This window comes from Stenotrophomonas bentonitica (assembly GCF_013185915.1).
Taxonomy (GTDB): Bacteria; Pseudomonadota; Gammaproteobacteria; order Xanthomonadales; family Xanthomonadaceae; genus Stenotrophomonas; species Stenotrophomonas bentonitica.
Window position 1 is genome coordinate 277,827 of the sequence record NZ_JAAZUH010000002.1, and the last position, 55,901, is coordinate 333,727.

Annotated in this window: 53 protein-coding genes, 1 tRNA gene and 1 pseudogene (2 of these 55 cut by a window edge); 28 read left to right on the plus strand and 27 right to left on the minus strand. The window is 66.3% G+C overall.

Going from position 1 to position 55,901, the window contains the following annotated elements; translation table 11 throughout:
* Positions 1–321, plus strand: the 3' portion of a protein-coding gene (locus HGB51_RS12340; protein ID WP_141739046.1) for a hypothetical protein. 3 nt of this gene lie to the left of the window's left edge; the window shows 321 of its 324 coding nt (coding positions 4–324); its start codon lies off the left edge, out of view; its stop codon occupies positions 319–321.
* Positions 322–356: 35 nt separating this feature from the next.
* Entirely contained in the window at positions 357–800 is a 444-nt protein-coding gene (locus HGB51_RS12345) for a hypothetical protein (protein ID WP_141739047.1), read from the plus strand.
* Positions 801–961: 161 nt separating this feature from the next.
* Here the strand turns inward: HGB51_RS12345 and HGB51_RS12350 are convergent, their stop codons facing one another.
* A complete protein-coding gene (locus tag HGB51_RS12350; protein WP_141739048.1) occupies positions 962–3,637 on the minus strand; it encodes an autotransporter outer membrane beta-barrel domain-containing protein in 2,676 nt (891 codons plus the stop codon).
* Between the two features lie 180 nt (positions 3,638–3,817).
* Positions 3,818–5,575 carry a peptide MFS transporter gene (locus HGB51_RS12355; protein WP_070206823.1) on the minus strand — a complete coding sequence of 586 codons (1,758 nt, stop codon included), beginning with the start codon at positions 5,573–5,575 and terminating at the stop codon, positions 3,818–3,820.
* A 206-nt stretch (positions 5,576–5,781) separates the two neighbouring features.
* On the opposite strand from HGB51_RS12355, the gene HGB51_RS12360 reads away from it, so the two are divergent.
* The 3 genes from HGB51_RS12360 (at position 5,782) to HGB51_RS12370 (ending at position 11,254) form a co-directional block, all read left to right on the plus strand.
* Positions 5,782–7,752: an OPT family oligopeptide transporter gene (locus HGB51_RS12360; protein WP_070206824.1), complete on the plus strand. Its 1,971-nt coding sequence runs from the start codon at positions 5,782–5,784 to the stop codon at positions 7,750–7,752.
* A gap of 192 nt (positions 7,753–7,944) precedes the next feature.
* Positions 7,945–10,008 carry an alpha/beta hydrolase family protein gene (locus HGB51_RS12365; RefSeq protein ID WP_070206825.1) on the plus strand — a complete coding sequence of 688 codons (2,064 nt, stop codon included), beginning with the start codon at positions 7,945–7,947 and terminating at the stop codon, positions 10,006–10,008.
* A 10-nt stretch (positions 10,009–10,018) separates the two neighbouring features.
* Positions 10,019–11,254, plus strand: coding sequence for a DUF819 family protein (locus HGB51_RS12370; RefSeq protein ID WP_070206826.1), 1,236 nt, complete (start codon positions 10,019–10,021; stop codon positions 11,252–11,254).
* Between the two features lie 101 nt (positions 11,255–11,355).
* Here the strand turns inward: HGB51_RS12370 and HGB51_RS12375 are convergent, their stop codons facing one another.
* The 5 genes from HGB51_RS12375 to HGB51_RS12395 are packed head-to-tail and all read right to left on the minus strand — an operon-like array spanning position 11,356 to position 14,381.
* Entirely contained in the window at positions 11,356–11,838 is a 483-nt protein-coding gene (locus tag HGB51_RS12375) for a hypothetical protein (RefSeq protein WP_070206827.1), read from the minus strand.
* Positions 11,839–11,889: 51 nt separating this feature from the next.
* A complete protein-coding gene (minE, locus tag HGB51_RS12380; protein ID WP_070206828.1) occupies positions 11,890–12,147 on the minus strand; it encodes a cell division topological specificity factor MinE in 258 nt (85 codons plus the stop codon).
* A 2-nt stretch (positions 12,148–12,149) separates the two neighbouring features.
* Positions 12,150–12,959: a septum site-determining protein MinD gene (gene minD, locus HGB51_RS12385; RefSeq protein ID WP_070206829.1), complete on the minus strand. Its 810-nt coding sequence runs from the start codon at positions 12,957–12,959 to the stop codon at positions 12,150–12,152.
* A 35-nt stretch (positions 12,960–12,994) separates the two neighbouring features.
* The gene (minC, locus tag HGB51_RS12390; protein WP_141739049.1) at positions 12,995–13,771 is read right to left on the minus strand and encodes a septum site-determining protein MinC; all 777 of its coding nucleotides are present in this window, start codon (positions 13,769–13,771) and stop codon (positions 12,995–12,997) included.
* A gap of 13 nt (positions 13,772–13,784) precedes the next feature.
* Positions 13,785–14,381, minus strand: coding sequence for a GNAT family N-acetyltransferase (locus HGB51_RS12395; RefSeq protein WP_070206831.1), 597 nt, complete (start codon positions 14,379–14,381; stop codon positions 13,785–13,787).
* A gap of 137 nt (positions 14,382–14,518) precedes the next feature.
* On the opposite strand from HGB51_RS12395, the gene HGB51_RS12400 reads away from it, so the two are divergent.
* The 5 genes from HGB51_RS12400 to HGB51_RS12420 all read left to right on the plus strand — a co-directional run bounded on the left by HGB51_RS12400 (position 14,519) and on the right by HGB51_RS12420 (position 18,847).
* Positions 14,519–15,718, plus strand: a complete 1,200-nt coding sequence (locus HGB51_RS12400; RefSeq protein ID WP_070206832.1) for a sensor histidine kinase — start codon at positions 14,519–14,521, stop codon at positions 15,716–15,718.
* Positions 15,718–16,359 carry a response regulator gene (locus HGB51_RS12405; RefSeq protein ID WP_070206833.1) on the plus strand — a complete coding sequence of 214 codons (642 nt, stop codon included), beginning with the start codon at positions 15,718–15,720 and terminating at the stop codon, positions 16,357–16,359. Before HGB51_RS12400 ends, HGB51_RS12405 begins: the two co-directional genes overlap by 1 nt.
* A 282-nt stretch (positions 16,360–16,641) precedes the next feature.
* Positions 16,642–17,721, plus strand: coding sequence for a polyketide cyclase (locus tag HGB51_RS12410; RefSeq protein ID WP_070206834.1), 1,080 nt, complete (start codon positions 16,642–16,644; stop codon positions 17,719–17,721).
* A 78-nt stretch (positions 17,722–17,799) separates the two neighbouring features.
* The gene (locus tag HGB51_RS12415; RefSeq protein WP_070206835.1) at positions 17,800–18,171 is read left to right on the plus strand and encodes a DUF423 domain-containing protein; all 372 of its coding nucleotides are present in this window, start codon (positions 17,800–17,802) and stop codon (positions 18,169–18,171) included.
* A gap of 1 nt (position 18,172) precedes the next feature.
* Complete coding sequence (locus tag HGB51_RS12420; RefSeq protein WP_070206836.1) at positions 18,173–18,847, plus strand: DNA-3-methyladenine glycosylase family protein; 675 nt, start codon at positions 18,173–18,175, stop codon at positions 18,845–18,847.
* A gap of 86 nt (positions 18,848–18,933) precedes the next feature.
* Here HGB51_RS12420 and HGB51_RS12425 read toward each other — a convergent pair whose 3' ends face one another.
* Genes HGB51_RS12425 through HGB51_RS12450 form a run of 6 tightly spaced genes read right to left on the minus strand, consistent with a single transcriptional unit; the run spans position 18,934 to position 22,801 of the window.
* The gene (locus HGB51_RS12425; protein WP_070206837.1) at positions 18,934–19,737 is read right to left on the minus strand and encodes a M15 family metallopeptidase; all 804 of its coding nucleotides are present in this window, start codon (positions 19,735–19,737) and stop codon (positions 18,934–18,936) included.
* Positions 19,738–19,746: 9 nt separating this feature from the next.
* Positions 19,747–20,286 (minus strand): PH domain-containing protein, encoded by a 540-nt coding sequence (locus HGB51_RS12430; RefSeq protein ID WP_070206838.1) that lies wholly within the window; start codon positions 20,284–20,286, stop codon positions 19,747–19,749.
* On the minus strand, positions 20,283–21,575 hold the full coding sequence (locus HGB51_RS12435) for an alpha/beta hydrolase (RefSeq protein ID WP_246233578.1): 1,293 nt from the start codon (positions 21,573–21,575) through the stop codon (positions 20,283–20,285). Before HGB51_RS12435 ends, HGB51_RS12430 begins: the two co-directional genes overlap by 4 nt.
* Position 21,576: 1 nt before the next feature.
* Positions 21,577–21,753 carry a DUF4177 domain-containing protein gene (locus HGB51_RS12440; RefSeq protein WP_084738849.1) on the minus strand — a complete coding sequence of 59 codons (177 nt, stop codon included), beginning with the start codon at positions 21,751–21,753 and terminating at the stop codon, positions 21,577–21,579.
* On the minus strand, positions 21,750–21,929 hold the full coding sequence (locus HGB51_RS12445; protein WP_070206839.1) for a type II toxin-antitoxin system antitoxin: 180 nt from the start codon (positions 21,927–21,929) through the stop codon (positions 21,750–21,752). The genes HGB51_RS12440 and HGB51_RS12445 overlap by 4 nt, the downstream gene beginning before the upstream one ends.
* 2 nt (positions 21,930–21,931) lie before the next feature.
* The gene (locus tag HGB51_RS12450; protein WP_070206840.1) at positions 21,932–22,801 is read right to left on the minus strand and encodes an SPFH domain-containing protein; all 870 of its coding nucleotides are present in this window, start codon (positions 22,799–22,801) and stop codon (positions 21,932–21,934) included.
* 205 nt (positions 22,802–23,006) lie between these two features.
* Between HGB51_RS12450 and purT the strand changes: the two genes are divergently transcribed.
* Entirely contained in the window at positions 23,007–24,194 is a 1,188-nt protein-coding gene (gene purT, locus HGB51_RS12455) for a formate-dependent phosphoribosylglycinamide formyltransferase (RefSeq protein WP_070206841.1), read from the plus strand.
* A gap of 293 nt (positions 24,195–24,487) precedes the next feature.
* On the opposite strand, the gene HGB51_RS12460 is transcribed toward purT, so the two are convergent.
* Together HGB51_RS12460 and HGB51_RS12465 are read right to left on the minus strand one after the other, a co-directional pair.
* Positions 24,488–25,777 (minus strand): endonuclease/exonuclease/phosphatase family protein, encoded by a 1,290-nt coding sequence (locus HGB51_RS12460; protein ID WP_425505377.1) that lies wholly within the window; start codon positions 25,775–25,777, stop codon positions 24,488–24,490.
* A complete protein-coding gene (locus HGB51_RS12465) occupies positions 25,731–26,486 on the minus strand; it encodes an arginyltransferase (protein ID WP_070206843.1) in 756 nt (251 codons plus the stop codon). Before HGB51_RS12465 ends, HGB51_RS12460 begins: the two co-directional genes overlap by 47 nt.
* A gap of 156 nt (positions 26,487–26,642) precedes the next feature.
* Between HGB51_RS12465 and HGB51_RS12470 the strand changes: the two genes are divergently transcribed.
* The gene (locus HGB51_RS12470; RefSeq protein ID WP_070206844.1) at positions 26,643–27,200 is read left to right on the plus strand and encodes an EF-hand domain-containing protein; all 558 of its coding nucleotides are present in this window, start codon (positions 26,643–26,645) and stop codon (positions 27,198–27,200) included.
* Between the two features lie 79 nt (positions 27,201–27,279).
* On the opposite strand, the gene HGB51_RS12475 is transcribed toward HGB51_RS12470, so the two are convergent.
* The 4 genes from HGB51_RS12475 to HGB51_RS12490 form a co-directional block, all read right to left on the minus strand.
* Positions 27,280–28,494 (minus strand): RNA polymerase sigma factor, encoded by a 1,215-nt coding sequence (locus HGB51_RS12475; protein ID WP_171966844.1) that lies wholly within the window; start codon positions 28,492–28,494, stop codon positions 27,280–27,282.
* A 91-nt stretch (positions 28,495–28,585) separates the two neighbouring features.
* Positions 28,586–29,089, minus strand: a complete 504-nt coding sequence (locus HGB51_RS12480) for a putative signal transducing protein (RefSeq protein WP_070209168.1) — start codon at positions 29,087–29,089, stop codon at positions 28,586–28,588.
* A 6-nt stretch (positions 29,090–29,095) separates the two neighbouring features.
* Positions 29,096–30,016 carry an acyl-CoA thioesterase II gene (tesB, locus tag HGB51_RS12485; RefSeq protein ID WP_070209169.1) on the minus strand — a complete coding sequence of 307 codons (921 nt, stop codon included), beginning with the start codon at positions 30,014–30,016 and terminating at the stop codon, positions 29,096–29,098.
* Between the two features lie 135 nt (positions 30,017–30,151).
* On the minus strand, positions 30,152–30,958 hold the full coding sequence (locus tag HGB51_RS12490) for an enoyl-CoA hydratase/isomerase family protein (RefSeq protein WP_070209170.1): 807 nt from the start codon (positions 30,956–30,958) through the stop codon (positions 30,152–30,154).
* Positions 30,959–30,992: 34 nt separating this feature from the next.
* Between HGB51_RS12490 and HGB51_RS12495 the strand changes: the two genes are divergently transcribed.
* Entirely contained in the window at positions 30,993–31,436 is a 444-nt protein-coding gene (locus tag HGB51_RS12495; RefSeq protein WP_070209171.1) for a copper chaperone PCu(A)C, read from the plus strand.
* 200 nt (positions 31,437–31,636) lie between these two features.
* Here HGB51_RS12495 and HGB51_RS12500 read toward each other — a convergent pair whose 3' ends face one another.
* Together HGB51_RS12500 and uvrA are read right to left on the minus strand one after the other, a co-directional pair.
* Positions 31,637–32,044: an acyl-CoA thioesterase gene (locus HGB51_RS12500; protein ID WP_070209172.1), complete on the minus strand. Its 408-nt coding sequence runs from the start codon at positions 32,042–32,044 to the stop codon at positions 31,637–31,639.
* Positions 32,044–35,049 (minus strand): excinuclease ABC subunit UvrA, encoded by a 3,006-nt coding sequence (uvrA, locus tag HGB51_RS12505; RefSeq protein WP_070209173.1) that lies wholly within the window; start codon positions 35,047–35,049, stop codon positions 32,044–32,046. Before uvrA ends, HGB51_RS12500 begins: the two co-directional genes overlap by 1 nt.
* Before the next feature lie 260 nt (positions 35,050–35,309).
* Between uvrA and rplU the strand changes: the two genes are divergently transcribed.
* The 3 genes from rplU (at position 35,310) to cgtA (ending at position 37,096) form a co-directional block, all read left to right on the plus strand.
* Positions 35,310–35,627: a 50S ribosomal protein L21 gene (gene rplU / locus HGB51_RS12510; RefSeq protein ID WP_070209174.1), complete on the plus strand. Its 318-nt coding sequence runs from the start codon at positions 35,310–35,312 to the stop codon at positions 35,625–35,627.
* A 15-nt stretch (positions 35,628–35,642) separates the two neighbouring features.
* Positions 35,643–35,903: a 50S ribosomal protein L27 gene (gene rpmA, locus HGB51_RS12515; protein ID WP_070209175.1), complete on the plus strand. Its 261-nt coding sequence runs from the start codon at positions 35,643–35,645 to the stop codon at positions 35,901–35,903.
* A gap of 143 nt (positions 35,904–36,046) precedes the next feature.
* The gene (cgtA, locus tag HGB51_RS12520; protein WP_070209176.1) at positions 36,047–37,096 is read left to right on the plus strand and encodes an Obg family GTPase CgtA; all 1,050 of its coding nucleotides are present in this window, start codon (positions 36,047–36,049) and stop codon (positions 37,094–37,096) included.
* 187 nt (positions 37,097–37,283) lie between these two features.
* Here cgtA and rpsT read toward each other — a convergent pair whose 3' ends face one another.
* On the minus strand, positions 37,284–37,556 hold the full coding sequence (gene rpsT, locus HGB51_RS12525) for a 30S ribosomal protein S20 (RefSeq protein ID WP_070209177.1): 273 nt from the start codon (positions 37,554–37,556) through the stop codon (positions 37,284–37,286).
* A gap of 116 nt (positions 37,557–37,672) precedes the next feature.
* On the opposite strand from rpsT, the gene murJ reads away from it, so the two are divergent.
* The 7 genes and pseudogenes from murJ to HGB51_RS12560 all read left to right on the plus strand — a co-directional run bounded on the left by murJ (position 37,673) and on the right by HGB51_RS12560 (position 47,311).
* On the plus strand, positions 37,673–39,277 hold the full coding sequence (gene murJ / locus HGB51_RS12530) for a murein biosynthesis integral membrane protein MurJ (protein ID WP_070209178.1): 1,605 nt from the start codon (positions 37,673–37,675) through the stop codon (positions 39,275–39,277).
* A gap of 75 nt (positions 39,278–39,352) precedes the next feature.
* On the plus strand, positions 39,353–40,300 hold the full coding sequence (locus HGB51_RS12535) for a bifunctional riboflavin kinase/FAD synthetase (RefSeq protein ID WP_070209179.1): 948 nt from the start codon (positions 39,353–39,355) through the stop codon (positions 40,298–40,300).
* A complete protein-coding gene (gene ileS, locus HGB51_RS12540; RefSeq protein ID WP_171966845.1) occupies positions 40,297–43,128 on the plus strand; it encodes an isoleucine--tRNA ligase in 2,832 nt (943 codons plus the stop codon). The genes HGB51_RS12535 and ileS overlap by 4 nt, the downstream gene beginning before the upstream one ends.
* Positions 43,128–43,646 (plus strand): signal peptidase II, encoded by a 519-nt coding sequence (gene lspA / locus HGB51_RS12545; RefSeq protein ID WP_070208375.1) that lies wholly within the window; start codon positions 43,128–43,130, stop codon positions 43,644–43,646. Before ileS ends, lspA begins: the two co-directional genes overlap by 1 nt.
* Positions 43,647–43,679: 33 nt before the next feature.
* Entirely contained in the window at positions 43,680–44,630 is a 951-nt protein-coding gene (ispH, locus tag HGB51_RS12550; RefSeq protein WP_070208374.1) for a 4-hydroxy-3-methylbut-2-enyl diphosphate reductase, read from the plus strand.
* Between the two features lie 82 nt (positions 44,631–44,712).
* Positions 44,713–46,596: a M61 family metallopeptidase gene (locus HGB51_RS12555; RefSeq protein ID WP_070208373.1), complete on the plus strand. Its 1,884-nt coding sequence runs from the start codon at positions 44,713–44,715 to the stop codon at positions 46,594–46,596.
* Positions 46,593–47,311: pseudogene (locus tag HGB51_RS12560) on the plus strand (lysoplasmalogenase). The gene HGB51_RS12555 and the pseudogene HGB51_RS12560 overlap by 4 nt, the downstream one beginning before the upstream one ends.
* A 135-nt stretch (positions 47,312–47,446) precedes the next feature.
* On the opposite strand, the gene treA reads toward HGB51_RS12560, so the two are convergent.
* On the minus strand, positions 47,447–49,051 hold the full coding sequence (gene treA, locus HGB51_RS12565; protein WP_281357525.1) for an alpha,alpha-trehalase TreA: 1,605 nt from the start codon (positions 49,049–49,051) through the stop codon (positions 47,447–47,449).
* Between the two features lie 146 nt (positions 49,052–49,197).
* Here treA and HGB51_RS12570 point away from each other — a divergent pair.
* Positions 49,198–49,273, plus strand: a tRNA-Thr gene (locus HGB51_RS12570).
* A gap of 322 nt (positions 49,274–49,595) precedes the next feature.
* Here the strand turns inward: HGB51_RS12570 and HGB51_RS12575 are convergent.
* A complete protein-coding gene (locus HGB51_RS12575; RefSeq protein WP_070208372.1) occupies positions 49,596–50,135 on the minus strand; it encodes a hypothetical protein in 540 nt (179 codons plus the stop codon).
* Complete coding sequence (locus HGB51_RS20535; protein ID WP_425505378.1) at positions 50,122–50,550, minus strand: HNH endonuclease; 429 nt, start codon at positions 50,548–50,550, stop codon at positions 50,122–50,124. Before HGB51_RS20535 ends, HGB51_RS12575 begins: the two co-directional genes overlap by 14 nt.
* Before the next feature lie 200 nt (positions 50,551–50,750).
* Between HGB51_RS20535 and HGB51_RS12580 the strand changes: the two genes are divergently transcribed.
* The 3 genes from HGB51_RS12580 (at position 50,751) to HGB51_RS12590 (ending at position 52,872) form a co-directional block, all read left to right on the plus strand.
* Positions 50,751–51,665 carry a hypothetical protein gene (locus HGB51_RS12580; RefSeq protein WP_070208371.1) on the plus strand — a complete coding sequence of 305 codons (915 nt, stop codon included), beginning with the start codon at positions 50,751–50,753 and terminating at the stop codon, positions 51,663–51,665.
* Between the two features lie 527 nt (positions 51,666–52,192).
* Positions 52,193–52,492, plus strand: coding sequence for a hypothetical protein (locus tag HGB51_RS12585; protein WP_216666840.1), 300 nt, complete (start codon positions 52,193–52,195; stop codon positions 52,490–52,492).
* 122 nt (positions 52,493–52,614) lie between these two features.
* Positions 52,615–52,872 carry a hypothetical protein gene (locus HGB51_RS12590; RefSeq protein WP_070208369.1) on the plus strand — a complete coding sequence of 86 codons (258 nt, stop codon included), beginning with the start codon at positions 52,615–52,617 and terminating at the stop codon, positions 52,870–52,872.
* A 499-nt stretch (positions 52,873–53,371) separates the two neighbouring features.
* Here the strand turns inward: HGB51_RS12590 and HGB51_RS12595 are convergent, their stop codons facing one another.
* Entirely contained in the window at positions 53,372–53,728 is a 357-nt protein-coding gene (locus tag HGB51_RS12595) for a hypothetical protein (protein ID WP_070208368.1), read from the minus strand.
* Positions 53,729–54,072: 344 nt separating this feature from the next.
* Between HGB51_RS12595 and HGB51_RS12600 the strand changes: the two genes are divergently transcribed.
* On the plus strand, positions 54,073–54,678 hold the full coding sequence (locus HGB51_RS12600; RefSeq protein ID WP_070208367.1) for a DUF6088 family protein: 606 nt from the start codon (positions 54,073–54,075) through the stop codon (positions 54,676–54,678).
* A gap of 159 nt (positions 54,679–54,837) precedes the next feature.
* On the opposite strand, the gene HGB51_RS12605 is transcribed toward HGB51_RS12600, so the two are convergent.
* A protein-coding gene (locus tag HGB51_RS12605) for an arylsulfatase (protein WP_070208366.1) crosses the window boundary here: on the minus strand, positions 54,838–55,901 show its 3' portion. 478 nt of this gene lie beyond the right edge of the window; the window shows 1,064 of its 1,542 coding nt (coding positions 479–1,542); its start codon lies beyond the right edge, outside the window; it ends in the stop codon at positions 54,838–54,840.

Sequence of the window (55,901 nt, forward strand, 5' to 3'; positions counted from 1 at the left end):
CGCAGGATAACGATGGTGGCGCTGCTGGGCGTCGCTGCTGCAGTGCTGTCGGCCAGCGCCGGCGCAGTGGATCTGGACCGGTTCCTGCGCGAGGACGCATTCACCACGCTCAAGATATCGCCGGACGGCACCTATGTGGCCGCCACGGTGCCGCTGGAAGATGCTACCGCCGTGGCGATCCTGCGAAGCGCGGACATGAGCCTGGTCGGCTCGTTCCGACCGCCGCCGAAGAACCATGCCGACACCTTCGACTGGGTGAGCAACCAGCGCGTGGTGAAACGCTTGAGGCACGCGTCGATACCTTTCGATGCGGTAACCTGAGTGGAGATGGCAGGAAACCTTGGCTTGGAGACGCCATGACGTTCAAACGTGTTTCTGCGGAGTCCGTTGAACTGGAAGTCGGTATTGTGGTCGGCTACGAAGCCAAGGGCGTTCTCTTTTTTCCCTGGGCGGAAACCAAAGTCGTTGGAGCCCAGTGCAGCATATGCAATGCCATCGCTTGGGTGTATCAGCGACGGGATCCAATATTGAACGAGGCGGTACCAAAAGGGGTTCCGGAAAGTGGTGACGGGTACCGTCGATATTTCCACGAAAAAACGTCGCGGTTTCTTGGTTCCATACCGCCGTGTCCCAGCTGCGGCTCCTCTGACTATGATCGATTTGTCACCAACTTCAGTCTCCCAAGGTTCCTGGATGGTACAGAGCCACCGGCTGCGCCTTCGAGTGCGAATGTGATGCGCGCAGACCCGAGTGCATATGAGGTGCTTGTGCTGCAGCCAGATCACATCGTCAAGGTTTAGGCCTCCGGACACAGCGATCAACCGTAGCGTGCGGACGCGCCGAGGTTCAGCAGGCTCGCAGCGAAGCGCATGCCGGTGGAGTCGCTCTACTACGCCACCACGGCAACGCCCGCGCAACCGTGACCGGTGGCGCGGGCGTTTTCTACGTTACGTGAGGGCGATCAGAACGCCATCTGCAGCTGCATCTGCGCCTGCACGTCGCGGACTCCGAGCAGCCGCTCGGCCATGACCGCACCGCCCAGGTTGGCGCGGCGGTAGCGGTAATCCGCGCCCAGCATGACCCGGTAGTCCATGCCCGTGGGGGCCAGGCCGGGTACCGCGAAGGCGTGGTCGCCGGCACCGTGCAGGGTGGCACTGCGCGCGCTGGCGCGATGTGCCATGGAGCCAAACAGGGCCGCGTCGCCACGCAGCGTCCAGCCGTTGCCCAGCGGGCCGCTCACCGAGCTGCCCAGTTCCAGCTGCATGCCGCTGCGGGTGCCGGCATCCACCGACAGGCCGAGGGCGTCGGCCCCCACCTCATGGAACGCGCCTTCGCGCGCATGGTAGGCCGACGCGCCAAGCCGCGGCTGCCAGTGCAGGCCGGCAGCCACCATCTCGGTGCTGAGCGTGCTGCCCAGCCGCACGCGCGACAAGGCACGCTGGCTGTGCGCGCTCATGCGCGTGTTGCCCCAGTGCAGCTGGCGCTGGCCGTCGGTCTGGTGCCATTCGTTGCCCAGCGTGTGCTGCAGGGTGAACGCACCCAGCGACTGCGCCATGCCGATACCCGCAAAGCGCGACTGCGAGCGGGTCTGGCCGCCGTCGGTGGAGAAGTCCGAGCCGAGCAGGCCGGTGCTCAGCTGCAGCTGCCGACCACCGCCCAGCGACATCGCCATCTGCATGCCGGTGCCCACGCCCTGCACGCCGGAAGCGCTGGCAGAACCCGGACCGAACGCCACCATGCGGTAACCGCTGGCCGGCGTGGCGCGGGCCAGGCTCGACCAGAACGCATCGCCGTTGGCGGTCAGGCGCATGCCGGCCATGGCCAGGCCGGCACCGGAGAGCTGGTTGAGCGCGTAGTTGAACTCGGCGCCGCTGGCCACTTCCAGGCTGTGGTACAGCGCGTTGCTGGCGTAGCCCGCTTCCAGCGCGGCGGCAATGCCGTGGCCACCGGCATCGGCCAGGTCGCGGTAGTCGTTGCGGGTCATCACCACGTCGACGTTGCCGGCGGCGTCGCGCTCGGCCTGGGCCTGCCAGACCACGGTGGCGCTGCTGATGTTCTGCTCGCCGCCGTCGGCGCCCACGAACACCTTTTCCAGGCGGATCTGCGAGGCATCGGTACCGCGGGTAAAGCCGGTATCCACGTGCACGTCGGACAGTTCGCCGCCTTCATGCAGCACCATCTGCCCGGCGCTGCCGTCGGCATTGGTGCCCACGGTGTAGCCGCTGATCCCGCGCGGCGCCTGCCAGCCGAGGTCCGGGGCAGGGCGGTCGGCGTTCTGGGTGGGCAGGTCGGCGTGGACGCCGCTGCCGGCGCCGAACACGTTGACCTGGCCGTTGTTGATCAGGCGGCCCCCGCCGTTCGCGCCCATGCGGAACGCGTGCGAGTTGTCGGCGTGGATGTTGATCACCCCGCCGCGGCGGTTGTTGAGGGTGGCCGAGCCGTCGGACTGCATTGCGACCATGTTCTGGCCATTCTGGCCGCCGGCCACGCCCAGGTTGATCACGCCGTCGTTGATCAGCGTGGCGCCGCGCGCGCCGGACATCGCCACTGCGCCGTCGCCGGTGACGGTCAGGGTGCCTTGGTTGAGCAGGGTGGCGTGGCTGCCTTCGGCATGCATCGCCGACTGGTTGCGTGCGTTGCTGGTGATGCGTCCACCGACGCGGTTGACGCCGCTGCTGGCGTGGCTGTCGGCGACCAGGGTCAGCACGCGCGCGTTGCCGTCCAGCGTGATCTGGCCGTGGTTGTCGAACGCCTCGATCGGGTCGCGCTCGTTGCCCACCCGCGCGGTCACCGCATGCACCAGGGCGCCCTGGTTGAGCGTGCCGCGCGCGCTGACGGTGCCATGGTTGTCGAACTCGGCCATGCCGCCCAGCACGAAGCCTCCGCCGTCGACCAGCAGGCTGGCATTCCGGCGGCGCTCGCCGTTGTCGAATTCGCTTTCACCGCTCAGGGTCACCACGGTGTCGCGCAGCTCCATGCTGCCCAGGTTCTCGATATCCGAGTCGCCGTCGATGCGGATGCTGGCGTCCTGCGCGACCAGGGTGCCATGGTTTTCCAGGCTGCCGTCGCGCTGCAGGTGCAGCTGCCCGTGCAGTTCCAGCCGCCCGTGGTTGTCCAGCTCGCCGTCGTTCTCCAGCAGCAGGCGTGCGGCCTGGCCGATGCGCAGGGTGCCGGTGTTGCGCAGCTCGCCGTCGTTGCGCACCGCCAGGGTGCCCGCGCTGATGTGCAGGGTGCCTTCGTTGCGGGCGTTGCCGACCACGCGGGTTTCCACGTTGCGGTCCCAGGTGACGTCGCTGCCGGGCGCCGCCAGGTGCTGGTTGCCGCCGTACTGGCCGCTTTCGCTGCCGGGCGGGAGGCTGCCACCGCCGCCGCCATTGCCGCCGCCATCGCTACCACCGCCACCGCCACCACCGGCTGCCGCAGCAGCGCCGCCAGCCAGGGCCAGGCCACCCAGCAGCCACGCGCTCATGCCGCGCGATTCGCCGTTACTGTCGTCGCTCTCGTCGCACTGCAGATGATCGGGCGTGGTCGTGCAGTCGACGTCTTCGTCGGCGTGGGCGGGCGCGGCGAGGGAACTGCACAGGGCAAGTGCGACAAAGACGGCCAACGGCCGACGGGTAGGAACAGCGGGTGACATTGGAAACTCCATGGACGCATCGGGGAAAACGTGCAGCTGCGTCGGGCAGGTCTGCACGTGGGAGCGCCATGGTGGTCAGCCGCGGTCTGGCTGTATCTACAACTTGTTTCAACGCCCGCAAAGTGTGACTGGGTCGGATGGTGTTAAGAAGCGTTTATGTGCAGGGGTGCAGCGCCCGTGTCACTTCACCCCGTGCATCATCCGCTTCAACAACGGCGACCCCGCCAGTGCCACGGCGGCGCAGCCCAGTCCGATCCACATCAGCAGCCAGAACAGGTGTTCGTAGCTGGCCGCGGCGCTGGCGATGTTCATGGTTTCGCCTTCGGGTACCTCGATCGCGGCGAGCTTGCCGAACAGCGCGGCCAGCGTTTCGGAGAACGCGGTGGCCAGGAACCAGGTGCCCATCATCAGGCTGACCATGCGCGGTGCGGCCAGCTGGGTGACCGCCGACAGGCCGACCGGGGACAGGCACATCTCGCCGATCTCCAGCACCAGGTAGGCCAGCACCAGCCACCACACACTGGCCATCTGCCCGGTCGCACCGACCTGCTGCGCGGCCAGTGCCAGCGGAATGAAGGACAGCGCGCCGAACACCAGGCCCAGCGACGACTTGACCGGCTTGGAAGGATCCAGCCGACGCTTGTCCAGCCACGCCCAGAGTGCGGCGAACAGCGGGGCGAGCACCACCAGGAACAGGCCGCCCAGGTAGGTCAGCGAACCGGCGGTCTGCGGGATCACCAGGCAGTCGCGGATCAGCATCACCAGCATCAGCGCGACGATGGCGATGAACAGATTGCGCGGCGCGGTCGAGCCGGGGTTGCGCTCGGACAGGCGTGCGGCCACCACGAAGCCGAGCGGGGCCAGCAGCAGCGAGGCGATCGACCACGGCAGCGGCGTGCCGCCCTGGATTACCAGTGCGGGCACCAGGTCCTTGGTCAGCATGCGGTCGGTGAAGGTCACCCAGGAGCCGTAGGTCTGCTCGTACAGGGTGAAGAACACCAGTGCCATGAAGATCAGGGCCATCAGCGCGATCATCTGCTGGCGCTGCACCGGGTTGCAGCGGGTGCCGGTGAACCAGGCGAACCAGACCAGCACCGCGCCGAGCACGACGATCATCAGCATCAGCGCCAGGCTGATTTCGCCACCGAGGGCGAAGGCGCCGTTGGCGGCCGCCCACATCAGGGCGGCCACCGGCACCACGCCGAGCACGGCGGCCACGTAGATCAGCCATTCGCGGCGCAGGCCGAACACCGGCTGGCGCAGCGCCACCGGGTCGGTGGGTTCGGCGTGGCCCTGCAGGTACTTCTGGCCCCACAGGAACATCACCAGGCCGACCACCATGCCGATGCCGGCGGCGCCGAAACCGTACTTCCAGCCATACGCTTCGCCAAGGAAGCCGCACACCAGCGAGGCGAACAGCGCACCGAGGTTGATGCCGGCGTAGAACAGCGAGAAGCCGGAATCGCGGCGCGGATCGTTCTCGGGATAAAGCTTGCCGACGATGGTGGAGATGTTCGGCTTGAGGAAGCCCACGCCCATGATGATCAGCGCCAGCGACAGGTAGGTCACCCCGAGCGCGGCGTTGTCGCGCACCACCTCGCCGTTGATGCGGGCGGCGGCGTGGCCTTCGAAGGCCATGCCCAGGTGGCCCAGCACCAGCAGCACGCCACCGAACACCACGGCCTTGCGCATGCCCAGCCAGCGGTCGGCGAGCAGGCCGCCGAACACCGGAATGCAGTAGACCAGGCCGCCGTAGGCGCCAAGCAGGTCAAGCCCGGCCTTGTCGCCGAACAGGTGGTACTTGGTCAGGTACAGCAGCAGCAACGCCTTCATGCCGTAGAAGGAGAAGCGCTCCCACATCTCGGTGAAGAAACAGACGTAGACGCCTTTCGGGTGACCGAGGAAATCGTCGGAAGCAGGCAGGGCAGTGGTGGTCATCGGGCCGAAGGCGACAAAACAGGGCGCGATTATCACCGTTCGGACCGCGTCCAGCCACGGGATTGATATAATATAACAAATGGCCTTGCCCGTCCCGCCGACCGGCCTTGCCGATCACGGCGGATCGGGCATGCCATTCGGCACGGGTTGCCTTGTTTTGGCATGAACGCTAGGTTTGACAGGATTTTTTGCCAACAGGGGCATCCATGAACAACAACGACGCTGCGCCCAAACAGCTCACGCTCCGCGCGGTGGTGCTGGCCATCGTGCTGGCGGTGATCCTGTCGGCGGCCAACGCCTACCTGGGTCTGTTCGCCGGCCTGACCATCGCCACCGCGATCCCGGCGGCGGTGATTTCGATGGGGGTGCTGCGCCTGCTCGGCGGCGGCACGATCCTGGAGAACAACATCGTGCAGACCGGCGCCTCGGCCGGTTCGTCGATCGCCGCCGGCGTGATCTTCACGATCCCGGCGCTGGTCATCATGGGTTACTGGCCGGACTTCAAGTACTGGTGGGTGCTCGGCATCGCCGGCCTGGGTGGCCTGCTCGGCGTGCTGTTCTCGGTGCCGCTGCGGCGTTCGATGATCGTCGAAGACCCGCTGCCGTTCCCGGAAGGCAAGGCTGCGGCCGAAGTGCTCAAGGCCGGTGAGAACCCGGGCCCCGGCCTGAAGATCCTCGCCATCTCCGCCGTGATCGGTGCGGCGGTGAAGGTTGCCGCTGCCAGCGGCATGCGCCTGATCCCGGACGCCTGGGCGACCTCGGCCTACGTGGGCAGCTCCAAGGTGACCGCGTTCATCGGCACCAACCTGTCGCCGGCGCTGCTCGGCGTGGGCTACATCGTCGGCCTGAACGTCGGCATCGTGGTGGTGTCCGGCTCGATCCTGACCTGGCACATTGCCATTCCGCTGTACCAGGCATTCTTCCTCAACACCGATCCCGGCCTGGCCGCGTCGATCGCCACTGCTTCGTCCACCGACGCAGCGTTCGCCATCTGGAGCGCGAAGATGCGCTACCTGGGCGTGGGCGCGATGCTGATCGGCGGTATCTGGACCCTGATCTCGCTGCGCAAGTCGCTGCTCAATGGCGTCAAGAGCGGTTTCGCCGCGGCGCGCAAGAGCGGTGGCCCGGTGGTGGCGCACACCGAGCGCGACCTGCCGATGAAGTGGATGCTGGTGGCGCTGGTGGTGTTCACCCTGCCGCTGCTGGCGCTGTACCAGGCCATTGTCGGCCAGTGGCACGTCTCGATCCCGATGACCATCATCATGATCGTGGCCGGCTTCCTGTTCGTCTCGGTCTCGGCCTACCTGGCCGGCCTGATCGGCTCGTCCAACAACCCGGTCTCGGGCATCACCATCTCCACCATCCTGTTCGCCTCGGCGGTGCTGGTGGTGCTGCTGGGCAAGAGCGGCCTGACCCCGGTCGGCGTCGGCGGCGCTCCGCTGGGCGCGGTGGCGGCGATCATGATCGGCGCGGTGGTGTGCTGCGCCGCAGCGGTGGGTGGCGACAACCTGCAGGACCTCAAGGCCGGCTACATCGTCGGTGCCACTCCGTGGAAGCAGCAGCTGATGCTGGGTATCGGCGCGTTCTCGTGCGCGCTGATCATGGCGCCGGTGCTGAACCTGCTGGCCACCGCCTACGGCATCGGTGCGCCGACCGCCGAGCATCCCAACGCGCTGGCGGCACCACAGGCCAACCTGATGGCCTCGGTGGCCAAGGGCCTGTTCGGCGGCCAGCTGCCGTGGGACTTCATCGCCATCGGTGCGGGCATCGGTGCGGCCATCATCGCCTTCGACAGCTGGCTGAAGGCGCGCGGTTCGCGCTTCCGCGTGCCGGTGCTGGCCGCGGCCATCGGTATCTACCTGCCGCTGGAACTGATGGTGCCGATCTTCCTGGGCGGCCTGATCTCCTACCTGGTCGAGCGCTTCCACAAGGTGCGTGCCGACGATGAGGAAGGCCGCGACCGCGTGCACAAGCCGGGCGTGCTGTTCGCCGCCGGCCTGATCACCGGCGAGGCGCTGATGGGCATCGCCATTGCGATCCCGATCGTGGCCAGCGGCCGCGCCGACGTGCTGGCAGTGCCGTTCAGCCTGCCGGCCGCGCAGTGGATCGGCCTGGCCGTGCTGTTCCTGGTGGGCTGGCTGATCTACCGGACCGGCAAGAAAGCCCATTCGGCCTGATTCGACCGCTGATTGAACCCGACAAACCCCGCTCCGGCGGGGTTTGTCGCATCTGAGGTAGTGCCGGCCGCCGGCCGGCAACCAAGCGGTCTTCGGCACCTCCATGTGGACCGGGTGCCATGACGAGTGGCCTTTGCACCGGGGGCATTCGCGCCATTACCATCGGCGTTTTGCCGTTCCGCGGAGAACCCGATGAAGCTTCGTTACGCCCTGTTGCCGTTGTGCCTGCTGACCGCGCTGCCGTCGCTGGCTGCCACGCGTGGCCTGGATGTGCGCGACATGATCGCGCTGGATCGGGTTTCGGCCCCGCTGCTGACCGCCGACGGCGGCAACGTGGTGTTCGCCAAGCGCGTGCTCGGCAGTGACAGCAAGGCCAGCACCGGCCTGTTCATCCGCAACCTGCGTACCCGCGACGCCGCGCCGCCAAAGCCGCTCACCCCGGCCGGCTGGAACGTCAACTCGGCCGCGCTCTCGGCCGACGGCCAGACCGTGTACTTCCTCAGCGCCAAGGGCGGCAGCCAGCAGCTGTACGCGATGCCGCTGGCCGGCGGCGCCCCGCGCCAGCTGACCGACTTCGCGGTGGACGTGGACAGCTACCAGATCTCGCCGCAGGGCGACCGCGTGGCGTTCAGCGCCGGCGTGTTCCAGGACTGCGGTTCGGACCTGGCCTGCACCAGCAAGAAGCTCGACGCGCACAAGGCGCGCAAGAACACCGGTGAGGTGTTCGACAGCCTGTTCGTGCGGCATTGGGACACCTGGAACGACGGCCGCCGCAACACCCTGTTCGTGGCCCCGCTGCCGACCGGCAAGGCGGCCGCAGTGAAGGGCGCTTCGGCGATCAGCGCCACCCTGGCCGGCGATGCGCCGTCCAAGCCGTTCGGCGGCAATGACGATTTCACCTGGGCGCCGGACGGCAAGACCGTGGTGGCCAGCATCCGCGTGGCCGGCCGCGAAGAGGCCTGGTCGACCAACTTCGACCTGTACCGCCTGGACGCCGACGGCAAGCAGGCGCCGGTCAACCTGACCGCCGCCAACCCCGCTTGGGACGCCGGCCCGGTGTTCAGCGCCGACGGCAACACCCTGTACTACCGCGCCATGAAGCGCCCGGGCTTCGAAGCCGACCGCTTCGGCGTGATGGCGATGGACCTGGCCTCGGGCAAGACCCGCGAAATCGCACCGGGCTGGGACCGTTCGGCCGGCGAAGTGGTGCTGTCCGAAGATGGCAAGAGCTTCTACACCGCCGCCGATGACCTGGGCGAACACCGTCTGTTCAACATCGACATCGCGACCGGCAAGGCCACCGTGGTGGCCGAGGGCGGCAGCATCGGTTCGCCGGTGATCGCCGGTGGCACGCTGGCGTACACGAAGAACAGCCTCAAGAGCGGCGACCAGATCGTGGTGGCCGGTGTCGACGGCAGCAGCCCGCGCGAGATCACCCCGAGCGCCGGCCAGATGCTGCCGGACGTGGCCTTCGGAGACTACGAGCAGTTCCAGTTCAAGGGCTGGAACAACGAAACCGTGCACGGTTACGTGGTCAAGCCGTACAACTACCAGGAAGGCAAGAGCTACCCGGTGGCGTTCCTGATCCACGGTGGCCCGCAGGGCAGCTTCGGCAACGGCTGGAGCTACCGCTGGAACCCGCAGACCTACGCGGGCCAGGGCTACGCGGTGGTGATGATCGATTTCCACGGGTCCACCGGTTACGGCCAGGCCTTCACCGACGCGATCAGCCAGCACTGGGGCGACCGCCCGCTGGAAGACCTGCAGAAGGGCTGGGCAGCCGCGCAGAAGCAGTATCCGTTCCTCAACGGCGACAAGGCCTGTGCGCTGGGCGCCAGCTACGGCGGCTTCATGGTCAACTGGATCGCCGGCAACTGGAACGAGCCGTGGAAGTGCCTGGTCAACCATGACGGCGTGTTCGACCAGCGCATGATGGGCTACGCCACCGAAGAGCTGTGGTTCACCGAGTGGGAGCAGGGCGGTACGCCGTTCGCCAAGCCGGAGAACTACGAGCGCTTCAACCCGGTCAACCACGTGGCTGACTGGAAGAAGCCGATCCTGATCATCCACGGCCAGCTCGACTTCCGCATTCCGGTCGAACAGGGCCTGGGTGCGTTCACCGCCGCGCAGCGCCAGGGCATCGAGTCGAAGTTCCTGTACTTCCCGGACGAAAACCATTGGGTGCTGAAGCCGCAGAACAGCGTGCAGTGGCATGACACGGTGAACGGCTGGCTGAAGCAGCACATCGGGGAATAAGGACCTCCATATGCCCCTGATCCAGAACGATATCGTCGTCTTTGGTTTGATCGCCGCCACCCTTGGCGGCGTGTTCTGGACCGCCTCGCGCGAACAGGGGCTGTGGAAGCGTTTCTACACTTTCGTTCCGGCGCTGCTGCTGTGCTACATGATCCCCGGCGTCTACAACACGGTTGGGCTGATCGATGGGCAGAACACCAGCCTGTACAACCCGGTCGCGCGTGACATCCTGCTGCCCGCCGCCCTGGTGCTGTTGACCCTGGCGGTGGACATCAAGGGCATCCTGCGGCTGGGACCGAAGCTGATCGTGATGTACCTGGGCGCTTCGCTCAGCATCATGATCGGCGCGGTGGTGGCCTTCATGCTGATGAAGTGGGTGCACCCGGAAACCGTGGCCGGCGATACCTGGTCGGGCATGGCGGCGCTGGCCGGCAGCTGGATCGGCGGCGGCGCCAACATGCTGGCCATGCGCGAAGTGTTCGACGTCAACGCCACCACCTTCGGCCAGTTTGCAGTGGTGGACGTGGGCGTGGGCTATGTGTGGATGGCGGTGCTGATCTTCCTGGCCGGGCGCGCGGCGAAGATCGATGCCCGCACCGGGGCCGATACCTCGGCGATCGACGAGCTGAAACTGCGCATCGAGAAGTTCCAGGCCGAGCATGAGCGCGTGGCCAGCCTGACCGACCTGATGCTGATCGTGGCGGTGGCGTTTGGCACCGTGGGCCTGTCGCATGCGATTGCCGGGCCGGTCTCGGCCTGGTTCAAGGGGCACGTGGCGTGGGCATCGCAGTTCAGCCTGGACGCGCCGTTCGTGTGGGTGGTGGTGATCTCCACCACCTGCGGCCTGGCGTTGAGCTTCACCAGGGCGCGCAACCTGGAAGGGGCGGGCGCTTCGAAGCTGGGTTCGCTGTTGCTGTACTTCCTGATCGCCTGCATCGGCATGCAGATGGACCTGCTGGCGCTGCTGGAACGCCCGTGGCTGTTCGCGCTGGGCCTGATCTGGATCGTGGTGCACATCGCGCTGCTGCTGGCACTGGCGATGGCGTTGAAGGTGCCGTTCTTCTATTTCGCGATCGGGTCGCAGTCGAACATTGGTGGGCCCGCATCGGCGCCGGTGGTGGCGGCCGCGTTCCATCCGTCGCTGGCGCCGGTGGGCGTGCTGTTGGGGACCATGGGCTATGCGACGGGCACGTACCTGGCGTACATCGTGGGGATCACGTTGCGGGCGCTGGCCGGGGCGGGGTGATTCGCCTGGGTCGGGCGCCGCGATGACACGCATGGCGTGTCACTACGCGGTCCCCGAAGCGTAGCGACACGCCATGCGTGTCCCACGCGGTGCCGGATCGTTTACGGGTCCAACAACCCACGTTCAACCAACCACGCCTTGGCATCTTCGGCATCCTGCTCGAACCACGCCTGCGTCGACCCCAACCGATACGTATACCCCCACGCATCCATGTCGGCCATCAACCGCGCGCTGCCCACACCGGGCAGCTGCCCGGCCAGCACGATCTGCAGGTAACAGGTGGCATCTTCTTCCGGGACCGAATCGGTCGCATCGGTGTGCACCAGCGCACGCCGCTCCGGCGGCAGCACGATCAGGTGGCAGGCCTCGTGCAGCATCGAATGCACGGGGGTATCGCTGCGCACATACACGTCGCTGGCGATGATCCCCGCTTCGGGTTCGCCCCAGTAACTCCCGGGAATCGGTGCGCCATCGGCCACGCGGTGCAGCCGCAGCGCGTGCCGGTCCAGCAACGCCACGGCGTCGTTGAAATCGATGTCGCCCACGCGGGTGACCTGCGGTTCTGCTTCGGCGGTGGCGGTCATGGCGTTTGCGTCGTGCGCCCCTTCCCGGCAGGGAAGGGGCCTTGGAATGAATTACTGCTGCGGGCCTTCCGGCAGGGCCACCGAAATGTCCAGCACGTCGTGCTCACCGTCCTTGACCAGGTCCACCTTGACCGCGTCGGCGTCGATGTTCACGTACTTCTTGATCACTTCCAGCAGCTCGCGCTGCAGCAGCGGCAGGTAATCCGGGCCGCCACGGTGGCTGCGTTCCTGCGCGATGATGATCTGCAGGCGGTTCTTGGCCGTTTCGGCGGTGGTCTTCTTGGTCTTGAGGAAATCGAACAGGCCCATGCTTACCCTCCGAACAGCTTGCTGAAGAAGCCCTTCTTCTCCACCGAGGTGAAGCGCATCGGGCGCTCTTCGCCGAGGATGCGTGCCACCGCATCGCCGTATGCCTGGCCAGCGGCCGATTCCGGATCCAGGATCACCGGCTCGCCCTTGTTGGAGGCGTTCAGCACGTCGCCCGATTCCGGGATCACGCCGATCGCCTTCAGCCCGAGCACTTCTTCCACGTCGGTGATGCTGAGCATTTCACCGGTTTCCACGCGGGCCGGGCTGTAGCGGGTCAGCAGCAGGAAGGCCGGCACGTTCTGGCCGGACTCGGCCTTGTGGGTCTTCGAGTCGAGCAGGCCGATGATGCGGTCCGAGTCGCGCACCGACGACACTTCCGGGTTCACCACGACGACGGCGCGGTCGGCGAAGTACATCGCCAGGAAGGCGCCCTTCTCGATGCCGGCCGGGGAGTCGCAGATGATGTAGTCGAAGCCGTCGGCGGCCAGGTCCTTGAGCACCTTGCCCACGCCTTCCTGGGTCAGGGCGTCCTTGTCGCGGGTCTGCGAGGCAGCCAGCACGTACAGGTTGTCGAAGCGCTTGTCCTTGATCAGGGCCTGCTTGAGGGTGGCTTCGCCGTGCACGACATTGACGAAGTCGTACACCACGCGGCGCTCGCAGCCCATGATCAGGTCGAGGTTGCGCAGGCCGACGTCGAAGTCGATCACCGCCACCTTCTTGCCCAGTTTCGCCAGGCCGCAGGCCAAGCTGGCGCTGGAAGTGGTCTTGCCGACGCCGCCCTTGCCGGAGGTGACTACGATGATTTCAGCCAAAGGACTTCTCCTGATGATTCTGTTGGGTTGCCGCGTCAATCCAGCGCAGCGATCTTGATCTGGTCCTGTTCCAGCCACACCTGCACGGCCTTGCCGCGCAGGTTGTCCGGGACATCGTCCAGTACCTTGTAATGGCCGGCAATGGCGACCAGTTCAGCATGGAAGTCACGGCAGAAAATGCGCGCCGTGGTATTGCCTTGGGCACCTGCCAGGGCACGGCCCCGCAGCGTACCGTAAATATGGATGCTGCCGTCGGCAATCACCTCGGCACCGGCGCCGACCGTCGCCATCACGGTCAGGTCGCAGTTCTCGGCGTACAGCTGCTGGCCGGAGCGGACGTTGCTGGTCTGCATGCGGCCGGGCTGCGGGGCACCGCCAGTGGCGGCCGGCGTGGCCGGGGCCGGGGCGGGCTCAGCGGCGCGCGGGCGACGGGCCGGTTCCGGGGCCGGCGCAACTGCGGCCACCGCCGGTTCGGCCTCGGCGCGCTCGTACTGGGCGCGGAACTTGGCCAGCAGGGGCACGCCCAGCTGCTGCGAGAGCAGATCGGTTTCGTTGCTGCCGTAGGCCAGTGCCACCGGCAGCACGCCGGCGCTGCGCAGGCCGTCGAGCAGGGCCTGGGCGGTGGCCACGTCGGGCATCTGGCTCAGCCCGCCGAAGTCCAGGATCACCGCGGCGCGGCCGAACAGCTTCGGCGCGCGGGCCACGCGGTCGTGCATTTCACGGGTGAGGCGTTCCACATCGAGGGTGCGGATGCGCAGGTTGGCGATACCCACCTGGCCGATCTTCAGCTCGCCGGCCTGTTCAAAATCCATGTTTGCCGCCACTTCAGGTCCCCGTCGGTCGAGGCGCGCGCTGCAGCTCGCGACGGTGGCCCACCCAGGGCACGTCGGGCAGCGCATCGCCGTAGGTGTCGTGCACCCATTGGTAACTGCACAGGTCCTTGAGCAGCATGCTGGCGCGCACGTCCACGTGCGGCATGTTGTTCTGGCCGACCTCGCGGAAGCCGAAGCTGCCATGGAACAGCAGCGCCGCGTCGGCGCCATGGTCCAGGAACACCTCGCAGGTCAGCTGCGGGTAGCGCAGTTCGGCAAAGCTCTGGGCGTCGGCGTAGAACGCGCGGCCCACGCCGCCGCCACGGCGGCGGCTGGCCACCACGATGCGGTCGATATAGAAGAATTTCTGGCTCAGGTGCTGTTGGAACCAGGCGAAGTTGCTGCTGTCGTGCTGGCTGTCGCTGCCGAAGCCGATCAGGAAGCCGGCCAGGTTGCCGTCGCGCTCGGCGACGCGGAAATACTCAGCGGTATCGAAAAACAGGCGCAGCCGGGCGGCATCCAGCGGAAGGATGGCCAGGCCGGCGTTGTTGTTCAGGGCCAGGACGGAATCGAGCTCGTGCTCGCGCACGTCGCGGATGACAATCGACATTGTGACTCCGTGGGGTAACGCGGTTGGCCCCTCGCGGGACCCTGCCGCCGATTATTACATGGGTGGCCGGGCAGGGCACAGGCCGGGCATGACTTCTGCCGGGGTGCAGCGGGGCAGGTTCAGCCTAAGATGCCCCCATGTTGGGATACCTCAGCCAAACCCGAGTACTGCGACTGGCCGGCCTGTTCACCTGGGTCATGCTGGGCCTGCCGTTGGTCTATTCGCAGTACGAAGCGCTGGTCCGGCGCGGCGGCGGCATGGACCTGCCCACCGCGTTGCTGTTCGTGGCCTACTTCGCCTTCGGCGGCGGTTACCTGTGGCTGACCCGTGGCCTGCGCGACGGCGGCGGCCATTCGGCCTGGTACGACCGCGCCATCCTGGTCCTGCTGACCATTTCGGCCCTGGCAGTGAGCTTCCTGAGCGGCTCGGGACTGGGCAGCATCCTGATGATGGTGGCGGCCGGGGTCATCCCGTGGATGCTGCCGGCCCGGTTCGGGGTGATCTGGCTGCTGGTCAGCCAGCTGGCGGTGGCCCCGGTCTACTACCTGTTCCTGCCGTTCTCGCTGTTCGAGGCGGTGATGCAGTCGTTGCTGTACGGCGGCTTCTCCATGTTCATCTTCGTGACCAGCCTGGTCGCCCGCCAGCAGACCGACGCCCGCGAGGAGCAGCGCCGGCTCAACACCGAGCTGCGCGCCACCCGCGTGCTGCTGGCCGAAAGCGCCCGGGTCAACGAGCGCACCCGCATTTCCCGCGAGCTGCACGACCTGCTCGGCCACCACCTGACCGCGCTGAGCCTGAACCTGGAAGTGGCCGGGCACATCACCGAAGGCCAGGCCCAGGAGCATGTGCACCAGGCCCACACCTTGGCCAAGCTGCTGCTCACCGACGTGCGCGAGGCGGTCAGCCAGCTGCGCGACAGCGGCGCCATCGACCTGGCCGCGGCGCTGCGACCGCTGACCGAGCAGGTGCCCTCGCTGGACATCCACCTGGAGATCGAAGGGCCGCTCAGCGTGGAAGACCCCGAACAGGCCCACGTGCTGCTGCGCTGCACCCAGGAGATCATCACCAACGCGGTTCGCCACGCGCGGGCGCGCAACCTGTGGATCCAGGTGTATCGGGAGCCGCCGGGCCAGGTGGTGGTGGAGGCGCGCGACGACGGGGTCGGCGCCGACGGCATCGTGATCGGCAACGGCTTGCGCGGGATGCGCGAACGCCTGCAACAATGCGGCGGTGAGCTGCAGATCGAAACCCACCGGGGTCAGGGCTTCCGCCTGCGCGCCTCGGTCCCCGGCGTGCCAGTGCTGATGCTGGGTGCCATCCTGGAAGGAGTGCGTTGATGATTCGCGTCTGCCTGGTCGACGACCAAACCCTGGTGCGGCAGGGGATCCGCTCGCTGCTGGCACTGGACGACGGGATCGAGGTGGTGGCCGAGGCGGCCGATGGACGCCAGGCCGTCGACCTCATCCCCACGGTCCGTCCGGACGTGGTGCTGATGGACATGCGCATGCCGGTGATGTCTGGCCTGGAAGCGCTGCAGCACCTGTCGCGCACCGCCCAGCTGCCGCCGACCATCATCCTCACCACCTTCGACGACGACCAGCTGGTGCTGGCCGGGCTCAAGGCCGGGGCCAAGGGCTACCTGCTCAAGGACGTGACCCTGGAGCAGCTGGTCGGCGCCATCCGCACCGTGGCCGACGGCGGCTCGCTGGTGCAGCCGGCGGTGACCCAGCGCCTGCTGTCCGGCCTGGAGCACATGCGCAACGAGTTCGTGAGCCTGGACCGGCCCGACCCGCTGACCGACCGCGAGACCGAGATCCTGCGCCTGATGGCCAGCGGTTTCTCCAACAAGGAGATCGCCAACTCGCTGGGCGTGGCCGAGGGCACCATCAAGAACCATGTCTCCAACATCCTGTCCAAGCTGGGCGTGCGCGACCGCACCCGCGCGGTGCTGAAGGCATTCGAACTGCAGCTGGTGTGAAGGCCTACTAATATTGAATATGAACGCCAGTTGAAAGCGTTGCAGGGCAAGGCCTGTGGCCGTCGCGGACGGCCCATTTGCCGATATCGGCAAATAAATATCGCGCGGGGCCACGTGCGGGCCCACCTGATGCGCTATCTTTCCGCTCCTTGCCTCAAAAAAACGCTCCCGGTATGGAAACCGGTGCGCCAATCCTGACCAACAACACCCGCGAAGCCTGCTAGGATTGGCGCTTCGTGTTTCAATCAACCCGGCCGTGGGATCGGCCCCGGAGACTCCTGAATGACCCGTATTATCGAGTTCCTGATCGCCTTGGGGATCGTGGCTGGCCTGTTCGTCATCATTGGCGTTGTGCTGCCGGGCGAGCGTCACATCACTGAAAGCATCGAGACCAACCGCAAGATGACGATCGTGTACGACACGGTCAACAGCCTGCGCCGCTTCAAGGACTGGAACCCGCTCGTGCTGCGCGATCCCGCCGTTGAACTGAAGCTCTCCGGCCCCGCCGCCGGCGTCGGTGCCCGCCTGGACTTCACCTCCAAGGAGCCGTCGCTGGGCCAGGGCAGCTGGGAGATCACCGAGTCCGAGCCGAACAAGCGCGTGGCCATCGCCATCGATGACGCCACCAAGGGTCACGACAAGAAGACCAGCTTCACCCTCGAGCCGACCGGCAAGGGTGGCCGCAACGTCAAGATCACCCAGGACTACAGCGTCAAGTACGGCTTCAACCTGTTTGGTCGTTACGCGGGCCTGTACGTCAGCCGTCACGTCGGTGACGACCTGAAGCTGGGTCTGTCGCGCATGGCCAACATGCTGGCCACCGTGCCGAACATCGACTACCGCACCGCCGAAGCCCCGCTGACCGACCTGGCCATCATCGATGCCCCGGCCGAAGACCTGCTGGTGGTCACCGCCGGTAACGTGGATCGTGGCGAAGGCACCATCACCAAGTCGATCAAGGACAACCAGGAGTGGATCAAGCGCGTGATGGAGGCCAATGACCTCGAAGCCGCCGGTCCGTTCCGCATCATCACCACTGACTTCGGTCAGGAAAAGTACGCCTTCGACGTGGCCCAGCCGGTCAAGAAGAAGGGTACCGAAGGCGCTTCGGCTGAAGCCCTGACGGTGAAGATCGACGGTGGCGCCCCGGTCAAGTACGTGCACGTCGCACCGCACCGCACCGCGCATGCGAAGTACACCGGCCACATGGCTGGCCTGGACATCGCCCGCAACGCCCTGCGCGCCTGGGCCGTGACCGGTGGCAACGAAGTGATCGACCGTCCGTACGAGTCCTGGAACGCAGGCGTTGAGAAGTCCTTCACGCCGGAAGCGACCTACGACATCTACTGGGCCGTCAAGTAATCCGACGGTTGCCGTGATGTAACGCAGAACAGAAAACGCGCCGCTTCCTGCGGCGCGTTTTTTTTTGGAGGATGCAGCATGCTCAACCTGGAACGACGCGCGCGTAAACCTTCGCTGCTGGCCTGCCTTGGCGGGTTGCTGGCGGCCACGGCGGTAGGCCTGTCGGCCTATGCATCGCACGGCATCGCCGAGCCATTGGCGCAGTCGCACGTGAACACCGCGGCCCTGTTCGCGTTCGGCCACGGCGTGGCCCTGGCGGTGCTCGGTCCGACCCAGCAGAACGCGGTCGGCAAGCTGGCGCTGTACGTGTTGCTGCTGGGTACGCTGCTGTTCTCCGGCAGCCTGGTGGCCGGCGCGCTGTGGAAGCTCAGCACCGGGCTGGCCCCGGTCGGCGGGACCGCGCTGATGCTGGGCTGGGCGGTGTACGGCTTCAATGCACTGAGGCGCTGAGATGCCGCGCTTCCGCCGTGGGTTCGACGTGGACGAGGCGCACGACTGGCTCTCACGGCGCGACCGTCGGCTGGGCAGCTGGATGAAGCGCCTGGGTCCGATCGAGCCCCCGCCGGGGTGGGCGCGCAGTTTCGACCCGGTGGACGCGCTGGCCCGCGCGATCCTGTTCCAGCAGCTCAGCGGCAAGGCCGCTTCGACGATTGTAGGACGGGTGGAAACGGCGATCGGCAGCACCCGGCTGCACGCGGACACGCTGGCGCGCATCGACGATGCCGGCCTGCGCACCTGCGGCGTGTCCGGCAACAAGGCGCTGGCCTTGCGCGACCTGGCCCGGCGTGAAGCCGCAGGCGAAGTACCGGACCTGCGCCGGATGTCGGTGATGGAACACGACGCCATCGTCGAAGCGCTGGTGCCGATCCGCGGCATCGGCCGCTGGACGGTGGAGATGATGCTGATGTTCCGCCTCGGCCGGCCGGACATCCTGCCGATCGACGACCTCGGCATCCGCAAGGGGGCGCAGCGGGTGGACAAGGCCGAGGTGATGCTGACGCCGAAGGAGCTGGCGCTGCGCGGCGAAAAGTGGGGTCCGTTCCGGACCTACGCCAGCCTGTACCTGTGGCGGATTGCGGATTTCAGCGAGACACCGAAGGTGGCGACAAACCGGTCGCAGGATTGATGCGTAGTGACACGCCATGCGTGTCCCCGGGGTGCCGAACGACATCGCCCTTGGTTCGTTCGTGCGATGACACGCGTGGCGTATCACTACGCCCGGCGCCAGCACCAATGCCAGGGCTCGTAGACAATCCCATGCGGATTGCCACGCGGGTAACTCATCTGGAACCCGTGCGTCCCGGCATGCTGCTGCAACCACGCAAACGCCGGCGTCGCCTCGAAACTTTCCTCGGCAGGCGGTTCGCCGGGCGCACTGATATCCAACGCCCGCCCGCTGTGATGTTCGCTGTAACCCGGCGCGGCGTTGACCCGCAGGATGTCCGCCACTTCAAGGCCGCGCGCACGCTTCCGTTCAAAGATGCCCAGCTGGTAATCGTGGCTGCGATAGCCGGAGATCGCTTCCAGCACTAAGCCCTCGCGCGCGGCATGCTGCTGCATGCGCTGCCAGCCCTGCGCCGCACCCTGCTGCAGCCAGAGCGGCCGGCGATAGCGATCGAAGCCGGCGAGTGACAGTCGCGCAGGCTCCGCTTCCAGCATGAGCCCGGTGTCGTCTTCATAGCTTTCCGCGTCGATGCCCAGTTCCTCAAGCCGCGCCTGCAGCCCACTCAGCGGCAGCAGGTCATCGGGTGCAGGGGCGCGCCGCGTGCCACTCAGGGCCTCATCAAGGGCGTCCAGCGCTTCCTCGATGCCCGGTTCGCGCATCAGGTGCGGCACCAGCGGCAGCAGTCCGTGCGCGGTGGCGGCGGCCAGGTACTGGCCGTCACGCTTACGCCGCAGTACCCAGCGGGCCCTGGCCAGCGCCCGCGCATCGGCGTTGCTGCGCGCGCGCAGCAGGCCACCGGGCCACAGTTCGATGTCGGCGGTGTTGATCAGCAGGGCAGGGTATCGGCGCATGCGCCCAGCTTAGCGCGTGGCCTGCGCGTTCAGCGCATCCAGCAGTGCACGCGGGTTTTCCGGGCTCAGCAGCAGCGCGCTGCCGTCGCGCAGCGGCAGGTGCAGCACCCTGCTGGCGTCGGTGACCAGGCAGAACACCTTCTTCCCGCCGCTGCGGTAATGGCCGGACTGGAAGCCGGGCATGCCGAAGCCGTTGATCTTGATGCCGGGCTTGAACTCGGTGTGCTCGGCCAGGTCCACGATGCGGGCCCGGTCCAGCTGCAGTGCCGACACCGCCGTGCGCCGGCGATAGAAAGTGGAGGTGACCACCAGCTCGGTGCCCTGCAGTTCGATCTGGCGGCGGAAGAACGCCCAGGTAAGCACGCCGCTGACCAGCAGCAGGAACGGCAGGGTGATCGCCAGATCCATCGGTGTGCGCTGTGCGGACTGCAGCGTGGTCACCACGATCATCACCGCCACGCCCAGCATGGGCAGCCACAGCCAGAGCAGGCGCCAGACGGGGGCGGGGGCTACCGTGAATTCCCTGCGCGTTTCCGGGTGACCGCTCATGCCTGTTCCTTGATCCACGCGGCGACATCGTCGATCAATGTTGGCGACACCGTACCGGCAGTGCGGTATTCATCGAGCGAACCGGGGCCTTCGCCGGCGATGCCCAGATGGTTCAACGCCGGGTAGCGGTGGAAGCGCGCCTTCGGTCCTTCCGGCAGGCCCTGCGTCCAACGCTGCCAATCGGCGTCCACCACCTGGAAGTCGCGCCCGCCCTGCAGCAGCAGGATCGGCTGCTTCAGCTTCTGTGCGTCGGTAACCGGATCCACCGCGTCGAACGCGCGCCAGTAGCTGGCCGGCTGGCCGAGCGGCAGTTCGCTGGCGGCCACGACGGCGCTGCCACGTGCGGCGGCGATCTGTACGTCCAGGCGATCCAGCGCTGCCTGCTCGTCGGCGCTGATGCGCCCGTCCTGGTTGAACAGGTAGCGGTTCTGTTCGGGCAACAGGGTCAGCAGCGAGCGTGCCGGTGCCGACCACAGCACCACGCCAGCCACATCGCCCGAGCGCGCGGCAATGCGCGGGGCGAGCATGCCGCCCTGGCTGTGGCCCATGACGTATATCTGCTTCGTGTCGATGCCCGGCGTGTTGGCCAGCAGGGCGACGGCAGCGACTGCGTCGTCTGTGGTTTCATCGTCCATGGTGTAGTCGCCGCTGAAATCCTGCGGCCGGGCGTGGGTGCGCTTTTCATAGCGCAGCACCGCGATGCCCTGCGCGGCCAGGCCACGCGCCACGTCCAGGAACGGGCGGTTGGGGCCGATCGTTTCATTGCGGTCCTGCGGACCCGAGCCGTGCACCAGCACCACGGCGCGGAACGGGCCGGCACCGTTGGGCAGCGCCAGGGTGGCCGGCAGCGGCCCCTTGCCGGCCACGATCTGCAGCTCGCGCTCGGTGTAGGTGGCTGCGGCAGGCGCCGGCGGTGGCGGCGACGCTGCGGCTGCCGGTTGCAGGTACAGGCCAGCAACACGTCCCTGGGCATCGACGGCGATGGTGGCGTTGACCGCGCCGTTGCCGAACTGCAGCGATTGCTGGACGACCTGCATGCCCTGCTGCTCGACCACGCGCGCCGCACCGCGGCTGCGCAGTCCGCCGAGCGACTGCCACATCGCCTGCAGCGACGCGGCCGGCGCAGCCTTGGCCATTTCCGGCGTAAACATGGCTTCGGCAGCGGCCACGTCGCCGGCCTCCAGCCTGTCCAGCAGCTGGCTGGCGGTCTGCTGGGGCGTGGCAGCGCTTGCCGCCACTGCCACCGACGCCAGCATCCACGCGACCAGGTGCCTGCTCAAGGTACGCATGTCAGTTCTCCTTCTTGAAGAACAGCAGTGCCACGCCCATGGGAGTGCCCTGCACGACGCTCACCAGCTCCCAGCCAAGCTGGCCGTGGCGGTTCATCTCGGCCTGCAGGTCTTCAGCCTTCAAACCGGTCCAGCCGGGCTTCACTTCCACGGTCAAATAGCTCCAGCGCTTGCTCATTCCTTGCTCTCCGGATCAGGTGCGGGTTTGGGAAGGCGTCCAGCCTTGCGCAGTGCGTCGCGCAGCACGTACTCGATCTGCGCGTTGAGGCTGCGCAGCTCGTCGTCGGCCCAGCGCTGCGCCGCTGCCAGCACGTCGGCATTGATACGCAGCGGGTAGGCTTTCTTCTCACTCATGCTCAGTACAACGAACCGGCGTTGACGATCGGCTGGGTGCCGCGGTCGGAGCACAGCACGGTGAGCAGGTTGCCGACCATCTGCGCCTTGCGCTCTTCATCGAGCTGCACGACGTTGTTCTTCTGCAGTTCGTGCAGGGCCATTTCGACCATGCCGACCGCGCCGGCGACGATGCGGGTGCGTGCGGCAATGACCGCGTTGGCCTGCTGGCGCTGCAGCATGGCCTGGGCGATTTCCGGGGCGTAGGCGAGGTGGCTGATGCGGGCGTCGAGCACCTGCACGCCGGCGTCGGCCAGGCGTTCGGCCAGTTCGTCCTTGAGGTGCTGGGAGATCTCGGCGGCATGGCTGCGCAGCGAGAGCTGGCCTTCCTCGTGCTGGTCGTAGGGGTAGCTGGTGGCCATCGCGCGCAGGGCGGATTCGGACTGGATGTGCACGAAGCTTTCGTAGTCGTCGACGTTGTAGACGGCTTCGGAGGCGTCCACGACCTGCCAGACGATGACGGCGGCGATCTCGATGGGGCTGCCGTCCAGTTCGTTGACCTTGAGCTTGCCGCTTTCGAAGTTGCGCACGCGCTGGCTGACCTTCTTCTTGCTGAAGAAGGGGTTGTTCCAGCGCAGGCCGTTGTCCTTGACGGTGCCGACGTACTTGCCGAACAGGCTGAGCACGGCCGCCTGGTTGGGCTGGACGGTGTAGAGGCCGGTCAGGCTGAACAGGCCCGCCAGGCCGAGCAGCAGGCCGCCGAGGATCAGGAGCAGGTTGACGTTGCCGCGCTCCACCCCGGAAAGGAACAGCCATGCAGCCACGGCCAACAGGGCCAGGACGGCCAACAGGAAGGGCACGCCGGAGAGCGAGCGGACGGGCTTTTCTTTCATGGCGGGGCATCCTTTGCGGTGAGTTTGAGATAGTGATATCAGTTTGATATCACATTTGCAAGAGGCAGGCTCGAGCCGGGAACGTCCTGTCAGCGGGAACAGGCCATTCAGTGACGCGTGGCGCGGCGCATATGTGACCGTCGCGCGCGGCTGAGGATGGGCGGCTCTACAATGCGTTCCCGTCCGCTGTCCGGAATGAAGCACCATGATTACCCTCGGCACCCCGCTGTCCCCCTCCGCCACCCGTGTCCTGCTGCTGGGCTCGGGCGAACTGGGCAAGGAGGTCGCGATCGAGCTGCAGCGGCTGGGGGTGGAGGTGATCGCGGCGGACCGTTACGAGAACGCGCCGGCGATGCAGGTGGCGCACCGCTCGCATGTGATCGACATGCTGGACGCGATGGCGCTGCGGGCGCTGATCGCGGCGGAGAAGCCGCACCTGATCGTGCCGGAGATCGAGGCGATCCATACGGAGACGCTGGTGCAGCTGGAGCAGGAAACCGGGCAGCGGGTGGTGCCGACGGCGCGCGCGGCGCGGCTGACGATGGATCGTGAGGGCATCCGGCGGCTGGCGGCGGAGACGCTGGGCTTGCCGACCTCACCGTACCGGTTCGTGGATACGGAGGCGGAGTACCGGGCGGCGGTGGCGGCGATCGGGCTGCCGTGCGTGGTGAAGCCGGTGATGTCGTCGTCGGGCAAGGGCCAGAGCACGCTGCGCAGCGAGGACGATATCGCGGCGGCGTGGGAGTACGCGCAGACCGGCGGTCGGGCGGGTGCGGGGCGCTGCATCGTGGAGGGGTTCATCGATTTCGATTATGAGATCACGCTGCTGACGGTGCGGCATGCGGGTGGGACGTCGTTCTGTGCGCCGATCGGGCATTGGCAGAAGGATGGCGATTACCGCGAGAGCTGGCAGCCGCAGCCGATGTCGCCGGCGGCACTGGCGCGTGCGGAGGAGATTTCGCGGGCGATCACCGACGACCTGGGCGGTTGGGGATTGTTCGGGGTGGAGTTGTTCGTGAAGGGCGACGAGGTGTGGTTCAGCGAGGTGTCGCCGCGCCCGCACGACACGGGGCTGGTGACGCTGGCGTCGCAGGAGCTGAGCGAGTTCGCGCTGCATGCGCGGGCGATCCTGGGCCTGCCGATTCCGCTGATCCGCCAGAGCGGTCCGTCGGCGTCGTGCGCGATGCTGGCGCACGGCGAGGGCGTGCCGGTGTTCGGGAACGTGGAGGCTGCGTTGGTGCATCCGGACACGGCGCTGCGCCTGTTCGGGAAGCCGAGCGTGCATGGGCATCGGCGCGTCGGTGTTACGTTGGCGCGCGGCTCGGACGTTGATGAGGCGCGGAAGATTGCGCGCGAGGCCGCAGAGGCTATTTCGATCGAGTTGCGCGCGTAACGCCGTTAGCGTCTCTGTTTCTACGTGTTGGGGCGACCGTCGGGCAGCCCCGCTCCGAGATATCGCGTGCCTTCGGCCCGCGATATCCGAGCATTCCACCTTAACCCCGCGCCTTCGGCGCGCCCCCTTCAACAAGAAGGGGGCTTTCCTCCAGATGGTTCGGTGGCGCCGCCGTGATCTGACACGCATGGCGTGTCACTACGCGGATGCTCCCTTGGTAGGGTTGGGTCCCAACCAACCGCACGCACACATCCCGCGCCCGGTAACGCATTCAAACAATCGAAACTTCGCTTTTACCGCACGTCGACCCATACCAAATGGTGGTCGCTGCCATCTGCGATCTTCGCTTCGGGCGTTTCATTCGCTGGCCAGAACACGCCGCTGCCGATGTAACTGAACCCCACCGACGGCAGCACGTAATCCAGGCGCATGGTGCCGGACTTCGGGCCGAAATCGCCGGTGGCGTGGAACGGGGCGCCCTTCCGGACGATGCCCTTTTCGGCGTACGCCAGGCTGGTCTGTTCGGCACCGACGCTGCGCGGGGTGGGGTAACGCAGCACGCGCGGGTTTTCGATCAATTCGACAATGCCGTCATGGCGGCCATCGCCGTCGACGGGATCGTTGTTGAGGTCGCCGAGGATCACGAAGCGGGCGTCCTGGGCGAGGCCGCCGCACTGGCCGTGGTCGTCGCAGAGCCACGGCTTGTCGCCGGCGGAGAGGTATTCCTGCCACAGGCGCAGTTCGTCGTGGTTGCGCGCGGCGTTGCGCTTTTCGGGGCCGTCGAACACGGGCGGGGTGGGGTGCGAGACCAGGGCGTGGACGACGCCGTTGGGGGTGTTCACCGGGACGTCCCAGTGCGACTTGGACGACAGGCGCAGCTGCGACCAGACGTGGTCGTTGTAGAACGATTTTCCGGTGCGCGGGTCGATCGGGCGCAGCGCGCCGGGCATCGTGCTCCACTTCAGCAGCTGGAAGCTGCGCACCTTGGCTTCGTCGATCGGGTAGCGCGAGAGGACGAGCATGCCGTATTGGCCGGGGTGCAGGCCGTAGCCCCAGGCGTCGTTGCCACGGGCGCGGCCGTCGCCGCCGATCTGGCCGTTGTTGTCCAGGTCCAGGCCGCTCTGCACGCCGGTGTTGACCGGGGCCAGGTAGCGGTAGGCGAAGTGCAGGGGCTCGCCGCCGCCGGGCTGGGCCACTTCCAGGTAGCGCTGCTGGAACAGGTCGGCGGCGCGGTGGGCGTCGTCGAAGTCGAATTCGTTGAGCAGCACCAGGTCGGGGCGGACCTGCTGCAACACTGCGGCAATCTTGCGCGCGTGCGCGCTGTCGCCTTCGAGTTCGGCGATCAGGCCGCCGGTCTCGTCGCTGTACAGCGAGGTGTTGTAGGTGGCGATCCGCAGCGGCGCGGGGGAGGCATCCGGCATGGCGGCGGTCTTGGTCGAGGTTTGCGCGCAGGCGCCGCAGAGCAGGGCCAGGGCGAGGATCAGGGGATGGGCTTTCATGCGCCTATTCTGCACGGGCGCGCGTTGCAATGGCGGGTCAAATGCCGTCGCGGGCGTCGTCGAACTCATGCCACCGGCGGCCATCGTAGGCCTCCAGCGGACGGAAACGGCGCTTGTAGTCCATCTTGCGGTGGCCGCGGATCCAGTAGCCCAGGTACAGGTGCGGCAGCTGCTCGCGCCGGGCCCAGGCGATCTGCTGCAGGATCGCGAAGGTGCCCAGGCCACGGTGGGCGTGGTCGGGGTCGAAGAAGGTGTAGACGGCCGAGAGGCCGTGCGCGGTGACGTCGGTGACCGCCACCGCCAGCAGGGGGCCGCGGTGGCCGTCCACGGCAGGCCCGCGGACCTCAAGGAACCGGCCCTGCGACCACCGGCCGATCAGGAACTGGTCGAACTCGTGCGGGCCGTGTTCGTCCATGCCGCCCTGGGCATGGCGATGGGTCAGGTAGCGGCGGTACAGCGCGAACTGTTCGTCGGTCTGCTCGGCGGCGACGATGCGCACTTCCAGGTCGTCGTTGCGCGCCAGGCAGCGGCGCTGGCTGCGGTCGGGCGCGAAGCGGGCCACCGGCACGCGGACCGACACGCACGCGTGGCAGTTGGCGCAGTGCGGGCGGTAGACCAGGTCGCCGGAGCGGCGGAAGCCCCAGCTCAGCGCCATCGGGTACAGGCTGCCCAGGCGCTGATCGTGCGGATCCAGCACCAGGTCGCGCGCAGCCCGGTCCGGCCAGTAGCCGCAGGGATGGTCCCCGGTCTGGAACAGGCGCAGCTCGTCGTCGCGGTCGGTGTGGATCGCCATGCCTACAGCATAGCGCCGGGGCGTCGCAGGCGCCGCGACTGTCTGGCGGATTAACGCGGCCGGGGCGGCTGTCAACGCGGGCGGCGTGCAGGCGTTTTCTCTACCGTGGGTGCCGAGCACCGCACGACGCTTCCCCCCGAACAACCGGAGTACACCATGCGCAACCGCAAACCCCTCCTGCTGCTGGCCCTGCTGATGACCACCGGCGCTGCCGGCCTGGCGGTGGCTGCCGATACCCCGACCGCGCCCGCCGCGCCGGCCCGCGCGAAGCTGGATACCAATGGCGACGGCTTCGTCGACCGCACCGAAGCCGCCAAGGCGCCGCGCCTGGCCGAAAAGTTCGACAGCCTGGACACCAACAAGGACGGCAAGCTCTCGCGCGAGGAAATGCCGCGCTGGCAGGGCAAGCGCCACGGGCGTGGCCCGGGTGGCCACGAGCGCATGGAAAAGCTGGACGCGAACAAGGACGGCCGGATCAGCCGTGACGAAGCCAAGGCCGACCCGCGCCTGGCCGAACGGTTCGACAAGATGGACGTCAACAAGGATGGCTACATCGACAAGACCGACCGCGAGCTCGGCATGAAGCAGCACCGTGACGCGTGGTTCGCCGCTGCCGACACCAACAAGGACGGCCAGCTGAGCAAGGCCGAGTTCGATGCGGCGAAGAAGCCCGTCGCTGGCAAGCGCGGCGCCCCGCCGCCGAAATCCAACTGACGTGGCGCCGGGCTCTGCCCGGCTGCTTCATCATGCGAAACCAAAAGCGCCGGTCATCGACCGGCGTTTTTTTCATTGCTCAGATCAACCGGGCATCCCACGCCATCGCCAGCACGATGCCGATCACGAACAGGTTGGTCACGATCAACGCCGGCCGACCATACATCGACTGATACACCCAGCTCGGCCCTTTGCGTCCATGCCGCGCCGCATCGCGCGCGATCATCGGCGCCATGGTCCGCTGCAGCGGCACCAGGCACTGGTAGTTCACCACGCCCGTGCCGATCACCATGACGATCAGCGGCCAATGCAGCGGTACCTGCAACATGGTCAGTGCGAGCACCGCCATGCAGACCAGCATCGCGGTAAAGGTGCTGTAGTGCACGAACCGGTACACGGCCGCGCGTTCGGCCTGCGTTTCGGTGTAGCAGAGCAGGTAGCGGCCACCGAGGTAGCTGCCGACCACGCCGCCGACCATGGCGCCAATCGCCACGCCCCAGCCAAGGCCGGGGCTGAGCAGGTGGCTCTGGGTGGCGGCCGCGCCCAGCGAGCCCATCGCCGCGCCGCCGGACAGGCTGGCGCCGCCCAGCCCGAGCTTGCCGCTGCCGACACCGACGCTGGTGCCGAGCAGGATCGCGGCGCTGGCGGTGCCGGGTGCGGCGATCATCACCATCGACACCACGGTGGTGGCGAACGCGGCGCCGGGCGCACTGCTGCGCGCGAAGTCGCCGAAGCGGCGCAGCATTTCCTCGCGCACGCTGGCGCGTGCACGCGACAGGCGCTTGCGCACGGCGGCGTCGCTCAGGCCAAGCAGGTCGGCCACCTGCTGCGAGCGCTGGCCTTCGCGGTAGTACAGCAGCAGGGTTTCGCGGCTGTCTTCGGGCAGCGCCGAAATGATGTCCTCGGCTGCCAGCTCTTCCTCCACGCGCTGCAGGTAGTCTGGCGCGCTGGGGCTGGGGTCGGCGGCCATGCTGATCGCGATCTCGGCCGCTTCGCCGGACAACGGCCGGCCACGGTTGGCGCGCAGCCAGTCGCGGGCGAGGTTGCGGGTGATCTGGCGCAGCCAGGGCAGGAAGCTGGCGGTGTTGTGCAGCTGGTTGAGCTGCTGCCAGCCCTTGATGAAGGCTTCCTGCGCGATGTCTTCGCTGGCCTGCACGTCGCGGGTGATCGCCAGGGCGATGGCGGTGACGGTGTTCTGGCAGGCCAGCACGATGCGGCCATAGGACTGCTGGCAGCCGCCTGCGGCGGCGGGCAGTTCGCGTTCCAGCGTGTCGGTCAGGGGCAGGGTGGTCATGGCGTCGATCCCGGCGGGTGGTGACATCATGACGGGGTGGGGCGCGGAATGTGACCGGGTGGGGATCCCGTGGGACACGCGTGGCGTGTCGCTACGGTTGTTTGGCCGGTTCGATGCGGACGCGGATTTCTTCTTCTTCCTGTGCCGGGGGTGCTGCCGTCGGCTGTTGCTGTGTCGGCAAGGGCGCTGGGACGGCGGTGGGCGCGCTGCGGTGGCGCATCATCACCACCATCGCCACGGCAGCGATGACCAGCAGCAGGCCGATACGGATGCGCCAGGCCCAGTTGCGGCGCGGGGCCGTTTCGGCGACCTGGTCGCGGAAGGCGAATTCGGCGGTGGGGTGGTCGCGGCGGGTGGTTTCCAGCAGGCGTGCGTCGCGCAGGATTTCGCGGGCGCGCGGCTGGTCGTTGGCGTGCACCACCCACAGGGTCGGGTGGGTGCTGGCCTTGCTGGTGTCCAGGTAGCTGAACTGGCTGCCGCGCTTGCTGTGGTACGAACGGCCGTTGGTGATGCGCACCTCGATGCCGGCATCGCGCAGCAGCTGGGCCACGCCTTCCACGGTTTCAACGCGCTGGCTGCTGAAGATCTGACGCATGGCGGATTATTCCTTGGCCGGTACGGCGGCGGCCGCGGCACTGTCGTCGACCACGCGGATCAAACCTTCCTGCGCGGTGCTGGCAACCAGGATGCCGTTACGGGTGTAGAACTGGCCACGTGCCAGCCCGCGCGAATCCTGCGCGCTGGGACTGTCCAGCGAGTACAGCAGCCAGTCGTCGGCGCGGAACGGGCGGTGGAACCAGATCGCGTGGTCGAGCGAGGCCATCTGCACGTGGGGCTGGTAGTAGCTGATCCCGTGCGGGAAGGTCGCGGTACCCAGCAGGTGGAAGTCCGAGGCGTACGCCAGCAGCGCCTGGTGCAGCTCCGGCGCATCGCCGACCTTTTCGTTCAACCGCAGCCAGACCTGGTGGTAGGGCGGGCGCTTGGGCGGGTGCAGTTCGTCGCGCGGGTACACGTGGCGGAACTCGAACGGGCCGCCGCGCGAGAGCCAGCGCTGCACCTTGATCGGCAGGCGCTCCAGCACTTCCTGCGGCAGCGGGCGGTTGGGTTCGATGTCTTCGGGCTGCGGCACGTCCGGCATCGTGTGCTGGTGCTCGGCGCCGCTCTCGGCCTGCTGGAACGAGGCCGCGCAGAAGAAGATCACCTTGCCGTGCTGGATCGCGGTGACCCGTCGCACCGAGAAGCTGCCGCCGTCGCGGGTGCGGTCCACGTCATAGACGATGGGGTGGTCGATGTTGCCCGCGCGCAGGAAGTAGGCATGCAGCGAATGCACGTGGCGGCCGTTGTCCACGGTCGCCTGCGCGGCCGACAGCGCCTGGCCCAGCACCTGCCCGCCGAACACGTACTTGGTGCCGATATCGCGGCTCTGGCCACGGAACAGGTTGTCTTCCAGGCGCTCGAGCGTGAGCAGGTCGATCAGCTCGGAAACGACGGGTTCTTGCGGCTGGGACAAGGCGGCGGCCATGGGGTGGCAAAGGAATGAAGGATTATACGTGTCCCTTGGCGCGGGCCACGTACGCCGTAGTGCCGGCCGCCGGCCGGCTCCAAGGGGTGTCAGGCAGCATCGGGAGCCGGCCGGCGGCCGGCACTACCGGGTGGGTCAGGCGGCATCGGGAGCCGGCCGGCGGCCGGCACTACCCAGGCGGGCCACCAGCGTCTGCAGCGCCTGCTGGGCATCCGGCGCGTACCAGGCTTCTACAAACCGGTCCAACTGGATCAGGTCGGCGTGCAGGGCCTCGTGCAGGTCGGCGCGGGCGACGCTGCGGGTGTGCAGCATCGGCTGCCGGGGCAGCTTCAACAGCTGGCCCAGCCAGGCCACTGCGCGCGGCACCACCTCGGTCGGGGCGACCAGTTCGTCCACCAGACCAATCTGCTCCGCACGCTCGGCCGGCACCATCTCGCCGCCGATCAGCAGCTGCGAGGCCCGGTGGTGGCCCACCACGCGGCGCATCAGCCGCTGGATGCCTTCCGGCGCCACCAGCCCCACCTGCACTTCGTTCAGGCCGATCACGTTCGGCTGTGCCGGGTCGGTGCTGCGCGCCATGATCCGGTAGTCGCAGCACAGCGCCAGCACGCAGCCGCCGGCCGGAGCGTGCCCGGTCAGCGCGGCCACCACCGGGATCCGGCTTTCGGCCAGGGTACGCACCGCGCCGAAGAACGCCTGCCAGCTGTCCAGCAGCTTGTGCCTGTCCTCGCCATGGCTGAGCAGGTGCGGCACGTCCATCCCGGCGCTGAAGATGCGCTCGCTGCCCGACAGCACCAGGCCGTGCACGTCGTCGGCCATGGCCTGGTTGATCGCGTGGATCAGGTGACGGCACAGCTCGGTGTCCAGCGCGTTGACCGGCGGCCGGGCCAGCCGCAGCTCGCGGATGGGGCCATGGTTGATCACCTCGATAAGCGTCGTCATGCTGCGATCTCGTTGCGGGCAGGGAACTGAGGCGATGATAACCAAACCATTCGTGTGCGTATTGTTGGGTCTGTGTGCGGCCGCAGCATCGGCCGGAGCGGCGGAGCCGGCGTGTGTCAGCCTCACTGGGGGCTGGGTGCGGTTGCCGCCGCCGGGAATGACGATGGCCGCTGGCTACGGAACGATCCGGAATGACTGCAAGGCCGCCGTGACCGTGGTCGGCGTGGGCAGCAAAGCCTCCGACGATGTGTCGCTGCACGAGACCACGATGGCCGATGGCGTCAGCCGCATGCGCGCGGTGGAGACGCTGGCGATTGCGCCAGGCGGGACGGCCGAACTGAAGCCCGGCGGGCTGCATTTGATGTTGATGGAGCCGGTGCGGCAGCTGAAGGAAGGCGAACAACTGCCAGTTCGCTTCAGCCTGGAAGATGGGCGCAAGGTTGATTCGACACTGCAGCTGCGGCGCAGTTCACCGTAGCCGACGCGACACGTCGGCGCAGGCGTGGTCATGCGTTCGTCGCGTGGGGTGGGTTTCCGTGCGGTCGTTTGGGAACCGACCCTACCGTGCAGACATCACGTGTTGCTGCAGGGTTCCGCTCGCCGGTAGGGTCGCTCCCCAGACGACCGCACGTGGTGTGCCCACGTGCGGTAGGGCATGACCCTCAAACGAAGAGGGCGTCAGCTCGACGCGCTGCGGATCGCGTCCGGCAGCGGGGCGCTCTTGCCGGTCTGGGTGTCCATCCAGACCACGACCACATTCCCGTCCGAATACAGCGTGCTGTCGTTCTTCTGGTCCACGATGCGGTGGCCGATGGTCACGCTGCTGTTGCCCAGGCGTTCGACGAACAGCTCCACCACGATGTCGTTGGGCCACACGATCGGCAGGCGGTAGTTCACGTTGGTGGCAGCCACCACCGGGGCGATGCGGTCGGTCATCGACACGCCTTCCACGCCCAGCATCCAGCGCACGCGCGCTTCTTCCAGGTAGGAAATGTACTTGGCGTTGTTGACGTGGCCCATGCTGTCCATGTCGCGCCAGCGCACGCTGATCGGTACGCGGGCCAGGATCTTGTGTTCGCTGCTCATTACTTCTTCTTCGCCTTCGTGGTCTTGGCAGGGCTGGTCTTGCTGGGAGTGGTGGCACGCTTGGCCGCGACCGCCTTCTTGGCGACCTTGGCCGGCTTTTCCGGCTTGGCCTTGCGCGGCGGGCGGGCGTCCGGCTTGTTGGCCGTCGCCGCCGGACGCTCCGGGCGCGCGCTGGTGGAGGGCAACATCTTGGCCAGGAACTGACCGGTGTACGACGCCGGGTGCGCCGCCACGTCTTCCGGCGTGCCGGTGACCAGGATGGTGCCGCCACGGTGGCCGCCTTCCGGCCCCAGGTCGACGATCCAGTCCGCGGTCTTGATCACGTCCAGGTTGTGTTCGATCACCACCACCGTGTTGCCCTCGTCGCGCAGCTTGTGCAGCACGCCGAGCAGCGCCTCGATGTCGTGGAAGTGCAGGCCGGTGGTCGGCTCATCCAGGATGTACAGGGTGCGCCCGGTATCGCGGCGCGACAGCTCCTTGGACAGCTTCACGCGCTGCGCTTCACCGCCGGAAAGCGTGGTCGCGCTCTGGCCCAGCTTGATGTAGCTCAGGCCCACGTCGACCAGCGTTTCCAGCTTGCGCGCGATGCTCGGCACCGGCTCGAACAGCTTCAGCGCATCTTCGACGGTCATCTGCAGCACGTCGTTGATGTTGTAGCCCTTGTACAGGATCTCCAGCGTTTCGCGGTTGTAGCGCTTGCCATGGCACACGTCGCAGGGCACGTACACGTCCGGCAGGAAGTGCATCTCCACCTTGATCAGGCCATCGCCCTGGCACGCCTCGCAGCGGCCGCCGCGCACGTTGAAGCTGAAACGCCCCGGCGAATAACCGCGCGCGCGCGCTTCCGGCACCTGCGCGTACAGCTCGCGCAGTGGCGTGAACAGGCCGGTGTAGGTGGCCGGGTTGGAACGCGGCGTGCGCCCGATCGGCGACTGGTCGATGTCCACCACCTTGTCGAACAGGTCCAGGCCATCGACCGACTTGTACGGTGCGATCGGGTGCGAGGAGCCGTTGATCTCGTTGGCGGCCAGCGAGAACAGCGTGTCGTTGATCAGGGTCGACTTGCCCGAACCGGACACGCCGGTGATGCAGGTCAGCAGCCCCGACGGAATGTCCAGGTCCACGCCCTTGAGGTTGTTGCCGCTGGCCCCGCGCAGGTGCAGGGTCATCTTCGGGTTCGGCTTGTGCCGGCGCGCCGGGATCTCGATCGCCCGCTTGCCCGACAGGTACTGGCCGGTGAGCGAACGCGGCGCCTCCAGGATGTCCTGCAGGGTGCCCTGACCGACGATCTCGCCGCCATGCACGCCCGCGCCCGGACCGATGTCCAGCACGTAGTCAGCCAGGCGGATCGCGTCTTCGTCATGCTCGACCACGATCACCGTGTTGCCCAGGTCGCGCAGGCGGGTCAGGGTGCCGAGCAGGCGCTCGTTGTCGCGCTGGTGCAGGCCGATGGACGGCTCGTCGAGCACGTACATCACCCCGACCAGGCCGGCGCCGATCTGGCTGGCCAGGCGGATGCGCTGGGCTTCGCCGCCAGACAGCGTGTCCGCCTTGCGCTCAAGCGTGAGGTAATCCAGGCCCACATCGACCAGGAAGCCCAGGCGCTCGCCGATCTCCTTGACGATCTTGCCGGCGATCTCGCCGCGCCAGCCGGGCAGGGTCATGCCGCTGAAGAACTTCAGCGCTTCGTCGATCGGCAGCACCACCAGTTCCGGCAGCGCACGGTCGGCCACGAACACATTGCGCGCCGCGCGGTTCAGGCGCTGGCCGTTGCACTCGGGGCAGTTGCGTTCGCTGATGTACTTGGCCAGCTCTTCGCGCACCGCGGCCGACTCGGTTTCCTTGTAGCGGCGCTCGAGGTTGGGAATGATGCCCTCGAAGCGGTGCTTGCGCTGGGTGCGGCCACCGTTTTCGGTGAAGTAGGTGAAGGTGATGGTTTCATCGCCGCTGCCGTACAGCACCGCCTGGCGCACGCTGTCGGACAGGCTCTGCCACGGCGCGTCCACGTCGAACTTGTAGTGCTTGGCCAGCGAGGCGATCAGCTGGAAGTAGTACGCATTGCGGCGGTCCCAGCCGCGCACGGCACCGGCCGACAGCGACAGCTCCGGGTGCACCACCACGCGCGAGGGATCGAAGAACTCGGCCATGCCCAGCCCGTCGCAGCCCGGGCAGGCGCCCACCGGCGAGTTGAACGAGAACAGGCGCGGTTCCAGCTCGGGCAGCGAGTAATCGCACACCGGGCAGCTGTACTTGGACGAGAACAGGTGCGCCGGCGCGTCTTCCACGTCCAGCGACTGCACCGAGACCATGCCGTCGCCCAGCTTCAGCGCGGTTTCAAAGCTTTCGGCCAAGCGCTGCTTGATGTCCTCGCGCGGGCGGAAGCGGTCGATCACCGCCTCGATGGTGTGCTTCTGGCGCAGCGCCAGCGGCGGCACCGCGTCGATCTCATGCAGCGCGCCGTCCACGCGCACGCGCACGAAGCCCTGCGCGCGCAGCTGGTCGAACACCTGCGCATGCTCGCCCTTGCGCTCGCGGATCACCGGCGCCAGCAGCATGTAGCGCTGCTCCGGGTCCAGCGTAAGCACGTGGTCGACCATCTGGCTCACGGTCTGCGCTTCCAGCGGGTAGCCGTGGTCCGGGCAGCGCGGGCTGCCGACGCGGGCGTACAGCAGGCGCAGGTAGTCGTAGATCTCGGTGATCGTGCCGACCGTCGAACGCGGGTTGTGCGAGGTCGACTTCTGCTCGATCGAGATCGCCGGGGACAGGCCTTCGATATGGTCCAGGTCCGGCTTTTCCATCACGCTCAGGAACTGCCGCGCATACGCCGACAGCGACTCCACGTAGCGGCGCTGGCCTTCGGCGTAGATGGTGTCGAACGCCAGCGACGACTTGCCCGAGCCGGACAGGCCGGTGATCACGATCAGCTTGTCGCGGGGCAGGTCGAGATCGATGTTCTTGAGGTTGTGCGTCCGCGCGCCGCGGATGCGGATGAAATCCATCGCCATGGGGGATCCGTTGTGGGGCTCTGGCCGGCAATCGGTCAGCCTACCGAGCTTGGGATTTGGGGGCAATCAGCGACATTGCCAGCCCCGTGTCTCAATCCCTGCGACCGGACGGGGCCCGAACCTGAACGGGGTTCAGGCCCTGGCGGCCCGGGGCAGGGGGTGGGTTGACCCGGACCCGGTGGAGTCATTAAAATCCCGCTTCTGTCTGCCCTCGATGGCAGCAGTCCATAGACCACAATAACTACAGAGGAAGTCTGGTCATGTACGCAGTACTGGTAACCGGCGGTAAGCAATACCGCGTGGCGCAGGGCGAAACGCTCCGCGTCGAAAAGCTCGAAGTCGAAGTCGGCAACGAGATCAAGTTCGAAGAAATCCTGATGCTGGGCGACAGCGATGGCATCAAGCTGGGCGACGCGCTGAACGGCGCCTCGGTCACCGCCAAGGTCGTGTCCCAGGGTCGTGCTGACAAGGTCCGGATCATCAAGTTCCGTCGCCGTAAGCACCACATGAAGCGCCAGGGTCACCGTCAGTACTACACCGAAATCGAGATCACCGGCATCGCCGGTGGCAGCAAGTAATAAGGAGAAGCAGTCATGGCACATAAAAAGGGCGTAGGCTCATCGCGCAACGGTCGCGACTCCAACCCGAAGTACCTCGGCGTCAAGATCTTCGGTGGCCAGGCCATCGATGCCGGCAACATCATCGTGCGTCAGCGCGGCACCCAGTTCCATCCGGGCGCCGGCGTCGGCCTCGGCCGTGACCACACCCTGTTCGCGCTGGTCGACGGCAAGGTGGAGTTCTCGGTGAAGGGCCCGAAGAAGCGTCGTACCGTCAGCGTCGTCGCCGAAGCCTGAGCTTCGCGAGACCCGGGCGTCGCCCCCGCCTAGGCGTGGGGCCGCTTGCGAAAGCCCCGCCTCGGCGGGGCTTTTGTTTTTCACGTTAGACTCTGCGGTCGGGCGCGTTCCGTGCCTACCGCCTCCAGGTGGCATCCAGAATCATGAAACTTGTAGACGAAGCAGAAATCCAGGTTACCGCCGGCAATGGCGGCAACGGCTGCGTCGGTTTCCGTCGCGAGAAGTTCATTCCGCTGGGCGGCCCGGACGGCGGCGACGGCGGCAATGGCGGCAGCGTGTACATCCGCGCCGACGAAAACCTCAACACCCTGGTCGACTTCCGCCACGAGCGCATCTTCAAGGCGCAGCGCGGCGAGAACGGCATGGGCCGCCAGGCCTATGGCAAGGGCGGCGAAGACCTGATCATCACCGTGCCGGTCGGTACCGTGGTGATGAACGTGGCCACCGACGAAGTCATCGGTGACCTCACCCAGCACGACGACATCCTGCTGGTGGCCAAGGGCGGCAAGGGCGGCCTGGGCAACATGCACTTCAAGAGCTCCACCAACCGCTCGCCGCGCCAGTCGCTGCCGGGTGAGGAGGGCGAAGAGCGCCTGCTCAAGCTGGAGCTGAAGCTGCTGGCCGACGTCGGCCTGCTGGGCTTCCCGAATGCCGGCAAGAGCACCCTGATCCGCGCCGTGTCCGCTGCCACCCCCAAGGTGGCCGACTACCCGTTCACCACCCTCTACCCCAACCTGGGCGTGGTGCGCGTGGAGAACTACCGCAGCTTCGTGATCGCCGACATTCCCGGCCTGATCGAAGGCGCGGCCGACGGTGCCGGGCTGGGCGCGCAGTTCCTGCGCCACCTGCAGCGCACCCGCCTGCTGCTGCACCTGGTGGACATCTCCCCGATGGAAGGCGGCGTGGAAATCTCGCCGATCGAGCAGGTCCGTGCGATCGAGCGCGAGCTGGCCAAGCACGACCCGGAGCTGCTGGAGAAGCCGCGCTGGCTGGTGCTGAACAAGGCCGACCTGATGTTCGAGGACGAGGCCAAGGCCGCGGCCGAGAAGATCATCGCCGAGCTGGGCTGGACCCAGCCGTGGTACCTGGTCTCGGCGCTGGGCCGTGAAGGCACCTGGCCGATCATGACCAACATCATGGCGTTCTTCGACCGCCAGAAGGAAGACGAAGCGGATGCGCGCAACGCGCTCTGACGCTGCCGTCGCTTTCATGGAAAACCCGGCTTCGGCCGGGTTTTTCTGTGGCGCCCATCGCGTAGAGCCGGGCTCTGCCCGGCTGTGCGTTACCTGGGGCCGTGCCAACGCAAAAAACCCGGCCGGGGCCGGGTTTTTCTCCTCACCTTGGTCGAAGCCACGCAGGGCGTGGCTCTACGGCCTTGGATCAGGCAGCGGCCTTGATGGCCTTGATGCGCGCAGTCAGGCGGCTCTTATGACGAGCGGCCTTGTTCTTGTGGATCAGACCACGCGAGCTGAAACGGTCGAGGATCGGCTGGGCGACGGCAAAGGCTGCCTCGGCGCCGGCGGCATCGTTGGCATCCAGAGCCTTGATCACCTTCTTGACAGCGGTGCGCAGCATCGAACGCTGAGCCGTATTGCGCGCGTTGCGCACGACGGTCTGCTTGGCGCGCTTCTTGGCGGACTTGATATTGGCCACAGTGGTGGTTTCCTGAAAAATCGGTGTAATGGGAACAGCAAGCTGGAAAGTATGATGGCTCGAAAAATGTACGTCAAGTCAATTGTCAAGAGGAAACACGGGTGAGTTCACCAAGGATGTTGCGCGGGCTGCTGTCTTTCAGCAGCATGACCATGATTTCACGGGTGCTGGGGCTGGTCCGCGACCAGGTCATCACCACCACGTTCGGCACCAATGCGGTGACCGACGCCTTCTGGGTCGCCTTCCGGGTACCCAACTTCCTGCGCCGCCTGTTTGCCGAAGGCTCGTTCGCGACCGCGTTCGTGCCGGTGTTCACGGAAGTGAAGGAAACCCGTTCGCATGAGGAACTGCGCGAGCTGATGTCGCGCGTTGCCGGCACCCTGGGCGCGGCGCTGCTGCTGGTGACCGCGCTGGCGCTGATCTTCGCGCCGCAGCTGGCCACCCTGTTCTCAAGCGGGGTAGAGACCGACCCGGCCAAGCACGGCCTGCTGGTCGACCTGTTCCGGCTGACCTTCCCGTTCCTGCTGTTCGTGTCGCTCACCGCGCTGGCGGGCGGGGCGCTGAACAGCTTCCAGCGCTTTGCGATGCCGGCGCTGACCCCGGTGATCCTCAACGTCTGCATGATCGCCGGTGCGCTGTGGCTGGCGCCGCGGCTGGGCGGCACCCCGGAAAAGCAGATCCTCGCGCTGGGTTGGGCGGTGCTGGCCGCCGGCATGCTGCAGTTGCTGTTCCAGTTGCCCTCGCTGAAGGGCATCAACCTGCTGACACTGCCGCGCTGGGGCTGGAACCACCCCGGCGTGCGCAAGGTGCTGACCCTGATGGTGCCGACCCTGTTCGGCTCGTCGGTGGCGCAGATCAACCTGCTGCTGGACACGGTGATCGCGGCCAAGCTGACCGACGGCTCGCAGTCGTGGCTGTCGCTGGCCGACCGCTTCCTGGAACTGCCGCTGGGCGTGTTCGGGGTGGCGCTCGGCACGGTGATCCTGCCGGCGCTGGCCCGCCACCATGTCAGTACCGACAAGGCCGGCTTCTCCAGCGCGCTGGACTGGGGCCTGCGCACCACGCTGCTGATCGCGGTGCCGGCCATGCTGGGCCTGCTGCTGCTGGCCGAGCCGCTGATCGCCACATTGTTCCAGTACCGCCAGTTCACCGCGTTCGACACCCGCATGACCGCGCTGTCGGTGTACGGCCTGAGCCTGGCGCTGCCGGCCTTTGCCCTGCTCAAGGTGGTGCTGCCGGCGTTCTACGCCCGCCAGGACACCCGCACCCCGGTGCGCGCGGGCCTGGTCGCGCTGGTCGCCAACATGGTCTTCAACTTCATCCTGCTGGCGATCCTGTACCAGGTGATGGTGCCCGAAGCGCTCAAGGCACAGGGCGTCTGGGTCGCGCTGGGCAAGCAGCCCGGCCTGCACCTGGCGCTGGGCATTGCCAGCGCGCTGTCCAGTTACCTGAACCTGGGCCTGCTCTGGTACTGGCTGGGCAAGACCGACGTGTACCAGCCGAAGGCAGGGTGGGGTGGTTACGTCGCCCGGCTGCTGCTGGCCTGCGGGGCCATGGTCGCCGTGCTGCTGGTGCTGCGCGGGCAGATGCCCGCCTTCACCGGCATGGACAAGTGGCACCGGATCGGCAACCTCGCGCTGCTGGTCGGCGGCGGCGGCCTGACCTACCTGGTCGCCCTGGTCGCCATGGGCTTCCGCCCGCGCCACCTGCGCGAGCATTGATCTGTGGACACCCCGGCTATACTTGAGGGTCATGCATTGCAATACGTTGGCCCGGGTGGGCCGGATCTCGATCAGATGAGCACCTTGTTCCGATCCATCGAAGGCAAGCCCCTGTTCCCGCAAGGGAGCGTGGTCTGCATCGGCGCATTCGACGGCCTGCACCTGGGCCATCGCGCGCTGGTGCGGCATGCGGTGGCGCGTGCCCGCGCCCTCGGCGTGCCTGCCGTGGCCGTGGCGTTCGAACCGCTGCCGCGCGAGTACTTCGCCCAGGGCGAACCGCCGCCGCGGCTGACCCTGGCCCGCGACAAGGTGGCGATCCTGCGCGAGTGCGGCGTGGACGCCATCGGCCTGCTGCGTTTCGACGCGCGCATGGCCGCCATGCCCGCCGAAGCCTTCGTCGAGCAGTTGCTGGCCCAGCGCCTGGGCGCGCGCGAAGTGTGGATCGGCCCGGACTTCTGCTTCGGCAACCGCCGCCGCGGCGACCTCGCCCTGCTGCAGGCCATGGGCGAGACGCTCGGCTTCAGCGCCGGCGAAATCGAAGCGGTGGACCTGCACGGCGACCGCATTTCCAGCACCCGCATCCGACAGCTGCTGCGCGAAGGCGATTTCAACCGTGCCGCAGACCTGCTCGGTCGCCCGTATACGATCAGCGGCCGCGTCGTGCGCGGGCGCCAGCTTGGCCGCACCCTCGGCTTCCCGACCGCGAACCTGCGCTTCCCGAAGACCCCGGCGCTGGCCGGCATCTACGCCACCTGGGTACACGGCGTGTTCGACCAGCCGTGGCCGTCGGTGTCCAGCTTCGGCACCCGTCCCACCGTGGACGGCGTGGAGCCGCTGCTGGAAGCGCACCTGTTCGACTTCCAGGGCGACCTGTACGGCCGCCACATCGAAGTCGAATTCGTCGCCAAGCTGCGCAACGAAGAAAAGTTCCAAGACCTGGCGGCGTTGACCGTCCAGATGCACCGCGACGCCGATCAGGCGCGTCGCATCCTTTCCGAACACAGATTGCGAGCCACTGCGTGAGCCAGGACTACAAAGCCACCCTTCATCTGCCGGCAACCGAATTCCCGATGCGCGGCGACCTGCCCAAGCGCGAGCCGGGCATTCTGTCGCGCTGGGAAGACGAGGGCCTGTACGCCCGCCTGCGCGAAAACGCGCATGGTCGCCCGCTGTTCGTGCTGCACGACGGCCCGCCGTACGCCAACGGCCAGATCCACCTGGGTCATGCGGTCAACAAGATCCTCAAGGACATCATCGTCAAGTCGCGCTATCTGGCCGGCTTCGATGCGCCGTACGTGCCCGGCTGGGACTGCCACGGCCTGCCGATCGAAATCGCGGTCGAGAAGAAGTGGGGCAAGGTCGGCACCAAGCTGGACGCCGAACAGTTCCGCCAGAAGTGCCGCGAATACGCCGAAGAGCAGATCGACCTGCAGCGCCGCGACTTCAAGCGCTTGGGCGTGATCGGCGATTGGGACAACCCGTACAAGACGCTCAGCTTCGATTTCGAAGCCAATGAGATCCGTGCGCTGTCCAAGATCTTCGCCAACGGCCACATCGTGCGCGGCGCCAAGCCGGTGCACTGGTGCTTCGACTGCGGCTCGGCATTGGCCGAAGCGGAAATCGAGTACCAGGACAAGACCTCGCCGGCCATCGACGTGGCCTACGTTGCGCGCGACAGTGCGCAGCTGGCTGCGCGCTTCGGCGTGACCCTGCCGGCCGATGTCGAAGTGGCCGTGCCGATCTGGACCACCACCCCGTGGACGCTGCCGGCTTCGCTGGCGGTGTCGCTGGGTGCGGACATCCAGTACGCGCTGGTCGAAGGCCCGGCCCACGCCGGCAAGCGTCGCTGGCTGGTGATTGCCGCCAGCCTGGCCGAGCGCGCGCTGCGCCGCTACGGCGTCGAAGACGTGGTCGCACACGGTCATGCCGCCGGTGCCGCGCTGGAAAACCTGCTGCTGGCCCACCCGTTCTACCCGCAGCGCGACATCCCGCTGCTCAACGGCGCGCACGTCTCCGACGAAGACGGTACCGGTGCGGTGCACACCGCCCCCGGCCACGGCCAGGAAGACTTCGTGGTCAGCCAGCAGTACGGGCTGATGGACAACTACAACGCCGGCCAGATCAACCCGGTCGACGGCCGCGGCGTGTACCTGCCGTCCACCCCGCCGGCGGGCGAGGTGGTGCTGGCGGGCGTGCACCTGTGGAAGGCGCAGCCGCTGATCGTGGACGTGCTGCGCGACTCCGGCGCGCTGCTCGCCTTCGTGGAGATCGTGCACAGCTACCCACACTGCTGGCGCCACAAGACCCCGGTCGTGTTCCGCGCCACCCCGCAGTGGTTCATCTCGATGGACAAGGCCAACCTGCGCAGCGACGCCATGGCCGCCATCGACAGCGTGGGCTGGTTCCCGAGCTGGGGCAAGGCGCGCATCGGCAGCATGGTCGACGGCCGCCCGGACTGGTGCATCAGCCGCCAGCGCACCTGGGGCGTGCCGATCGCACTGTTCACCCATCGCGAAACCGGCGAGCCGCATCCGCGCACCGTTGAACTGATGCAGCAGGTGGCCGACCGCGTGGAGCAGGGTGGCATCGACGTCTGGTACGCACTGGACGCCGCCGAACTGCTGGGCGACGAAGCCGCGCACTACGAGAAAGTCACCGACATCCTCGATGTCTGGTTCGACTCCGGCGTCACCCATGAAGGCGTGCTCGCCGCGCGTGGCTTCGGCAAGCCGGCCGACCTGTACCTGGAAGGTTCCGACCAGCACCGCGGCTGGTTCCAGTCCTCGCTGCTCACCGGCGTGGCCATCGACAAACATGCGCCGTACAAGCAGTGCCTCACCCACGGCTTCACCGTGGATGAGAAGGGCCGCAAGATGTCCAAGTCGCTGGGCAACGGCATCGAGCCGCAGGACATCATGAAGACCCTGGGCGCCGACATCCTGCGCCTGTGGATCGCCTCGGCCGACTACAGCAATGAAATGTCGCTGTCGCAGGAAATCCTCAAGCGCAACGCCGACGCCTACCGGCGCCTGCGCAACACCGCGCGCTTCCTGCTCGGCAACCTGGACGGCTTCGACCCGGCCACGCATCTGGTGGCCCCGGCCGAGATGGTCGCGCTGGACCGCTGGATCGTGCATCGCGCCTGGGAAGTGCAGGAGAAGATCAAGGCGGCGTACACCGGCTACAACATGGCCGAGATCGTGCAGCTGCTGCTGAACTTCTGCAGCGTCGACCTCGGTTCGCTGTACCTGGACGTGACCAAGGACCGGCTGTACACCATGCCGACCGACTCGCGTGGCCGTCGTTCAGCGCAGACCGCGATGTACCACATCGCCGAAGCCTTCACCCGCTGGATCGCGCCGATCCTGACCTTCACCGCCGACGAGCTGTGGGGCTACCTGCCGGGCGAACGCAAGGACAACGTGCTGTTCGCCACCTGGTACGAAGGCCTGGCCCCGCTGCCGGCCGACGCCCCGTTGAACGCGGCCGACTTCGACCAGCTGCTGGCCCTGCGCGAGCAGGTGGCCAAGGTGCTCGAACCGATGCGCGCCAACGGCGCCATCGGTGCCGCGCTGGAAGCAGAGATCACGGTTGCCGCAAGCGAGGAAACCGCCGTGCGCTGGCAGCCGCTGGCCGATGAACTGCGTTTCCTGTTCATCAGTGGCGACGTCAGCGTGCGCCCGGCGACCACCGACGAGGTGTTCGTCAGCGCCCAGCCGACCACCAAGCAGAAGTGCGTACGCTGCTGGCATTACCGCGCCGACATCGGCACGGTGGCCGCCCACCCGGAACTGTGCGGTCGTTGCGCAAGCAACGTCGACGGTGCCGGCGAAGACAGGAAGTGGTTCTGATGGCCGCCCCGCGTCCGCGTCCCAGCGCGCTGGTGTGGCTGCTGCTGTCCGCAGCGGTCATCGTCCTGGACCAGTGGAGCAAGGCCTGGGTGCTGTCCAGCCTGCCCGAGTACCAACCGGTCACCGTCATCGACGGCTTCTGGAACTGGTACCGCACCTACAACACCGGTGCAGCGTTCAGTTTCCTGAGCGACGCAGGTGGCTGGCAGCTGTGGTTCTTCACCGCACTGGCGGTGGGCATCAGCGGCCTGATGGCGTTCTGGCTCTCGCGCACCCCGCGCGCCCACTGGCGCAGCGCGGTGCCGTACGCACTGGTGATCGGAGGTGCGATCGGCAACGTGATCGACCGCCAGGTGCACGGCCACGTGGTCGACTTCATCCAGTGGTACGTGGGCGAGCATTACTGGCCCGCGTTCAACATTGCCGATGCGGCGATCGTGGTCGGCGCCATCGGTATCGCCGTGTTCGGTCTGTTCGACGGCAAGACCGCCAAAAAGGCGGATAATGCCAACCCGTAACCCCTTGCCGGCCGCTGCCGGGAGACCTGTCTGATGGATGTGCTGCTCGCCAACCCGCGTGGATTCTGTGCCGGTGTCGATCGTGCGATCGAGATCGTCAAGCGCGCGATCGAAACACTGGGCGCGCCCATCTACGTGCGCCATGAAGTGGTGCACAACCGCTTCGTGGTCGACGACCTCAAGCAGCGCGGCGCGATCTTCGTCGAAGAGCTCGACGAAGTGCCGGACAACAACACCGTCATCTTCAGCGCGCACGGCGTCTCCCAGGCCGTGCGCCAGGAAGCCGAGCGCCGTGGCCTGAAGGTGTTCGACGCAACCTGCCCGCTGGTGACCAAGGTCCACTTCGAAGTCGCCCGTCACTGCCGTGCCGGCCGCGACGTGGTGCTGATCGGCCACGCCGGTCACCCGGAAGTGGAAGGCACCATGGGGCAGTGGAAGCAGGAAGCCGGCAGCGGACACATCTACCTGGTTGAAGACGTGGAGCAGGTGGCCACGCTGGAATTGAACCAGCCGGAAAACTTCGCCTACACCACCCAGACCACGCTGTCGGTGGACGACACCCGCGGCATCATCGAGGCCCTGCGTGCGCGCTTTCCGGCGATGCAGGGGCCGAAGAACGACGACATCTGCTACGCCACCCAGAACCGCCAGGACGCCGTGCGCGACCTGGCCAAGCGCTGCGACCTGGTGCTGGTGGTCGGCTCGCCGAACAGCTCCAATTCCAACCGCCTCAGCGAACTGGCCCGCCGCGACGGCGTCGAGTCCTACCTGATCGACGGCGCGCATGAGATCGACCCGGCGTGGGTGGTGGGCAAGAAGCACATCGGCCTCACCGCCGGTGCCTCCGCCCCGCAGGTGCTGGTCGACGGCGTGCTCGAACGCTTGAAGGAACTGGGCGCAACCGGCATCGGCGAGCTCGACGGCGAACCGGAATCGATGGTGTTCGCGCTGCCGAAGGAACTGCGGTTGCGCCTGATCAGCTGATCCCCAACCGTGACCTTTGGCCATGGGGCGGCACACCCCCGAGGTCTAGGATCGAACGTTTCGCCCCCGGAACCTTCGCCCGATGAAACTGCGTGCCGCCGTCCTCTCCGCGCTTCTCGCCGCCACCGCTACCGGTGCCTACGCGCAGACGCCACCGCCGCAGGACGTCGCCTTCCCCGGCCTGCTGCGCATCGACGTGGACGCACGCGACATCGGCCGCCGCATCTTCAAGGTCAAGGCCACCGTGCCGGCCCAGCCCGGCCCGCTGACCCTGCTGTACCCGCAATGGCTGCCCGGCGCGCATTCGCCCAGCGGTCCGGTCGACAAGGTCGCCGGCCTGGTGGTCACCGCAAACGGCAATCCGCTCACCTGGAAGCGCGACCCGTACAATGTGTACGCCTTCACCGTGGACGTACCGCAGGGCGCCAGTGAAGTGGTCGCCGAATTCAAGTTCCTCTCCTCGCAGGGCGCAGGGCAGGGCCGGGTGGTGATGACCCCGGAAATGCTCAACCTGCAGTGGATCGCCAACTCGCTGTATCCCGCCGGCGTGAACAGCCGCAACATCCAGGCCCAGGCCAGCGTCACCCTGCCGCCGGGCTGGGCCTACGCCACCGCGCTGGACACCGAGCGCCGCGACGGCGACACCGTAGTCTTCAAGCCGATCAGCTACGACCACCTGGTCGACTCGCCGCTGTATGCCGGCCGCCACTACCAGCAGTTCGACCTCGACCCCGGCGCCAAAGTCCCGGTGCACCTCAACGTGTTTGCCGACGACGCCAAATCGCTGGTGGCCAAGCCCGAACAGGTGCAGGCACACCGCGCGCTGGTGCAGCAGATCTACAAGCTCTACGGCGCCCGCCACTTCGACCGGTACGAGTTCCTGCTGGCCCTGACCGATAAGCTCGGCGGCATTGGCCTGGAACACCAGCGCTCCAGCGAAAACAGCGGCGACACCGGCTACTTCACCGAGTGGGACAAGACCTGGCTCGGTCGCGACCTGCTGCCGCACGAGTTCAACCACTCCTGGAACGGCAAGTACCGCCGTGGCGCCGACCTCACCACCGCCAACTTCAACGTCCCCATGGGCGACAGCCTGCTCTGGCTGTACGAAGGCCAGACCCAGTTCTGGGGCCACGTGCTGTCCGCGCGCTCGGGCCTGTGGACCACCGACCAGACCCGCGACATGCTCGCCAACGTGGCGGCCACCTACGATCGCGGTCGCCCTGGTCTGTCGTGGCGCAACCTGCAGGACACCACCAACGACCCCACCATCGCCCAGCGCCGCGCACTGGCGTACCGCAACTACCAGATGAGCGAGGACTACTACTCCGGCGGCCAGATGGTGTGGTTGGAGGTGGAAGGCAAGCTGCGCGCGCTCACCGGCAACAAGCGCAGCCTGGACGATTTCGCCAAGGCCTTCTTCGGCATGAAAGACGGCGACTGGAACGTGAACCCGTATACGTTCGAAGACGTGGTTTCCACCTTGAACGGCATCGCCCCGTACGACTGGGCCAGCTTCCTGCGCGAGCGCCTGGACGGCCACGGCCCGCTCACTGGCGGGCTGGAAGCAGCGGGCTGGAAGCTGGTCTACACCGACACCCCGAACGACGCGTTCAAGGCGCAGGAAACCCGGGCCAAGAACGCCAACCTGCTGTACTCGCTGGGCCTGGCGGTAAATGACGCCGGCGCCATCAGCGACGTGCTGTGGGACAGCCCTGCATTCAACGCCGGCCTCTCCCCGGGCATGACCGTGCTCGCACTCAACGGCCGCGTGTTCAAGGGCGAAGACCTCAAGGATGCCGTGACCGCCGCGAAGACCGACAAGGCCCCGCTCACCTTGCTGGTGAAGAACTTCGACCACATCGACACGGTCAAGCTCGACTACCACGGCGGCCTGCAGTATCCGAAGCTCGAGCGCATCGCCGGCAAGCCCGACCGCCTGGCCGAGCTGTGGAAAGCGCGATGAACCTGCGCCGCGACGTGCCGATCCTGCTGGCGGCAGCAGCCGCCATCATCGGCGCGTCGCTCGACGGCGACGGCCGCTGGCTGCACTGGGTAGCCAAGCCGCTGACCACGCTCCTGATAGCCGCCATAGTCTGGCAAGCCCTGAAAAACAACGCGACCGAACCCCGTAGTGCCGGCCGCCGGCCGGCAACCTCGCACCCCGTCACCGCCCCACCTACCGCCAAGCCATCCTGCTCGGCATGGGCTTCTCCTGCATCGGCGACATCGCGTTGATGCTCCCTTTCGACGCCTTCGTCCCCGGCCTGATCGCCTTCCTGCTCGCGCACGTCTGCTACATCGTCGCCTTCCGCGCAGGCTTCAAAGCAGGGAAGGGGTTGGTACTGGCAAGCGCACTGCTAGCCCTGTTCGCCGGCATCAACCTGGCCGGCCTATGGCCGCTGCTTCCGGGCGACCTGCGCATTCCCGTAGTCGTCTACGTACTAGTGCTCGCCCTGATGGCCACACTCGCGCTCGCGCGCGCGTGGTCGCGCAATCCACTCGGCGCATCCCCGGGCACGCACTGGGCCGCCATCGGCGCAGTGCTCTTCGTCATAAGCGACTGCACCCTGGCCTGGGACCGCTTCGGCGGCGGCCTGCCTCTCGCATCGTTGTGCGTCCTGGCCACCTACTACGCAGCCCAATACTGCATAGCGCGCTCGGCAATCTCCGCGAACTGACCGTTCGCGAACCCAGACGACCCCAACTCAATCAAAAACACCGGCGGTAGGGTCGGTTCCCAAACGACCGCCGACCCTGCCCATCACTGCTATAACGCATGACCCCGGCCGGCGCCGCGCTCCTGCCCGTATCAATCACTCCCCAACATCCCCAGCACTCTCACACCGCTTCCCCTCCGCACACAACCGATCCAACAACGCCAACGTAACCCCATTGCTCCACCCAAACCCATCCTGCAGCGGATACTCCCCGCCGCCCCCACCGCCCGCAGACCCGTCCACCACATACTTCTCCACCAACTTCCCCTCGCGGTCATAAACCGTCTGCACCGTCCGCAGGAACCGCACGCCGATCTGCCGCGCCAATGCGTCCTGCCGATACCGCTGCAACCCATCCACCGCCACCCACTGCAACGGCGCCCACCCATTCGGCGCATCCCACTGCTGCCCCGTGTTCTCCGTGGTGGTCAACAACCCACCCGCGCGCACCAGCTGCGCCTGCACAGCATCCGCAGTCCGCCGCGCCTGCGTCGAATCCGCCACCTGCAACCACAACGGAAACAGCGCCGCCGCCGTCAGCGCAGGGCGGGGCGTACCGCGTTCCAGATCGCGATCCGCATACCAGCCCTGCCGCTCGTCCCAAAGCAGCGCATTGATCGCCCGCTTGCGCTGCTCCGCCAGCCGCCGGAAATCACGCGCCTCAGCACGCTCCCCAACCGCACGACTGGCCCGCGCCAACGTAACCTCCAGATGGAACAGCAAACTGTTCAGATCCACAGGCACGATCTCGGTGGTATGAATGCTGCCCAGCTCCGCCGGATGCACCAGCCACCGCGAACTGAAATCCCATCCAGACTCCGCCCCCGCACGCAGATCTCGATACACCTGCGAAGGCGCACGATCCGGCACCGTCGCCGCCGTAGCCAGATCATCCGTCCACGACTCCGTACGCGGCACCGCCCGCGCATCCCAATAGCGGTTGAGCAGGCTGCCATCATTCATCCGCACCACGCGCTCACTGGCCGCACCCGGCGCCAACCCCTCCGCCCCACGCATCCAGAACGCATGCTCCGTGCGCAGCTGCGGCAGATAGCGGCGATACGCCTCATCGCCCTCATGCGTCGCCAGCAGGTCCACCATCAAGCTGAAGAACGGCGGCTGCGAACGGCTCAGGTAGTAACTGCGATTGCCATTCGGAATGTGCCCGTACTGGTCGAGCTGCCACGCGAAGTTGTCCACCATGTCGCGCACCTGCTGCCAGCGACCGCTGGACGCCAGGCCCAGCAGGGTGAAGTAGCTGTCCCAGTAGTACACCTCGCGGAAGCGCCCACCCGGAACCACATACGGCTTGGGCAACGGCAGTAGCGACCCACGCGGATCCACCGTCTCGGTGCTCCGGGTCAGCACCGGCCACAGCCCCTCGATATGCGCGCGCAGGGTTTCACCGGCAGGCGGCACATACGGAGTCCCTTCAACCGGCACCGTGAAATGGTCAGCCACGAAGGCGGGCAGGGCATACCCCGGCTGTGCCTGGGCGCGCGCCCACTCCGCCAGCAGCGAATCCGGGTCCTGATGCGGCACCGCGTCGGCAAAGGTCTTCTGGTCCTTGAACAGGTGCGCCCGCTGGACCTGCTGGAACAAGGGCTGCCACTGCTGGTCGGGTGGCTGCGGAGCCTGGGCAGGCGGGGCGGCTGCCGCCGGAGCGGAGCAGAGCAGGGTGGCCAGCAGCAGGCGGGGCATGCGCACGGGTGACTTCATGAACGGCATCCGGAAGGCAACACCCCGACTCTAGGGGCGGGAACGTCAACACCGGGTGCGCCCCGGCCAGCACAGGCCCCGGCGCCGATTGACCCACCCAGCCGCTCCCCTTTAGAATTGCCTGCTCAGCCGGAATAGCTCAGTTGGTAGAGCGGCGCATTCGTAATGCGTAGGTCGCAGGTTCGATTCCTGTTTCCGGCACCAGTTTCATCAAAAGCCCCGGCCTTGGTCGGGGCTTTTTGTTTTCGGTGCGTTCGGAACCTATTGATGGAAAAGGGATTCGTGTCGGACTGATTGCTGGCTGTTCTTCCATGCCGCTCATTGCGGATGGTTGGTGTCCGCGCTGAGACCTAGGACCTCTTTGACCATCTGGCTTCAGAGGACCTTCCGCTCAGTCAATCGTCATCACGCTCGGAAAGTTCGAGATCCCGACCAGCACGCGACTCTTTGGGGCGAGTCTCCTGGGAGCATTCGCTTGACGCTGGTATGCCGAGACTCGTTACTCTGAGGCTCGGCAAGTGCCGTTTCAGGGACTAGAAATGGGTTCCGCTGTTGCGCCGCATCGCGCAGCCAAGTAGGTGGTAAACATAAGTTCTTTATCGCTGCTGTAGGCTCCACTCAGTTGTTCCAGCCACATCAGGTTGAGCCGGGCATCGAACAGACTTGCAAAGAGGAAATCGTCGGAAGTATCGAGGCGATACGCCTTCACCAGATTGTTAAAGAACTGATTGTTGCTGGAGCCGCCTTTTCCTACTTTGGCCGCTTCGTTCAAGATCGTGGATAGTTCCCCTGCGGCATGTGCGCTAACTGCTGCAATCGCAGACTTCGTGCATGCGCGAGCAATCATGTCTCGGTCAGATACGCCCGAAGTCACGCGAGTCACATCAATGTGCGCGCGGCGCGTGGGTGCTTCTTGCGACAGGGCCTGTGCGCACATCAGTGCTGTTATCGCAAAGGAAAGCAGACCGACTTTGAGGGTTTGTTCAAACTTTAGGGCCAGGTGGACCTTGGTGAGCTTGGGGTCAAACGAGCGCTCATGGGGCTTGATGAGGTCATAAAGGAGCACGTGCAATCCCTGGCGGTAATGAGGTCCACCATTTTCCGCTCATAACGCGCCGTTGCACCAGTGCTCGGAAGGATTCTGGAGAGGGCGCGGGTCCTGGCCGCTTATGGCGGCGATGGTTGCAGCAGGCATGGGCCGCCACCACGTTGTTGGCCGCGTCTTTCCCTCCGTCTTGCTTGGCCACCAAGTGCTCTGCCGTACATTGGAAGGGCGCAGCTGAGCGCGGGCGGAGGCCCAACTCACTGGGACACCGTAGCCACATCGGCAGGTCGCAATAGAAGCAGCGACCGGACTGTGATTCAAATTTGGCGGCGCGAAGAAACTTGAGGCGTTTCTTGCTCATAGGGGGCTCCGGAATCAGAAGACGATTCCCGTGCCTCCTTTTGGAGAACCTCGGGCACCCGGAGCCTATTGGCATGCGGGCACAACGCCGACGCTTCTGCGACCGGCATTCGCTTTATAGCCTGACTCCGAGCCACGCGCAATGCCCGCCGCCGGGGTCGGTGAGCTGCCAGGAGCTGACGAAAAAGGCTCAAGTGGCGGCTGGGACCTGTGGTCTTTTCCTTGGCTCTTTCGCTCGCTATGCTCCGTCGCTCCACCGCGTGCAAGGAACGCCCAATGGAACCCTTTGACTGGTCGAAAGCCCCATTCGCTTCAACCCACTGGCGGGGGCAGGTTATCCCGGACGCCTTACCTATACTGATCCGGTGGGCCCAAGAGGGAGAGCCCCACACCTACAGCGATTTGGCGCAAGAGCTGCATGACCAGTTCGGCCACGCCATAAAGCCCCGGAAGGATCTCTACGGAACCGTTGCCGGAGGTGTAGCACAAGCGATCGAGTGGTTAAGTGGCCAGTGGGAGACGCCGATCCCGCCGCTCCATGTCATCGTGGTGAACAAACAAACGTGGCACCCTGGCGATGGCGCGATCACCATCTCCCCCGCTTACTTTTATGGCAAGAAGTGGAGCACTGAAGAGGAAAAGCGGGCGCACCTTCGTCAAGCCATGGAGGACGTTTTTACCTACCCCGATTGGAACAAAGTAGCGGAAGCGCTTCGTGCTAAGACGCTCACTCCACGATCGGGTGCCAAGCCAGTCGATGCCAACCACCCGCCGATCCCATTGCCCAAGGTTCAGCAAGGGGGAGGTCCAGAGAGCCTTGAGCATCAAGCGCTCAAGCGTTGGGTGAGAGAACATCCGCAGGAACTAATCGATTACGGTTTGTTTGAGACGGGTGAGAACGAGAAGCTGTTGAGCAGCGGTGACCGCTTGGACGTTCTTTTTGACAATGGCAGGCAGCGCTTGGCGGTGGAGGTAAAGACGAGCAAGTGCTCCGAGTCCGAGTTGATGCGAGGTGTTTACCAGTGCGTCAAATACAGGGCGATCCTTCGGGCGGAGCAGTTGGCACTGCGGCATGTGCCCACCGGCGATGCGGTCCTCATATGTCCCCGAGCACCCGGTAAGGAAACGAAGGCGCTCATCAAGCTCTTGAATGTCAACTTCCATCGAGTGCCGACGGATGCGGAGTCCTGAGAGTCATCCGCAAACTTGAAGGAGGGCGAGTGCATGACCCAAGCACATCTCGGCGAGAAAGGACGGGCTACGCGCTCCATCGGGCCCTCGCATGGCCGGGGTGGAACTCCACCCCTGGACTGGAGCCAGCCAGGCCTCAGTGCTGGTGGTTGCGGGTGACTCGTGCCCGCGTGGGGAGTAGTAGCTGTTCCCTCCCCATCTGGCCTCAGAGGGCCCCTCCACACGCCCGATCCTCATATGGCAGGGAACATCTAAAGTGCAATCTGCCCATGATGTTCTTGGGGGCATCGGGAAGTGACATAGGCTGCACGACTGTTTGAGAGAGCCAAGGATCAGTAAGACGGAAATGCCGCTCGTCGGAAAGCCCGCTTGGGGCATAAGTCGCGCACCCATAAAATGCGACAATCGTCACAAATCTTGACTATCCCGACCTCGGCCTGTTCAGCGAAGTGGGATGCAAGGAAGCTGCAGCCTATGCAGGGGGCATAAGGCTGTGGGGACTGATGCCCCCATCCAAGGAGAAGGAAATGAAGAAGCTGTTGCCCATCGTTGTCGCCGGTATCGCCCTCGCGGCCTCTTTTGCCGTTTCGGCACAAAGCCATTCGGTGAAGGGGCATTATCGCTCGGACGGTACTTACGTCCAGCCTCACTACCGTAGCAATGCGAACTCCACCAAGCTGGATAACTACAGCACTGAGGGGAACTACAATCCCTACAACGGGAAGTCCGGCACGGTGGATCCTTACAAGCCAACTCAGAGCAATCCATACGGTAGCCCTTACAACCAGCCCAGAACGCAGCAGCGTCGGTCCGGTTACGGCTACTGAAGTCTAGGCCCCGCATTTGCGGGGCTTTCTTGTATGGCCTCTCGCTAACTAGTCGGACCAGTTGTACGCTTTACCTTAAGGTGCTTGTCTGGCATGGCGCCTCTACAAATCCAGGTTTCCCCATGCGCCCCGAAGAACTCCTGCCCGACAACACGAACGAAACCGAACGCGGCGGCGTGGTGATCCGCAAAGGCACCGTGGGTGCTTTTCTCGCCTCCGTACAGGTTTGGGGCGACCCTGCCGCCAGCGCAGATGCCAAAGCCACGGCAGAAGCGGACATGGTGTCGGTTCTGCCCGCGATGCAGGCGCTTGGTCTGCTTGAGGTGTTCGAGCTGCGCGACCCGGTGCTCAGGGCGTTGGTAGCCAAGCACCTGCCGTAACCTCAGGGCTGCTGTTTCCACCAATCCTTTCGGCCTCTGCCGGTCCGCCGTGCGCGCTCCTTACGCTGCGCTTCTTGCTGTTCCTCGAGAGAGCGGCGGTCAGGCCCGAAGCACATGTGATTGAACATGCCTGCGCGCTCAGCGCGCCTGGGTGGAGTGGTGTCGTGGTTGGTTGTCGTCATCAGCACAGGCTAATGGCGGTCCGTGTCACTCGTTGAGACGAAGCGGCACCACCTCGATTACCTGCGCTCACCACGACGCACGGCTCGAGACTGCGTTGCCGGAGTGTTGGTTCCAGGCCGGACGGTTCCCAAGCGGTCGAAGGGTCTGTACGGTTGGGACCTACTTCAAAGGAACCGAACCACACATGGGAAGCTTCTCAATCTGGCATGCGCTGATCCTGCTCATCATGCTGGCGCTGCCGGTTGCAGCTGTCGTGGCAGTCGTTCTCTTCCTGAATTTCCGCCGTCGCGCAGGCAAATGATGCGGCAGGAGCGCGTCAGCGCTTGACGCGCCGACTGAACCGCCCGTTGATGGTCACCGTTCTCTGCGCCAACCCGAACAGAAGCTGGCGCAGGTAACCACCCATCGCCCCTGCGGCGAGGCCGGCGACTACACGGCGTGCGGGCTGAAGCGCACCCCGGGCGCGCTCCGCAAGCCAGGGCAGGGTAGCCACCAACTGGCTGCCCAGCACCAAGGCCAATACATCGAGCCCAACCATATCCACCAGCGCCGCCAAGGGTGCCAGCTCCGGGTTGCATGCCAACAGCAGCACCAGAACCACGGTGGATACCGCTATCACCCGGCGACCGGCCGTGCTGGCGGTGAATCTACGCAGAGCGGAGAACAGGGGCACGGAGGTTACTCGCGTGGGGTCTGTCTTCGATCATGGGGCCGTCAGCGGCCGGGTTCAACGCCCCCACCGGGGTAGCCTCGGCGATTTTCTCCAGCGCATGGTCCTGGGTGGAGGTGGGAACCTTTTAGCGTGGTGAGAGTTCCTCGACTGTTTCTTGGGTCGGTGCGCGACTGCGATGCCCAAACTGATCTGAGGCCGCTGATCGATGAACCATTTCCGGCAGTAACGATAAATTATCAATGTGACGCCTTTGATGGGCCTTTGGTCGGCCAGAGGTATCCCCACGCTACTTTTTGTTAGATATGTGAAAGAAATATCTAACAATCCGAACGATCCTTCCTGCCATGACCGCGTCCAAGTCCATCCGCCAGAAGATCGCCTCGCTGCCGCGCAATGAGCCCTTCACCCCGGTTCTGTTTGTTGGGCTGGGCTCTCGCGCGGCCATCGACCAGACCCTCATGCGCCTGACCAAGGAAGGCGACATTGAGCGCGTGGGACGTGGTGTGTATGTGCGCCCGCGCCCAACCGCGTTCGGCTTCAACGCCAAGCCGACGGCGGAACAGGTGGCACATGCCATTGCTAAAGCGGAAAACGCGACCATCGAGATCCAAGGCGCTGAAGCTGCTCGCCGTTTTGGCTTCTCTACCCAGATGCCCACTCAGCCGGTGTACCTCACGTCGGGGTCGTCGCGCCGCCTGAAGTTGGGCAGGCTCCGCCTGACCCTCAAGCATGTCTCGCCGCGGAAGCTGGCCTTGGCCGGTACCGAGGCCGGCCCAGCCATGTCTGCGTTGTGGTATCTGGGCAAGTCAGAGGTCAGTGAACGGACCTTCGCCCAGCTGGCCCGTCAAATGCCGGCTGATGCGTTCCGCATGTTGTCCGCGAACAAGGCGAGGATGCCCTCCTGGATGTCGAGCGCCCTGACCCGTTACGAGAACCGCGCCTGTATCTGAGCCTGGCAGCTGGAATGCTCAGCGTGTCACTGCCAAACTTCGACGAAGTTCTGGCAGACATACACGCTGAGCGAAACAGGATAAACGCGGCCGTTCAAGCCTATCGGAAGGCTGTCGCGGCCGCGGAAGGTGCAGAAAACACGACGGAAGCGTCCTGATTCAACGCCCCCCGGAGGTGGCATCGACAATCTTCTCCATTGCCTGGTCTAGGGTGAAGGAAGCCGCCTTCTGGCGCGGCGGGAACTCCTTGAACGAGTCCAGGAACGGCTGCACCACCGCCAGGCCGAGGTTGATCTGCGGCACGTGGTCGATGAACCAGTCGTAGTAGGTGTTGGAGGTGATGTCCGCCCGTTCGTACGGGTCGGTGCGCAGGTTGAAGAGCTTGGGTATGCGCAGTACCACCAGCGGCTCGGCCCAGATCCGCATCGTGCCCGGTACGCGCTGTTCCATGAAGACCAGCTTCCAGTTGCCTGCACGCAGCGCGACCAGGTTGCCGTCGTCGTCAAAGTAGACCAGGCCCTTGCGCGGGCTGGGCACACCCTCCTTGGTCAGGAAGTCGGTCAGGTCATAGCCGTCGATATGCACCTTGTAGGTGGTATCGCCAATCTTGTGGCCCTTCTTCAACTTGTCGACGATTTTCGGCTCGCCCGCCGCCGCGAGGAAGGTCGGCAGCCAGTCGTGGTGCTGCACGATGTCGTTGCTCACCACCCCGGCCGGCACCTGGTTGGGCCAGCGCACCACCAGCGGAATGCGGAACGCGCCTTCCCAGTTGGTGTCCTTCTCGTTGCGGAACGGGGTCATCGCACCGTCCGGCCAGGTGTTCATGTGCGGGCCGTTGTCGGTGGAGTAGATCACGATGGTGTTTTCGGTGATGCCCAGCTCGTCCAGCACGTCCAGCACGGTGCCCACGTTCTTGTCGTGGTCGATCATGGTGTCGTGATAACGCGACTGGTCTTCGCCGGCCTGGCCAATGCTTTCCGGCTTGGTGTGCGTGCGCAGGTGCATGTGGGTGAAGCACACCCAGGTGAAGAACGGTTTGCCGGCCGCGTGCTGGCGCTTGATGAAGTCGACCGCGCAGTCCGCGAAATCATCGTCGCAGGTTTCCATGCGCAACTTGGTCAGTGGGCCGGTGTCTTCGATACGCTGCTTGCCGATGCGGCCCCAGCGCGGCTCTTCCGTGCTGTCGTCCTTGTCGCTGGCGAAGCTGCGCAGCACGCCGCGCG

Coding starts and splice junctions, on each gene's coding strand:
- HGB51_RS12345 (WP_141739047.1), top strand. CDS start 357: ATGACGTTCAAACGTGTTTCTGCGGAGTCCGTTGAACTGGAAGTCGGT.
- HGB51_RS12350 (WP_141739048.1), bottom strand. CDS start 3,637: ATGTCACCCGCTGTTCCTACCCGTCGGCCGTTGGCCGTCTTTGTCGCA.
- HGB51_RS12355 (WP_070206823.1), bottom strand. CDS start 5,575: ATGACCACCACTGCCCTGCCTGCTTCCGACGATTTCCTCGGTCACCCG.
- HGB51_RS12360 (WP_070206824.1), top strand. CDS start 5,782: ATGAACAACAACGACGCTGCGCCCAAACAGCTCACGCTCCGCGCGGTG.
- HGB51_RS12365 (WP_070206825.1), top strand. CDS start 7,945: ATGAAGCTTCGTTACGCCCTGTTGCCGTTGTGCCTGCTGACCGCGCTG.
- HGB51_RS12370 (WP_070206826.1), top strand. CDS start 10,019: ATGCCCCTGATCCAGAACGATATCGTCGTCTTTGGTTTGATCGCCGCC.
- HGB51_RS12375 (WP_070206827.1), bottom strand. CDS start 11,838: ATGACCGCCACCGCCGAAGCAGAACCGCAGGTCACCCGCGTGGGCGAC.
- minE (WP_070206828.1), bottom strand. CDS start 12,147: ATGGGCCTGTTCGATTTCCTCAAGACCAAGAAGACCACCGCCGAAACG.
- minC (WP_141739049.1), bottom strand. CDS start 13,771: ATGGATTTTGAACAGGCCGGCGAGCTGAAGATCGGCCAGGTGGGTATC.
- HGB51_RS12395 (WP_070206831.1), bottom strand. CDS start 14,381: ATGTCGATTGTCATCCGCGACGTGCGCGAGCACGAGCTCGATTCCGTC.
- HGB51_RS12400 (WP_070206832.1), top strand. CDS start 14,519: ATGTTGGGATACCTCAGCCAAACCCGAGTACTGCGACTGGCCGGCCTG.
- HGB51_RS12405 (WP_070206833.1), top strand. CDS start 15,718: ATGATTCGCGTCTGCCTGGTCGACGACCAAACCCTGGTGCGGCAGGGG.
- HGB51_RS12410 (WP_070206834.1), top strand. CDS start 16,642: ATGACCCGTATTATCGAGTTCCTGATCGCCTTGGGGATCGTGGCTGGC.
- HGB51_RS12415 (WP_070206835.1), top strand. CDS start 17,800: ATGCTCAACCTGGAACGACGCGCGCGTAAACCTTCGCTGCTGGCCTGC.
- HGB51_RS12420 (WP_070206836.1), top strand. CDS start 18,173: ATGCCGCGCTTCCGCCGTGGGTTCGACGTGGACGAGGCGCACGACTGG.
- HGB51_RS12425 (WP_070206837.1), bottom strand. CDS start 19,737: ATGCGCCGATACCCTGCCCTGCTGATCAACACCGCCGACATCGAACTG.
- HGB51_RS12430 (WP_070206838.1), bottom strand. CDS start 20,286: ATGAGCGGTCACCCGGAAACGCGCAGGGAATTCACGGTAGCCCCCGCC.
- HGB51_RS12435 (WP_246233578.1), bottom strand. CDS start 21,575: ATGCGTACCTTGAGCAGGCACCTGGTCGCGTGGATGCTGGCGTCGGTG.
- HGB51_RS12440 (WP_084738849.1), bottom strand. CDS start 21,753: ATGAGCAAGCGCTGGAGCTATTTGACCGTGGAAGTGAAGCCCGGCTGG.
- HGB51_RS12445 (WP_070206839.1), bottom strand. CDS start 21,929: ATGAGTGAGAAGAAAGCCTACCCGCTGCGTATCAATGCCGACGTGCTG.
- HGB51_RS12450 (WP_070206840.1), bottom strand. CDS start 22,801: ATGAAAGAAAAGCCCGTCCGCTCGCTCTCCGGCGTGCCCTTCCTGTTG.
- purT (WP_070206841.1), top strand. CDS start 23,007: ATGATTACCCTCGGCACCCCGCTGTCCCCCTCCGCCACCCGTGTCCTG.
- HGB51_RS12460 (WP_425505377.1), bottom strand. CDS start 25,777: ATGGCCGCCGGTGGCATGAGTTCGACGACGCCCGCGACGGCATTTGAC.
- HGB51_RS12465 (WP_070206843.1), bottom strand. CDS start 26,486: ATGGCGATCCACACCGACCGCGACGACGAGCTGCGCCTGTTCCAGACC.
- HGB51_RS12470 (WP_070206844.1), top strand. CDS start 26,643: ATGCGCAACCGCAAACCCCTCCTGCTGCTGGCCCTGCTGATGACCACC.
- HGB51_RS12475 (WP_171966844.1), bottom strand. CDS start 28,494: ATGACCACCCTGCCCCTGACCGACACGCTGGAACGCGAACTGCCCGCC.
- HGB51_RS12480 (WP_070209168.1), bottom strand. CDS start 29,089: ATGCGTCAGATCTTCAGCAGCCAGCGCGTTGAAACCGTGGAAGGCGTG.
- tesB (WP_070209169.1), bottom strand. CDS start 30,016: ATGGCCGCCGCCTTGTCCCAGCCGCAAGAACCCGTCGTTTCCGAGCTG.
- HGB51_RS12490 (WP_070209170.1), bottom strand. CDS start 30,958: ATGACGACGCTTATCGAGGTGATCAACCATGGCCCCATCCGCGAGCTG.
- HGB51_RS12495 (WP_070209171.1), top strand. CDS start 30,993: ATGATAACCAAACCATTCGTGTGCGTATTGTTGGGTCTGTGTGCGGCC.
- HGB51_RS12500 (WP_070209172.1), bottom strand. CDS start 32,044: ATGAGCAGCGAACACAAGATCCTGGCCCGCGTACCGATCAGCGTGCGC.
- uvrA (WP_070209173.1), bottom strand. CDS start 35,049: ATGGCGATGGATTTCATCCGCATCCGCGGCGCGCGGACGCACAACCTC.
- rplU (WP_070209174.1), top strand. CDS start 35,310: ATGTACGCAGTACTGGTAACCGGCGGTAAGCAATACCGCGTGGCGCAG.
- rpmA (WP_070209175.1), top strand. CDS start 35,643: ATGGCACATAAAAAGGGCGTAGGCTCATCGCGCAACGGTCGCGACTCC.
- cgtA (WP_070209176.1), top strand. CDS start 36,047: ATGAAACTTGTAGACGAAGCAGAAATCCAGGTTACCGCCGGCAATGGC.
- murJ (WP_070209178.1), top strand. CDS start 37,673: ATGTTGCGCGGGCTGCTGTCTTTCAGCAGCATGACCATGATTTCACGG.
- HGB51_RS12535 (WP_070209179.1), top strand. CDS start 39,353: ATGAGCACCTTGTTCCGATCCATCGAAGGCAAGCCCCTGTTCCCGCAA.
- lspA (WP_070208375.1), top strand. CDS start 43,128: ATGGCCGCCCCGCGTCCGCGTCCCAGCGCGCTGGTGTGGCTGCTGCTG.
- ispH (WP_070208374.1), top strand. CDS start 43,680: ATGGATGTGCTGCTCGCCAACCCGCGTGGATTCTGTGCCGGTGTCGAT.
- HGB51_RS12555 (WP_070208373.1), top strand. CDS start 44,713: ATGAAACTGCGTGCCGCCGTCCTCTCCGCGCTTCTCGCCGCCACCGCT.
- treA (WP_281357525.1), bottom strand. CDS start 49,051: ATGCCCCGCCTGCTGCTGGCCACCCTGCTCTGCTCCGCTCCGGCGGCA.
- HGB51_RS20535 (WP_425505378.1), bottom strand. CDS start 50,550: ATGCCAATAGGCTCCGGGTGCCCGAGGTTCTCCAAAAGGAGGCACGGG.
- HGB51_RS12580 (WP_070208371.1), top strand. CDS start 50,751: ATGGAACCCTTTGACTGGTCGAAAGCCCCATTCGCTTCAACCCACTGG.
- HGB51_RS12585 (WP_216666840.1), top strand. CDS start 52,193: ATGAAGAAGCTGTTGCCCATCGTTGTCGCCGGTATCGCCCTCGCGGCC.
- HGB51_RS12590 (WP_070208369.1), top strand. CDS start 52,615: ATGCGCCCCGAAGAACTCCTGCCCGACAACACGAACGAAACCGAACGC.
- HGB51_RS12600 (WP_070208367.1), top strand. CDS start 54,073: ATGACCGCGTCCAAGTCCATCCGCCAGAAGATCGCCTCGCTGCCGCGC.